This window comes from Vibrio wakamikoensis (assembly GCF_050337275.1).
In the GTDB taxonomy this organism is placed as follows: domain Bacteria; phylum Pseudomonadota; class Gammaproteobacteria; order Enterobacterales; family Vibrionaceae; genus Vibrio; species Vibrio chaetopteri.
Map to the genome: position 1 here is coordinate 1 of NZ_JAKJST010000021.1, position 57,671 is coordinate 57,671.

General features: G+C 44.9%; 49 protein-coding genes, 1 tRNA gene and 2 pseudogenes (1 of these 52 running past the window's edge). 32 read left to right on the forward strand and 20 right to left on the reverse strand.

All coding sequences use genetic code 11. The annotated features are described in order from the left end of the window. The coding region (locus L4C42_RS12230) for an integrase core domain-containing protein (RefSeq protein ID WP_429760064.1) at positions 1-291 on the forward strand (291 nt) is incomplete at its 5' end. A 42-nt stretch (positions 292-333) separates the two neighbouring features. Here L4C42_RS12230 and L4C42_RS12235 read toward each other — a convergent pair. After that, complete coding sequence (locus tag L4C42_RS12235; RefSeq protein ID WP_112462747.1) at positions 334-543, reverse strand: hypothetical protein; 210 nt, start codon at positions 541-543, stop codon at positions 334-336. Between the two features lie 192 nt (positions 544-735). On the opposite strand from L4C42_RS12235, the gene L4C42_RS12240 reads away from it, so the two are divergent. The 3 genes and pseudogenes from L4C42_RS12240 (at position 736) to L4C42_RS12250 (ending at position 1,946) form a co-directional block, all read left to right on the forward strand. Further along, complete coding sequence (locus L4C42_RS12240) at positions 736-1,134, forward strand: ACT domain-containing protein (protein WP_353499212.1); 399 nt, start codon at positions 736-738, stop codon at positions 1,132-1,134. Continuing rightward, positions 1,127-1,444: an NUDIX hydrolase gene (locus L4C42_RS12245; protein ID WP_429760660.1), complete on the forward strand. Its 318-nt coding sequence runs from the start codon at positions 1,127-1,129 to the stop codon at positions 1,442-1,444. The genes L4C42_RS12240 and L4C42_RS12245 overlap by 8 nt, the downstream gene beginning before the upstream one ends. A 135-nt stretch (positions 1,445-1,579) precedes the next feature. Further along, a pseudogene (locus L4C42_RS12250) lies at positions 1,580-1,946 on the forward strand (MmcQ/YjbR family DNA-binding protein). Positions 1,947-2,132: 186 nt separating this feature from the next. Here L4C42_RS12250 and L4C42_RS12255 read toward each other — a convergent pair. The 5 genes from L4C42_RS12255 to L4C42_RS12275 all read right to left on the reverse strand — a co-directional run bounded on the left by L4C42_RS12255 (position 2,133) and on the right by L4C42_RS12275 (position 7,076). Next, positions 2,133-3,272, reverse strand: a complete 1,140-nt coding sequence (locus L4C42_RS12255; RefSeq protein ID WP_418642978.1) for a dihydrolipoamide acetyltransferase family protein — start codon at positions 3,270-3,272, stop codon at positions 2,133-2,135. After that, entirely contained in the window at positions 3,269-4,297 is a 1,029-nt protein-coding gene (locus tag L4C42_RS12260) for an alpha-ketoacid dehydrogenase subunit beta (RefSeq protein ID WP_353499217.1), read from the reverse strand. The genes L4C42_RS12255 and L4C42_RS12260 overlap by 4 nt, the downstream gene beginning before the upstream one ends. Next, a complete protein-coding gene (gene pdhA / locus L4C42_RS12265) occupies positions 4,290-5,384 on the reverse strand; it encodes a pyruvate dehydrogenase (acetyl-transferring) E1 component subunit alpha (RefSeq protein WP_429760663.1) in 1,095 nt (364 codons plus the stop codon). The genes L4C42_RS12260 and pdhA overlap by 8 nt, the downstream gene beginning before the upstream one ends. A 360-nt stretch (positions 5,385-5,744) precedes the next feature. Beyond that, the gene (gene gloA2 / locus L4C42_RS12270; RefSeq protein WP_418642976.1) at positions 5,745-6,137 is read right to left on the reverse strand and encodes an SMU1112c/YaeR family gloxylase I-like metalloprotein; all 393 of its coding nucleotides are present in this window, start codon (positions 6,135-6,137) and stop codon (positions 5,745-5,747) included. Between the two features lie 9 nt (positions 6,138-6,146). After that, complete coding sequence (locus L4C42_RS12275; protein WP_353499220.1) at positions 6,147-7,076, reverse strand: LysR family transcriptional regulator; 930 nt, start codon at positions 7,074-7,076, stop codon at positions 6,147-6,149. Between the two features lie 166 nt (positions 7,077-7,242). On the opposite strand from L4C42_RS12275, the gene L4C42_RS12280 reads away from it, so the two are divergent. From L4C42_RS12280 to L4C42_RS12290, 3 genes are all read left to right on the forward strand, one after another. Continuing rightward, a complete protein-coding gene (locus L4C42_RS12280) occupies positions 7,243-8,439 on the forward strand; it encodes a glycine C-acetyltransferase (protein WP_353499221.1) in 1,197 nt (398 codons plus the stop codon). A gap of 60 nt (positions 8,440-8,499) precedes the next feature. Continuing rightward, positions 8,500-9,531, forward strand: coding sequence for an L-threonine 3-dehydrogenase (gene tdh / locus L4C42_RS12285; RefSeq protein ID WP_418642975.1), 1,032 nt, complete (start codon positions 8,500-8,502; stop codon positions 9,529-9,531). A 322-nt stretch (positions 9,532-9,853) separates the two neighbouring features. After that, positions 9,854-10,735 (forward strand): NAD(P)-dependent oxidoreductase, encoded by an 882-nt coding sequence (locus tag L4C42_RS12290; protein ID WP_353499262.1) that lies wholly within the window; start codon positions 9,854-9,856, stop codon positions 10,733-10,735. Positions 10,736-10,919: 184 nt separating this feature from the next. On the opposite strand, the gene L4C42_RS12295 is transcribed toward L4C42_RS12290, so the two are convergent. Then, a complete protein-coding gene (locus L4C42_RS12295; protein WP_429760667.1) occupies positions 10,920-11,666 on the reverse strand; it encodes a nuclear transport factor 2 family protein in 747 nt (248 codons plus the stop codon). Positions 11,667-12,112: 446 nt separating this feature from the next. On the opposite strand from L4C42_RS12295, the gene L4C42_RS12300 reads away from it, so the two are divergent. Together L4C42_RS12300 and L4C42_RS12305 are read left to right on the forward strand one after the other, a co-directional pair. Further along, positions 12,113-12,841, forward strand: coding sequence for an oligogalacturonate-specific porin KdgM family protein (locus L4C42_RS12300; RefSeq protein ID WP_353499264.1), 729 nt, complete (start codon positions 12,113-12,115; stop codon positions 12,839-12,841). 269 nt (positions 12,842-13,110) lie between these two features. Continuing rightward, a complete protein-coding gene (locus L4C42_RS12305; RefSeq protein WP_353499265.1) occupies positions 13,111-13,827 on the forward strand; it encodes a FadR/GntR family transcriptional regulator in 717 nt (238 codons plus the stop codon). 170 nt (positions 13,828-13,997) lie between these two features. Here the strand turns inward: L4C42_RS12305 and L4C42_RS12310 are convergent, their stop codons facing one another. Then, positions 13,998-16,148 carry a heparinase II/III domain-containing protein gene (locus L4C42_RS12310; protein WP_429760670.1) on the reverse strand — a complete coding sequence of 717 codons (2,151 nt, stop codon included), beginning with the start codon at positions 16,146-16,148 and terminating at the stop codon, positions 13,998-14,000. Between the two features lie 395 nt (positions 16,149-16,543). Here L4C42_RS12310 and L4C42_RS12315 point away from each other — a divergent pair, with 395 nt between their 5' ends. The 6 genes from L4C42_RS12315 (at position 16,544) to L4C42_RS12340 (ending at position 23,500) form a co-directional block, all read left to right on the forward strand. Beyond that, the gene (locus tag L4C42_RS12315) at positions 16,544-16,879 is read left to right on the forward strand and encodes a cupin domain-containing protein (RefSeq protein WP_353499267.1); all 336 of its coding nucleotides are present in this window, start codon (positions 16,544-16,546) and stop codon (positions 16,877-16,879) included. A 35-nt stretch (positions 16,880-16,914) separates the two neighbouring features. After that, on the forward strand, positions 16,915-17,847 hold the full coding sequence (gene kdgK / locus L4C42_RS12320) for a 2-dehydro-3-deoxygluconokinase (protein WP_353499268.1): 933 nt from the start codon (positions 16,915-16,917) through the stop codon (positions 17,845-17,847). Positions 17,848-17,900: 53 nt separating this feature from the next. Then, complete coding sequence (locus tag L4C42_RS12325) at positions 17,901-18,524, forward strand: bifunctional 4-hydroxy-2-oxoglutarate aldolase/2-dehydro-3-deoxy-phosphogluconate aldolase (RefSeq protein WP_353499269.1); 624 nt, start codon at positions 17,901-17,903, stop codon at positions 18,522-18,524. Between the two features lie 316 nt (positions 18,525-18,840). Next, positions 18,841-20,586, forward strand: coding sequence for a sodium:solute symporter family transporter (locus L4C42_RS12330; protein WP_353499270.1), 1,746 nt, complete (start codon positions 18,841-18,843; stop codon positions 20,584-20,586). Positions 20,587-20,833: 247 nt separating this feature from the next. Next, the gene (locus L4C42_RS12335; RefSeq protein WP_353499271.1) at positions 20,834-22,912 is read left to right on the forward strand and encodes a DUF4962 domain-containing protein; all 2,079 of its coding nucleotides are present in this window, start codon (positions 20,834-20,836) and stop codon (positions 22,910-22,912) included. Positions 22,913-23,257: 345 nt separating this feature from the next. Further along, positions 23,258-23,500 carry an OsmC family protein gene (locus L4C42_RS12340; protein ID WP_353500196.1) on the forward strand — a complete coding sequence of 81 codons (243 nt, stop codon included), beginning with the start codon at positions 23,258-23,260 and terminating at the stop codon, positions 23,498-23,500. On the opposite strand, the gene L4C42_RS12345 is transcribed toward L4C42_RS12340, so the two are convergent. Further along, positions 23,454-24,815 carry an MATE family efflux transporter gene (locus tag L4C42_RS12345; RefSeq protein WP_429760673.1) on the reverse strand — a complete coding sequence of 454 codons (1,362 nt, stop codon included), beginning with the start codon at positions 24,813-24,815 and terminating at the stop codon, positions 23,454-23,456. The genes L4C42_RS12340 and L4C42_RS12345 overlap by 47 nt on opposite strands. 317 nt (positions 24,816-25,132) lie before the next feature. Between L4C42_RS12345 and dctP the strand changes: the two genes are divergently transcribed. The 3 genes from dctP to L4C42_RS12360 all read left to right on the forward strand — a co-directional run bounded on the left by dctP (position 25,133) and on the right by L4C42_RS12360 (position 28,256). Beyond that, the gene (gene dctP / locus L4C42_RS12350) at positions 25,133-26,143 is read left to right on the forward strand and encodes a TRAP transporter substrate-binding protein DctP (RefSeq protein WP_418642971.1); all 1,011 of its coding nucleotides are present in this window, start codon (positions 25,133-25,135) and stop codon (positions 26,141-26,143) included. Positions 26,144-26,226: 83 nt separating this feature from the next. Beyond that, complete coding sequence (locus L4C42_RS12355) at positions 26,227-26,850, forward strand: TRAP transporter small permease subunit (RefSeq protein WP_353499274.1); 624 nt, start codon at positions 26,227-26,229, stop codon at positions 26,848-26,850. Continuing rightward, positions 26,847-28,256, forward strand: coding sequence for a TRAP transporter large permease (locus tag L4C42_RS12360; RefSeq protein WP_429760676.1), 1,410 nt, complete (start codon positions 26,847-26,849; stop codon positions 28,254-28,256). Before L4C42_RS12355 ends, L4C42_RS12360 begins: the two co-directional genes overlap by 4 nt. Positions 28,257-28,321: 65 nt before the next feature. On the opposite strand, the gene L4C42_RS12365 is transcribed toward L4C42_RS12360, so the two are convergent. Further along, complete coding sequence (locus L4C42_RS12365; RefSeq protein ID WP_353499276.1) at positions 28,322-28,705, reverse strand: 3D domain-containing protein; 384 nt, start codon at positions 28,703-28,705, stop codon at positions 28,322-28,324. A gap of 164 nt (positions 28,706-28,869) precedes the next feature. On the opposite strand from L4C42_RS12365, the pseudogene L4C42_RS12370 reads away from it, so the two are divergent. Then, a pseudogene (locus tag L4C42_RS12370) lies at positions 28,870-29,793 on the forward strand (LysR family transcriptional regulator). Between the two features lie 87 nt (positions 29,794-29,880). Here L4C42_RS12370 and L4C42_RS12375 read toward each other — a convergent pair. Both L4C42_RS12375 and L4C42_RS12380 read right to left on the reverse strand, forming a co-directional pair. Then, positions 29,881-31,779 (reverse strand): TonB-dependent receptor domain-containing protein, encoded by a 1,899-nt coding sequence (locus tag L4C42_RS12375; RefSeq protein ID WP_429760678.1) that lies wholly within the window; start codon positions 31,777-31,779, stop codon positions 29,881-29,883. Between the two features lie 252 nt (positions 31,780-32,031). Further along, positions 32,032-32,122: transfer RNA gene (locus L4C42_RS12380), tRNA-Ser, on the reverse strand. Positions 32,123-32,453: 331 nt separating this feature from the next. Between L4C42_RS12380 and L4C42_RS12385 the strand changes: the two genes are divergently transcribed. Then, positions 32,454-33,134, forward strand: coding sequence for a MaoC family dehydratase (locus L4C42_RS12385; protein ID WP_429760680.1), 681 nt, complete (start codon positions 32,454-32,456; stop codon positions 33,132-33,134). Positions 33,135-33,230: 96 nt separating this feature from the next. Here L4C42_RS12385 and L4C42_RS12390 read toward each other — a convergent pair whose 3' ends face one another. Continuing rightward, positions 33,231-34,847 carry a VRR-NUC domain-containing protein gene (locus L4C42_RS12390; RefSeq protein WP_429760682.1) on the reverse strand — a complete coding sequence of 539 codons (1,617 nt, stop codon included), beginning with the start codon at positions 34,845-34,847 and terminating at the stop codon, positions 33,231-33,233. A 136-nt stretch (positions 34,848-34,983) separates the two neighbouring features. Between L4C42_RS12390 and L4C42_RS12395 the strand changes: the two genes are divergently transcribed. The 4 genes from L4C42_RS12395 to L4C42_RS12410 all read left to right on the forward strand — a co-directional run bounded on the left by L4C42_RS12395 (position 34,984) and on the right by L4C42_RS12410 (position 40,230). Further along, the gene (locus L4C42_RS12395) at positions 34,984-37,728 is read left to right on the forward strand and encodes a M16 family metallopeptidase (protein WP_429760684.1); all 2,745 of its coding nucleotides are present in this window, start codon (positions 34,984-34,986) and stop codon (positions 37,726-37,728) included. 205 nt (positions 37,729-37,933) lie between these two features. After that, complete coding sequence (aroG, locus tag L4C42_RS12400) at positions 37,934-38,986, forward strand: 3-deoxy-7-phosphoheptulonate synthase AroG (RefSeq protein ID WP_353499281.1); 1,053 nt, start codon at positions 37,934-37,936, stop codon at positions 38,984-38,986. A 106-nt stretch (positions 38,987-39,092) separates the two neighbouring features. Continuing rightward, positions 39,093-39,488: a hypothetical protein gene (locus tag L4C42_RS12405; protein ID WP_353499282.1), complete on the forward strand. Its 396-nt coding sequence runs from the start codon at positions 39,093-39,095 to the stop codon at positions 39,486-39,488. Between the two features lie 130 nt (positions 39,489-39,618). Further along, on the forward strand, positions 39,619-40,230 hold the full coding sequence (locus tag L4C42_RS12410) for a DNA-J related domain-containing protein (RefSeq protein WP_353499283.1): 612 nt from the start codon (positions 39,619-39,621) through the stop codon (positions 40,228-40,230). 63 nt (positions 40,231-40,293) lie between these two features. Here L4C42_RS12410 and L4C42_RS12415 read toward each other — a convergent pair whose 3' ends face one another. The 4 genes from L4C42_RS12415 to L4C42_RS12430 form a co-directional block, all read right to left on the reverse strand. Then, positions 40,294-41,949 carry a P-loop domain-containing protein gene (locus tag L4C42_RS12415; protein ID WP_429760687.1) on the reverse strand — a complete coding sequence of 552 codons (1,656 nt, stop codon included), beginning with the start codon at positions 41,947-41,949 and terminating at the stop codon, positions 40,294-40,296. Positions 41,950-42,071: 122 nt separating this feature from the next. Continuing rightward, complete coding sequence (locus L4C42_RS12420) at positions 42,072-43,904, reverse strand: putative bifunctional diguanylate cyclase/phosphodiesterase (protein WP_429760689.1); 1,833 nt, start codon at positions 43,902-43,904, stop codon at positions 42,072-42,074. A gap of 219 nt (positions 43,905-44,123) precedes the next feature. Beyond that, positions 44,124-45,320 (reverse strand): enoyl-ACP reductase FabV, encoded by a 1,197-nt coding sequence (gene fabV, locus L4C42_RS12425; RefSeq protein ID WP_429760691.1) that lies wholly within the window; start codon positions 45,318-45,320, stop codon positions 44,124-44,126. A gap of 140 nt (positions 45,321-45,460) precedes the next feature. Continuing rightward, positions 45,461-46,069, reverse strand: a complete 609-nt coding sequence (locus L4C42_RS12430; protein ID WP_353499287.1) for an arylesterase — start codon at positions 46,067-46,069, stop codon at positions 45,461-45,463. Between L4C42_RS12430 and L4C42_RS12435 the strand changes: the two genes are divergently transcribed. The 4 genes from L4C42_RS12435 to galE all read left to right on the forward strand — a co-directional run bounded on the left by L4C42_RS12435 (position 46,068) and on the right by galE (position 52,006). Beyond that, positions 46,068-46,742: an ABC transporter ATP-binding protein gene (locus tag L4C42_RS12435; protein WP_353499288.1), complete on the forward strand. Its 675-nt coding sequence runs from the start codon at positions 46,068-46,070 to the stop codon at positions 46,740-46,742. The two genes, L4C42_RS12430 and L4C42_RS12435, sit on opposite strands and share 2 nt — an antisense overlap. 3 nt (positions 46,743-46,745) lie before the next feature. Then, entirely contained in the window at positions 46,746-49,226 is a 2,481-nt protein-coding gene (locus L4C42_RS12440; protein WP_429760694.1) for an ABC transporter permease, read from the forward strand. A 254-nt stretch (positions 49,227-49,480) separates the two neighbouring features. Further along, complete coding sequence (locus tag L4C42_RS12445; protein WP_353499290.1) at positions 49,481-50,890, forward strand: FAD-dependent oxidoreductase; 1,410 nt, start codon at positions 49,481-49,483, stop codon at positions 50,888-50,890. A 102-nt stretch (positions 50,891-50,992) separates the two neighbouring features. Next, complete coding sequence (galE, locus tag L4C42_RS12450) at positions 50,993-52,006, forward strand: UDP-glucose 4-epimerase GalE (protein ID WP_353500198.1); 1,014 nt, start codon at positions 50,993-50,995, stop codon at positions 52,004-52,006. 35 nt (positions 52,007-52,041) lie between these two features. On the opposite strand, the gene L4C42_RS12455 is transcribed toward galE, so the two are convergent. After that, complete coding sequence (locus tag L4C42_RS12455; RefSeq protein WP_353499291.1) at positions 52,042-52,260, reverse strand: hypothetical protein; 219 nt, start codon at positions 52,258-52,260, stop codon at positions 52,042-52,044. 232 nt (positions 52,261-52,492) lie between these two features. On the opposite strand from L4C42_RS12455, the gene rimK reads away from it, so the two are divergent. The 3 genes from rimK to L4C42_RS12470 are packed head-to-tail and all read left to right on the forward strand — an operon-like array spanning position 52,493 to position 54,862. Next, entirely contained in the window at positions 52,493-53,398 is a 906-nt protein-coding gene (gene rimK / locus L4C42_RS12460) for a 30S ribosomal protein S6--L-glutamate ligase (protein WP_353499292.1), read from the forward strand. Positions 53,399-53,400: 2 nt separating this feature from the next. After that, positions 53,401-54,420, forward strand: a complete 1,020-nt coding sequence (locus L4C42_RS12465) for a succinylglutamate desuccinylase/aspartoacylase family protein (protein WP_353499293.1) — start codon at positions 53,401-53,403, stop codon at positions 54,418-54,420. Positions 54,421-54,424: 4 nt separating this feature from the next. After that, positions 54,425-54,862 (forward strand): ATP-dependent zinc protease family protein, encoded by a 438-nt coding sequence (locus tag L4C42_RS12470; RefSeq protein ID WP_353499294.1) that lies wholly within the window; start codon positions 54,425-54,427, stop codon positions 54,860-54,862. A 199-nt stretch (positions 54,863-55,061) separates the two neighbouring features. Here the strand turns inward: L4C42_RS12470 and L4C42_RS12475 are convergent, their stop codons facing one another. After that, positions 55,062-55,430, reverse strand: a complete 369-nt coding sequence (locus L4C42_RS12475) for a MaoP family protein (RefSeq protein ID WP_353499295.1) — start codon at positions 55,428-55,430, stop codon at positions 55,062-55,064. A gap of 253 nt (positions 55,431-55,683) precedes the next feature. On the opposite strand from L4C42_RS12475, the gene L4C42_RS12480 reads away from it, so the two are divergent. Then, on the forward strand, positions 55,684-56,571 hold the full coding sequence (locus L4C42_RS12480) for a LysR family transcriptional regulator (RefSeq protein WP_353499296.1): 888 nt from the start codon (positions 55,684-55,686) through the stop codon (positions 56,569-56,571). 49 nt (positions 56,572-56,620) lie between these two features. Here L4C42_RS12480 and L4C42_RS12485 read toward each other — a convergent pair whose 3' ends face one another. After that, positions 56,621-57,671 carry the 3' portion of a P-loop NTPase fold protein gene (locus tag L4C42_RS12485; RefSeq protein WP_429760699.1) on the reverse strand. Its footprint extends 116 nt past the window's final position, so only the last 1,051 of its 1,167 coding nucleotides appear in the window; its start codon lies off the right edge, out of view — the gene reads right to left on this strand; it ends in the stop codon at positions 56,621-56,623.

Below are 57,671 nucleotides of genomic sequence, written 5' to 3' on the forward strand. Positions count from 1 at the left end.
AGCCAATACAGTAGCCTTAAATACCGTCAAAGGCTTTGGCGATATCGCATAACTCAGAGCATGAGTCGTCGAGGTAACTGCTGGGATAATGCTCCTATGGAGAGGCTATTTAGAAGCTTAAAAACCGAATGGATACCAGCTACTGGATACCTGACCCAAACTCAGGCAAAGAAGGATATCAGCTATTACTTGATGGATTACTACAATAGGCAACGGCCTCATCAAGCAAATGATGGGCTATCGCCAGTTACTGCCGAAAATCGGCTTAAGTTAGTGTCCGGAATTTGTTGACCACTACATAGCTGAAAGGGCTAAGGTTTGTTGCAAGCGACCTTAGCCTTCTTCTTTGTCGCTTTCCTTTAATGTTTTGGCCGCGTAGCGAACCGCAAAAACACACATCAACATCATAATAAAGGGTATCGAAGCCAAAGACATTTCGACCCACGAATACTCAGCAAAGAACTTTGACAACAAAAGATGTGACACTATGTTGAGCACAGCAATAGCGATTGCGACAACGAGTAGCTTTGATTCTCTATTCAAACGAATGGGTTCCTACCTAGATTACTAGTATTGAATTGGAGCCAGTGTTCCAATTTATTCGAAGGTTGCGACTATATCATACGGACGACGGCGGTTTCGTGATGGTGCAAATACTTTGAGGTGTTGTTGCTTGCCGTAGTCGTTAGTGAAGCGCAACATGTTGAAAATGTATGGAAACGCTAAGGGCAAACGATGTCAGGAATTACCGATTTAGAACAGCTACTCGCATCAATGGAGCCAAGTTTAGTCGATGGGGAATTTGTGTTTTGTACCGTTAAAGGATCACTGGCTGAATACCTTATGCTCGATATCTTAGGTTCGTTTAAAGAACAGGAAGGCTTGACTCTAATACTTCCAAAGCTTCAGGCAGAGCAAGCTGAACTCGACTTTGAAGGGTTGTTTAGAATGATCACCTTGAACGTTCACTCCAGCCTTGAGGCGGTCGGTTTAACGGCAGCGGTATCCAAAAAACTTGCGGAGCGGGATATTAGCGCTAACGTGGTAGCAGCCTATTATCATGACCATATCTTTGTCCAGTCTTCCAAAGCAGATGAGGCGCTTGCTGCGCTTGAGGAGTTCCTAAGTGAGTAAGCCTATTCGAGTAAAAGCAGTCTGTCTTTGCCGATATGATAGAAAAATACTGCTGGCGGAAGGTTATGATCCGACGAAAAATGAGCACTATTTGATGCCGATTGGTGGCGGGGTTGAGTTTGGGGAGCTTGCTAAACAAGCCGCGGTTCGTGAAGTTCGCGAAGAGATAGGTGCGGATGTCTCAGACCTAAATTTGCTTGGCGTGAGTGAGAACAGGTTCACGTCCGATGGCGTTCCCGGACATGAAGTGGTCTTTGTCTTCGAAGGTATCCTTGAAAGTTCCGATCTTTATCAGAGAGAACATTTTTAGGGTATTGAAACGAATGGAGTCGAGTTTACCGTAAGATGGGTTCCGGAAGAGGACGTTATCAGTGGGTCTATTCCCGTTTACCCAGACGGTATTCTGTCTATGCTACAAGAGACGAGTCAATGAAAAGGGCATTCAATGAAATACGATGAGTTTAATGAGTATTGTAGTTCCTTTACCGCAACCTCCCATGTGATTCAGTGGGGGGGATGCGCACGTTTGGAAAGTGGGTGGAAAGGTGTTTGCGATTGGTGGCTGGAGTAAGGAGGGGAGTGAGGCTTATATCTTCAAAACTTCGGTTCTCAACTTCGATTTTCTTTCCGATCACGAAGGATAGAGACCGGCTCCTTACTTTGCTAATCGTGGAATGAAGTGGATTCAGCAGACAGATACCAGCGGTCATTTAGATGAGGAGCTTCGTTATTACATCAGCGAGTCATACAAAATTGTGTCTAAGGGGCTTAGTAAGCGAAAGAGAGTGGAGTTAGGGATTGTTGTGGAGTGATGAAGTTACTCTAGGAAGCCACTTATAATTTAGACTTGTCATCTTCACGTAAGTGAAGATCTCCCAAAGCGCTTGACTTACCAAAGTATGCAGACTAGTTCACGTAAACAACCTCCTAATCACGCTGTACCAGATTCCCTTTTGCAAGGGAATGACGGACACTTTCCACAGTGTCCTTTGTCATTACTAACCTTGCTGTAAGTGCTCCACCAACACCTTAACAAAGCGAGCAGCTTCACCACCGGTGCACGCTCTATGGTCAAAAGTTATCGAAAGCGGTAAGGCTTTAACTCCAACCGCTTGTCCATCCCGCATTATTACTTTCTCAATAATTCGACCCGCACCCACGATCGCGACCTGAGGTGGTGTCACCACGGGTGTCGCGAATATCCCTGCGATAGCACCAAAGTTAGACAGGGTGATGGTGGCGTGTTGCAACTGCTCTCGTCCAATTCGTCTGGCTCTGATGCCTTGCACGGTTTCGTTTAACCATTGGCGGATGCCTGCTTGATCGTATTCGTTGGCGTTTCTGAGCACTGGGACATAGAGCCCATGGCTACTGTCTACGGCAATACCAATGTTCACGTTGGAATGGACGCATCGGGTCATGGTTTCTGCATCGAACCACGCATTCAGTGCTGGCTCTGTTTGGCATGCATGCACCACGGCTTTGATGAGTCTTCCTGAGATGTCTTCGTCATTTTGCCAGTTGTCTAGCATGGCTTCTTCGGTGATAGTGACAGAAGCAACGGAGTGGTGCGACTGCGCCATGGTACCAACCATGGTTCGACGTGCGCCTTTGAGAACTTCCGTGCCGGGGGCTTGTTTGTCTATTTGATCGTAAATGTCATTGTCTGTGATCACGCCATCTTGGCCACTGCCTTTGACGCGCAGTAGATCAATTCCGAGCTTTTTGGCTAGAAGCCGAGCAGAGGGCATGGCTGTGATCGAGTTCTCTTCGGCGCTATGGTGCGCTGCGCCGACCCAAAAGTCATCGACTTCGACGTGATGAGTATGGCTGGAGACATTGCCAACCACAGTTGCAGCATCGTTGGTGTTTGATGATTCATTGAGGCTAGCGCCTTCCGTGACCGCCTCTTCGATTTCAATCAATAGGCTGCCAATACTGATGACATCACCTTCTTCGCCATAACGTTTGACGATTTTTCCGCTGTACGGCGCGGGGACTTCGACAACGGCTTTAGCGGTCTCAACGGTAAGGATGACTTGGTCTAAATCGACATCGTCGCCGACGTTCACATGCCATTCGACAATCTCAGATTCGGCAAGTCCTTCCCCTAAGTCTGGCAATAAAAATGACTTCATTTCCAACCCTCCACTAGCTCTCTTGCTGCTTGTACGATGTCGGCCTCTTGGATCAAAAAGTAGTCTTCGTTTTTGTAGTAAGGCATCACGGTATCAAGGCCTGTTACTCGTTTAGGCGGCGCTTTGAGCATACACATGGCTTGCTCTGAAGTGCGAGTAATGATTTCAGCGCCTACGCCGCAACTTCTGCTTGCTTCATGAACTACAAGCAATCGACCTGTTTTCTCAAGTGACTTTAGTATCGTCTCCATATCAATGGGTTTGATGCTAGCTAGATCAATAACTTCCACCTCGATACCTGCTTTAGACAGTGTATCTGCTGCCTGAAGTGACTCAACAACACAGGCTCCCCAAGTCACGAGCGTTAAATCCCGTCCTTTTCGAAGGGTGTAGCAAGTATCAAGAGGCAGGGCTTCGCCATTATCAACCACATTCGATTTAACGGTGCGATAGATACGTTTGGGCTCAAAGAACATAACGGGATCGTTGCAGCGTATCGCCGACAATAGCAAGCCATAGGCGCGTTGTGGTGATGACGGGATAACGACCCTCAGCCCAGGAATATGGGCAAACAGAGCTTCGACACTTTCGGAGTGATGCTCTGGCGCATGTATGCCACCACCAAATGGCGCGCGAAACACAATTGGGCAAGACAGACGCCCGCGGGTGCGATTACGCATTCGGGCAGCATGACAAATGATGTGTTCCATCGCAGGAAACACGAACCCTTGAAACTGGAATTCAGCAATAGGTCGAAGGCCTTGAGTCGCCATGCCCACAGCAACGCCGCCGATGAGCGCTTCGGCGAGCGGTGTATCGATAACGCGTTTCAGCCCAAAGCGTTCTTTAAGGCCAACTGTAGCTCTGAATACGCCGCCGTTATCGCCAACATCCTCTCCAAGCAGTACTACGCGTTTGTCTCTGCCCATTTCATGATGGAGAGCTAAGTTCACCGCATCGACCAGTGTGGACTCCACTGAGGCGATAGGGCTTGCTAGGGGCACAATATGCAGTTGATCAGCCATGTTGTCCTCCTTGCATGCGCATCGATTTGTTGATGATCTCATCGCGTTGCGGGCGAAGTTCTTTGGTTGGTTGCTCGTAGAGATAATCAAAGGCGGTTTCTGGTGCTTGGGGTGGGGTATTGAGATAGCGAGCGACGGCTTCCTCAACCTGTTTTTTGCTTTCCGTGATAAGCAGAGCTTCGTCTGAATCTTGCCACCATCCTTGGGATTCCAAGAAGGTTTTCAGTCGTTGGATGGGCTCATATTCCCAAGCGGTATCAAGTTCGTTATCTGTTCTGTAACGAGTGGCGTCATCGGCGGTGGTGTGATCGCTGAGTCGATAGCTTATAGCTTCAATAAGTGTTGCCCCTTTGCCTTTACGTGCATTGGAAATGGCGATGCTGATAGCATCTAACATGGCGATGACATCGTTACCATCGACTTTAAGCCCGGGAATACCCGCACCTTGTGCCTTGTCTGCGAGAAATTCCGCTCCGCATTGCAGTGCCCTCGGGACTGAGATTGCCCATTGGTTGTTGTTCACTACAAACACCAAAGGGATGTTCCAAGCCCCTGTGCAATTAATGGATTCTAAAAAGTCACCTTTTGAAGTGGCGCCATCGCCGCACGTCACCAACGCAACATCGTGATTGCCTTTAATCTTTAACGCAGCAGCAACACCGACGGCGTGAGTACATTGCGTGGCTATTGGGATACAAAAAGGGAGGTCGGTACATGGGTTATCACTATTGGTGAACTCAAAATCGCTACCGCGTTCGTCACCGCCCCAATATTGAAGGTTTTTTTCCATGGGAATGCCGCGAAGCCACATGGCAGGCATGTCGCGATAGTAGGGGATGAAAACATCTCGGTGAGAAAGGGCGTGGCCAATGGCGATACCTATTGCCTCGGCACCAAGGTGCGAAGGGTAGGTACCGAGTTTGCCGGTGCGTTGAAGGGCAACGGCTTTAGCATCGTACGTTCTTGCGACTACCATGTCGCAGTACAGCTTCTTTAGGGTTGCTTCGTCAGCCCAATCGGGTAGAGAGCTAACTAAGTGTCCTTGGTAGTCGATAAAACGATGCATGGGTAATGCTTGTACGTTCATCTCGAACTCCTTTTCACATACTCTGGATAAGAGTGATGTCGATAAGGCTGAAACCAGTACGTGTTTATACGCAATGTTTCAAACGCTTGGATACTATAAGTGTAAACAAATTGTTAAATTTTGCTTCAAAAGAGAAATGGATTTTTAGTAAATAAAACCTTACAGGACTGATCTTTAGGTGTTAAATGCTAACATATGACTCATTGTTAGTTTAATATTCGGGTTTTTAAAGAATGAAATCTTTCGAACTGAAATATGATACTGAATGAGAACTTGGAGAAAAACGAATAAAGTGATCTAGGTTTGGGCAAAAAAGGCCAATGTAGTTGGCCTCTTTATCGTTTGATGACAGAATGTCGGTTACAATGTCACTTCTTCGCAGAGCTCTAAAGGCAGTCCGTCTGGATCTTGGAAGAAGGTGTAGCGCTTACCTGTATATTCATCGATTCGAATAGGCTCAACAGCAACCCCGTGACTGACCAGCTTGCTCACAGCTTGGTCAATATCATCAACTACAAAGGCAAGGTGCCTTAACCCTTGTGCTTCAGGAAAGCTTGGGCGTGGCGGCGAGCCAGGAAAAGAGAACAATTCTATCTGTGTTCCATCTGGTAATTCGAGATCGAGTTTATAAGAATCACGTGCCTCGCGGAAGTTCTCTGCCAATACGCTTAACCCCAAAACTTCGGTATAGAAATGCTTCGACCTTGGGTAATCAGAACAAATGATGGCGATGTGATGTGTTCCTTTGAGCATAGTCGGATCCTAGTTGTGTTTGATAAGTTTAGAGGGCAGCTCGCGGGCTACATAGTCTATGAAGACGCGCAGTCTTGCCGGCATGTACTTGGTCTGGGCATACTGCATTGCAATCGCCCCATGGTAGTTACTTTTTATAGTCCAATCAGGAAGTACGGGGACTACGCTTCCATCATCAAGTGATTCTTTTATCACGAAGTCATGAAAAATACCGATACCCAGACCCTGTTTCACACCACTAAGACGCATTTGAGAGTGGTTAATGGCGTAGCGACCGGACACAGTGACCGTGTGAAAGTCATCATCTTTGAGAAAATCCCATACATTGTCTCTATCTACTTCAGCTAAATAGAGGCAGTCGTGATGTTCGAGTTCGCTAGGTGAAGTAGGCAGGCCATTGGCAGTGATGTAATCTGGACTGGCACATAGCACCAAGTTTGTTGGACCCAACTCTTTCATCACTAGGTTCTCGTCGGGCTTGTCTGTGAGTTTGAACGCAACATCGATACCTAAATTGAGCAAGTCATAGTTGCCATCAATAGCACGCACCTTGAGCTGGATCTCTGGATATTGCTGCAAAAATGGGGCGATAAATGGCTGCAGTACAGAGTTTAGAAAGGCTTCTGGTGCCGCAATGGTGAGAGAGCCACTTGGTTCAGCATGATCCGATTGAGAGACTTCAATGGCTTGCTGAGCGGCGTTAACCATGAGTACGCTTTGATCATAAACCTTTCTTCCAGCTTGAGTAATGACCAGCTTTCGAGTGGTTCGCTCAAACAGCTTTACTGATAGGGCGTTTTCAAGTCGAGTGATTGTCTTGGAGAGTGCTGAGGGTGTGACACCTAACTTCTTGGCTGCAGCGGTAAAACTGCCTTCGTTGACCACCAAAATATACGATGCTAAGTCGGGCAGCAGAGCAATAAGCTTCTGGCTAAACATTATTCGTGCCTCAGATTCACTAATGGTTTTCCATGTTAAGGGATAATCGTTTGCAGCACAATGAACTAAAATGATGGCATTCGTGAAATACACCCAATCAATAGAATTTGGCTGTCTCATCCCCTACATAACCTATTGATAAATAGGATTGAAAAAGGAATCTACTATGTCTGCTTCGTTTTATAAGCAAATCCAAGATCAGATTGAAGAAGTAAAAGCGGAAGGTTTGTACAAGTCTGAGCGTATCATCACGTCTCAACAACAAGCCGCTGTTGAAATCTCAACTGGTGAAGAAGTTCTTAACTTCTGTGCGAACAACTATCTTGGCCTTGCGAACCACCCAGCACTTATCGAAGCGGGCAAGGCGGGCATGGATAAAAATGGTTTCGGTATGGCGTCGGTACGCTTTATCTGTGGCACTCAAGACATTCACAAAGAGCTTGAGCAGAAGCTGTCTACATTCCTAGGTAAAGAAGACACGATTCTTTACACGTCTTGTTTCGATGCAAACACTGGTCTGTTCGAAACTATTCTAGGAAAAGAAGATGCAATCATTTCTGACGCACTAAACCATGCATCTATCATCGATGGTGTTCGTCTATGTAAAGCGATGCGTTACCGCTACGCGAACAACAACATGGCTGAGCTTGAAGAGCAACTTATCGCTGCGACTGAAGCAGGTGCTCGCCACAAGCTTATCGTGACTGACGGCGTTTTTTCAATGGACGGCGTAGTCGCAAACCTTCCAGCTATCTGTGATCTTGCTGACAAGTACGGCGCACTGGTTATGGTTGATGATTCGCACGCTGTAGGTTTTATGGGCAAAAACGGCGCAGGTACTCACGAGTTCCACGACGTGGTTGACCGTATCGACATCATCACTGGTACGTTAGGTAAAGCAATGGGCGGCGCGTCAGGCGGCTATACTTCTGGTAAGAAAGAAGTGATTGATTGGTTGCGTCAGCGTTCTCGCCCATACCTATTCTCTAACTCAGTAGCACCGGCAATTGTTAACGCATCTATCCGCGTTCTAGACCTGCTACAAGAGAGTGGCGACCTTCGTGACCACCTTTGGGAAAACGCGGCACACTTCCGTACTCGTATGGAAGGCGCGGGCTTTACTATGGGTGGTGCAGACCACGCGATCATTCCAATCATGCTAGGCGATGCGAAAGTTGCAGCTGAGTTTGCTGAGCGTGCGCTAGAGAAAGGCATCTATGTCATTGGCTTCTCTTTCCCAGTGGTACCTAAGGGTCAAGCACGTATCCGTACTCAAATGTCAGCAGCACACTCACGTGAGCAACTAGACCGTGCTATCGATGCGTTCATCGAAGTGGGTAAAGACATGGGTCTTATCAAGTAATCGCTCTCTCATTGATTTTTTGCCCTGAGCTTTGGCTCGGGGCGCAGTTTGGTAAATATTATGAAAATCAAAGCACTTTCAAAGCTTAAGCCAGAACAAGGCATCTGGATGACCGAAGTAGACAAGCCTGAGCTTGGTCACAACGACATCCTAATCCGCATCAAAAAGACCGCTATTTGTGGTACTGATGTCCATATCTACAACTGGGATGAATGGTCACAAAACACGATTCCTGTACCTATGGTCGTAGGACACGAATATGTGGGTGAAGTCGTTGGTATCGGTCAAGAAGTTCGCGGCTTTGAAATTGGCGATCGTGTATCTGGTGAAGGCCACATCACTTGTGGTCACTGCCGTAACTGTCGTGGCGGTCGTACTCACCTATGTCGCAACACAGTGGGTGTAGGTGTTAACCGCACGGGTGCATTCTCTGAGTACCTTGTTATCCCTGCGTTTAACGCGTTTAAGATCCCAGAAGGTATCTCTGATGACCTAGCGTCTATCTTTGACCCGTTTGGTAACGCGGTACACACAGCGCTTTCTTTCGACCTAGTAGGCGAAGACGTACTTATCACTGGTGCGGGTCCAATCGGTATTATGGCAGCAGCGGTTGCAAAACACGTTGGTGCTCGTCACGTGGTTATCACTGATGTGAACGAATACCGTCTAGACCTTGCTAAGAAGATGGGCGTAACGCGCGCAGTTAACGTAGCGAATGAAAACCTAAAAGACGTGATGGCTGAACTAGGCATGACGGAAGGCTTCGATGTAGGTCTAGAAATGTCTGGCGTACAAGCCGCATTCAGCTCAATGCTAGAAACCATGAACCACGGCGGTCGTATTGCACTTTTAGGTATTCCACCATCAGATATGGGTATCGACTGGAACCAAGTTATCTTCAAAGGCCTTGTGATCAAAGGTATCTACGGTCGAGAGATGTTCGAAACTTGGTATAAGATGGCGAGCTTGATTCAATCAGGTCTAGATCTAACACCAATCATCACTCACCACTACAAGGTTGATGACTTCCAAGAAGGCTTCGATGTTATGCGTAGCGGTCAGTCTGGTAAAGTTATTCTCGATTGGGAATAGTGTGATTTAGGTAAAGTGTCGTTCATATGGACGACACTTTCACTGAGAACACCACGACTGTACGCTAATCAGTTATTACCTTGTCTATCCTTTGTGAAGACGACATTTGACTTCGATCTACCCTCAAACTATCTACCTCTCAGTTGTCTATTAACAGTAGCCACAACAGTTTTGATTAGTGTTTGTCCACTCGCTAAGCTAATCAATATCACATTACTTATTTAAACTCTTTCTCAAGTTGTTTTTTGATTGATTTAAATCGCACTTATCTATATGCTTTACATTAATTAATCATACAATAGTACGTAAAGAGGAATTAAACATGACTAAACCTGTCATCGGCTTCATCGGTCTGGGTCTTATGGGCGGCAACATGGTTGAGAACCTTCAAAACCGTGGTTACGAAGTTAACGTTATGGATCTGAACAAAGATGCCGTTGCAGCTGTTCTAGCTCGTGGTAATGCATCTGAAGCAACTTCTGGTAAAGAGTTGGCAGAGAAAAGTGACATCGTAATGCTATGTCTAACAACGTCTGAAGTTGTAGAAAAAGTAGTATACGGCGAAGCTGGTATCCTAGCGGGTATGACTGAAGGCAAAACGCTAATCGACTTCGGTACTTCTATCCCAGCTTCAACTAAGAAAATCGGTGCTGCTCTTGCAGAAAAAGGCGCTGGCATGATCGATGCGCCTCTAGGCCGAACTCCAGCTCACGCTAAAGATGGTCTTCTAAACATCATGGCTGCTGGCGACATCGAAACGTTCAACAAAGTTAAGCCAGTTCTTGACGAGCAAGGTGAAAACGTATTCCACCTAGGTGCACTAGGTTCAGGTCACGTGACTAAGCTAGTTAACAACTTCATGGGTATGACGACAGTTGCAACTATGTCTCAAGCTTTCGCTGTAGCTAAGCTAGCTGGCGTTGACGGCCAGCAACTGTTTGACATTATGTCAGCTGGTCCATCTAACTCTCCATTCATGCAGTTCTGTAAGTTCTACGCAGTAGACGGTGAAGAAAAACTAGGTTTCTCTGTTGCTAACGCAAACAAAGACCTTGGCTACTTCCTTGCTCTATGTGAAGAGCTAGGTACTGAGTCTCTAATCGCTCAAGGTACTTCTACAAGCCTACAAGCAGCTGTTGATGCAGGCCTAGGTCAAAATGATGTTCCAGTGATCTTCGACTACTTCACTAACCTAAAGAAGTAATCGTTGCTGCTTAGTGTGAGCTATATGTCGCACTAAGAAACGAATAAATAAAACCCCCGCTGATGCTATCAGTGGGGGTTTTGTTTTGTTTGCAATATAACTTGAGTTTTTGAAAGGGTAGTGTGCCTAGTTTCATTTAAGTAACTGTATTCAGACACTCAGCTATTGAAGGTGTTATTGGGCGTTAAAACTTCCCACCGTTAACCCATTCGCTTTTGGGAGGGACGGGCTCCTGATTAACCCACCATTCGACGATTTGTTTGCTCTCTATGCGAAATATATCGAAGCGAGCTATTTCTGTGTTTTCATAAAGCAAACGGCTATAGGCGACAATCATGTTACCTTGGCCGACAATTTTAAATACCTGATCGTAGCTCCCAACATATTTCTCGGCCGAATCAACATCTAAAGCAGCGTGCATAGGAAGGTTCGTGAAATCGACGTAGCTGCTAGCGCTCTCTTTTCGACCTAATACCATCACATCGCACAAAAAGTCTCTAACTAACTCTTTGTTGTCTTCGGTCTTATCGATATCAACAGGTTCAGTAGGGCCGCTTATTTGATCTCGTTGGGTGTCTGCATTTTCTACATAGGCGGAAATGACATCCCAATGCTCTATTATCTTGTCATTATTGTCGGTATCAAATAAATCGGTGGTTATCCAGTATGCTTCGCCGTTGTTGATGTTTTGATACGCTTGCACAAACACATATTGACCATCGACAAGCGAGCGAACAACGCGTATGTCGCGGTCGTGGCACCGTTCAATAAATGGCTCAAAAAACTCAACAAAGCCCTCTATGCCGTTTCTAACGCCTGTACTGTGTTGGGTATAACGGGCACCCGTATATTTGGTCACGGCTTGCCGAGCATGCCCATCACGGATTCCTTCCATGTATAAATTGGTCGCATTGTTCAGTTTCTGACTCATCAGGTAACCCATGTCCTTTCGTAGACACATTCAAAGCTTAAGCCTAGTTGAATATTGTTGTACTCGTGAGGAAAAAAGCCCGGTGAACAGTATCCACCGGGCTTTCTTACAAAAGCTGTTGCTTGTTGGTTGATTGTGTGTTTTTTAATGATTTTGTAAATGACAACAGTGCTATATTAGATGTAAAATATTACAAATAAAAGTAAAGCAGAGGGCATAATATGTATTGCATCACAGAATTGAGATCAGCTTGATTATTGTTGGTTTGTAGGTGGAACTACTAAAATATCGCTATTTATCAGTGATTAACGGATTGATTTAGTGGTTTCAAGCACGATTCAAGCTGCTAGTTCACATAGTCCTGGTGATGTAGATCACAGATAAATTCTCTCAAACCCCTTAATATATTTGTCATACATTACCACAAGCACTATTAGGGTTTGAATATGAACAACCTGTCTAAAGTAACCATCGCAGTTACGACTCTACTTGCGACAACCGCCGTTTCTGCAGCTTCTTTTAACGTACGTCATGAGTATAAGAACGAAACTAAGCAGCACGCTTCACGTGTAAAGCTTGCGGATAACATCGGCAACTTCCTTGTCGATATTGAAGCTAAGTTCAAAGGTCAAAACGGCAAGTTTATGGAAGACCTGCAAAACAACGGTTGGGAACTTGGCTTGAACTATCGTCATGTTTTGAACGACAACTGGACTCTAACGTACGGTATGCCTATTGAAGGTCGTAGTGCGGGCATGACGTACAAGCCTCAGCTTCGTGCGACTTATCAAGTTGACAGTATTGATGGCTTAAGCCTGAGTGCTCGTTACCGCTACGATATTAAACACACTAATGAGTCTACGTCGTACGAAGAGAACGACCAGGGTGGCTATGATCAAGTTGTAAACGCAAGCAAAGATGAGCGTCGTCACCGTATTACAGCAAACATCAACTACGCTCTAGATGACTGGCGTTTTGGCTTTGAAGGTAACTATTACAAAGCAGAAGGTTACAACCTATACAACAACAAAAACACCAACTATGAGCTAAATGCAACAGTCGCTAAGAAGTTGGGTCAGTGGACACCATCTGTTGAATTTGGTGATGTAAACGTGAGTTCTACTAGCGATAAGCGTGAGTTACGTAGCCGTATCGGTTTGACGTACAGCTTCTAAGCGAAACATAAAGGCTAACCTTGGTCTTTATCGAAGGCTCTCATCAATGAGAGCCTTTATTGTTTCTGGAGCCATATAGGCGCCGTTTGTGATGGTTCCCGTTGTCAACTTTGTGGTTGTTTCTTCGCGTAATGACGAATGGTATAGCTCACAATACAAATGAAATGGCAGAAACTGCGAAGAGTTTATCAAGTCTTAAAGCAATAGATTTGATAATATTGTATTATTTAAAATGGTTTCTAAATCTTAATTTTTATCCGGAGCAGTATATGGCTACTTTTTCACTTGTAGAAGATGCAAGTCGTAAGATTCATGTTCACGTTGCCAGGCAGATTGCTAGACAAATATTGTCTGGAAAGTTGAGTGAAGGTGAAAAACTACCGAACGAGGTGTCACTGTGTGAATCATTCGGTGTCAGTCGTACCGCTTTGAGGGAGTCTACAAAGTTACTTTCGGCAAAGGGGTTGATAGCATCACGTCCTAAGATAGGCACGGCCGTTCTACCCAGGACAGAGTGGCATTTTCTCGATCCTCAATTGCTTCATTGGATTCAAGACCTTGAAGATACCAAACTGTTTCTGTCTCAATTTCTTGGCTTACGAAAAGCGATAGAGCCCGAAGCCTGTGCATTATGCGCGAAATACGCAACAGCGGAGCAGCGCAAATCTCTTTCTCTAATTTTTCAAAAGATGACACTTGCCGCGGAAGCGAACGATCAACAAGAGTGGACCATCAACGACCATCTATTCCATCAAACCATCTTTTTTGCTACCGGAAATCAATTCTACGTACCATTTGGCAATATACTGGAAACTATCTTTAAGCAGTTTCTGGGTGAATCCGCAGAGGGTGGACGCTTCTGTCTAAACGAACATAGAGCAATATACGAAGCGATTATGTCGGGCAGGGCAGACGATGCTCGAAACGCATCGATGTACTTGTTGAATGACGAGAACCAGAGGTTGTCGAAGGTTGCCAATGGCTAACCAATGTCCCACGCGATTGATTTAACCTAATTTCACTCAGTGGTTTGAATAATTCGATTAAAAAAATAGGCCTCAACGTTGTTGAGGCCTATTGCGTTATTTAGTGCAGCAAACTGGACGCCTATGTTTTATCGGCATCCAACTAAACCATGCCCATTAAACCATGCCCATTAAATCAAGCCGAATGAGCCTTCCCATGAGAACGTTTGACCGGCAAATTCAACGCTGTGTTGACCTTGTTGTTCATCTTCCGAGAGATTGCTGATAGCAAAGCAATAGGTTTTACCTGTCGTCATGTTGATTTGAATGACTGTAGCGATGTCATTGTTACCTACAACACCCACTGATTCTACTAAGCCACGAGCATTGACAGATTGCTCAAACTCTTCATTGAAGTAACCGTGAGTCTCTAGTACTGATGCGAATACATGATCTTTACCCGTTTGGCGCATGATCATTGCAGGCTCACTACGTAGGTTGAAGTCAGGGTCATTTGCACCTAGTCGAGCAAAGATTACTTCGCTGTCTTTATTGGCACTTGTCACAAGTGAATAGTAGCTGTTATTAACCAACCAGCTCACAAGCGAGCTGTCTTCAACGCTGCCAGAACCTAGGTTCCAAAGGTGCTGATAACCGTCAGATTCGCCAAGTGGCTTTAATGTTGCTTCGGTTTGATACTCGAAATCGGTACGAATGATTTGGCCTGAATAATGAACAGGAAGATCATACTGATGTTCTGCCTCTGACTGGATTCGGTATACGTCGACAACCAGTGGTTTTTCAAACTCTGGCAATTCAGCAAGCAGGATGCTGCGCTGCATATGTACGCCGTCGTAGTAGCCAGAAATTCGGCCGCTCATGCCTTGAAGCTTGTCGTTTGAGATGTCAAAGAAATGCTTCTCACCAAATTTAGATTCAGCAAGTGCGGTGTTGAAGTTATTCTGCGTCTTCTGATTTACAGTGACCGTGTTGTGAGCGACAGTTTGCTTACAGTATGACTTGTTTTCTGGGATGTAGCGTCCACCAAATTTAGGCTCTACGTTGACCCAGCGTCCATAGCCATAATCGTGAAGTACTTCGTGGCCACGGTTGAATATACTCAAGTGAAGACCATCATAGTGACCATGATCGAGTGCTGAATGATACTGGTGATCTGAACCGTGCTGGCCGAACCAAATCAGTGCCATGGTATCGTCGTCTTGGTTATCACGGTGACGAAGAATACCTAAACCGCCTTTTTCACCTTGAGACCCATCTGTTAGGTATAAGCTACCCCAGTTGAATGGCTTGATCTCGTCCGCTGCTTCCACAGCATTCGATAGAGTTAGGCCAGACGAATGTACCCAAACATTTTGCTGGTGGTTTGCCATAGCAAGCAAAGTTTCTGCTTTTTCATAGCGATGGAAGCAGACACTCGTTGCCATAACGACGCCTTCATCGTTGATCGAGATGGTCTTCGATGAGTCGTTACAAGCGGGTAGGGAGCCATCAGGAAATGCCGTTTTGAATACCGCGTAAGAGGTAGTCTTGATAACCGAGTCGTTAAACTGGTAGATAGCTAACTCAGGTTGGCGACGTTCAATGGCTTCTGCAAACAGGTAGATTGGTCGCAATGAGAAACGATGATAGTACGGCCCTTCCATGTAGTAACCATCTGGCGAGAATAGCTGATCTAATTGAGCAAGAAAGCCACCACTCACTTTGTCGAGTTTCAATCCATAGAGCGCTTTATTAACAGACTCTTGATCGTTGATCGCGTAACCACAGATACCTACAGCTGCAACTGCCCAAAGACCATGGTTGTGAACGATATCGAAGTCGTGACCATAGGTTACAACGAAAAGATCGATCATTTGCTTAAACAGGTCATTTTCGATAAGGGCTTTTTGCTCTTCATCTAGCGTGTGATAAATACAAGAATACGCACATGAGGCGTACAGCATCCACATGTTTTCATTAAGAGTCTGATGGAAGATTTTGCCTGGAGGGTTGGTATCTTTACTGGTGTTGCTTTCTAGAGTTGGATACACCTTGGCATAAGCCGTCAGCATTTCAACGATGTAATCGCGGTATTTCTGCTCTTCCGTAATCAAGAACAAGCGTCCCGCTAAGTCGATATGGATGTAGTTTTGTTTGTGGCGGTTGTGTTCGTAACCACCACCTTCACCATGACCAGGAACCTCAATACCTACTTGTGTCATGTACGCATCTGTCTGCTTAATGTCGCGCGCCAGTGCTTTTCCCATAAGGCTATCCGTGCCTAAAGCTTTACGAAGCTCAGCGGCTTCTTCAAAGTTCATTAAAAGAGGTTGATAGCTCATTATTGTTTCTCCTCGGTGGATTAGTATACAACTTACCCGTTGGAACTAACCCGGTTGATTGCTTGGAGCGAAACTCTATCGCTTGCGCTGTTGAGTCTTGCTCACTAAATTGGTCTCTGCATACAATGGTAATACAATAGCATCTTAAAGCCTAGTTAGAGTCGATAGAATGATGATTGAAGTCACTATGTAATTTGTAAAACACTGTTTATTAATGATTATATTTGAATGTTTAGCTGTATTTGTTGATGTGTATTGCAAACGATTAACTTTTTCTTGTTAAGCTAATATTGAGCTAGATCACAGTTTTATGGGTATATTGTATTACAAAAGCGTTTTTGATTTATAGTACATACTAGTTAGAACTTAGAGTGAACCTTAAGTGGAGAATCAACATGAATCCTTTCTTTATAAATGACGAGCACGCATGGGACGATCTAGGCGATGGTATAAAGCGCAAGATCGTAGCGTACACTGATGACTTGATGGCTGTTCACCTGTGCTTTGATAAAGGAGCGATTGGTTATCCTCACACTCACGAAATTCATGATCAAATTGGCTACGTTGTACGTGGTAGTTTCGAAGCGGAAATTGATGGCGAAAAGCAAGTGCTTAAAGAAGGCGATGCTTACTTTGCTCGCAAGCTAGCGATGCACGGTGCCGTAGCGTTAGAGCAGGATAGTATTCTTCTAGACATCTTTAACCCTGCTCGCGAAGACTTTTTGAAATAATCAATTAAGCAATCACTGTTGCAAAGGTAACACCCATGAAAAATACTAATATTGCAGTTCTTGGCGAGTGTATGGTTGAGCTCCAGAAGAAAAATGGCCAGCTACAGCAAACATTCGGCGGTGATACTCTAAATACCGCTCTATACCTATCTAGGCTAACGAGAGCGCATGATGTCAACGTCAGTTATGTAACGGCATTAGGTCACGACGAGTTCAGTGGTGAAATGCTCAGCACTTGGCAAAAAGAGGGTATCGATACCTCTAATGTCCTTCAAATCAAAGACAAAAACCCAGGCATCTACTACATTGAGACAGATGAAACAGGTGAGCGTTACTTCCACTATTGGAGAAACGAGGCTGCGGCAAAATTCATCTTTGAACAACCAGAGTCATCGGCTCTTGTTGAGAAACTACTTGGCTACGATTCGCTGTATCTAAGCGGCATCACGTTGGCAATTCTTACACCAGCTGGTCGTGAAAAGCTGATTGAGACTCTAAAGCAATTCAAAGAACGCGGTGGTAAAGTCTTCTTTGATAACAACTACCGTCCGAAGCTCTGGAGTGATGAGCAAGAAGCGATTAACTGGTATGAGCAAGTTCTATCAATGACCGACATCGCGATGCTGACGTTTGATGACGAACAAGCATTATACGGTGATAAAGAGTTAGATGACTGTATTAATCGTACTTCAGGGCTTGGCGTGAAAGAGATTATCATCAAACGTGGTGCGGAAGCGTGTTTGGTTGTTGAAGGTGACAATCGTGAGTTTGTAGCACCTAACCCAGTGTCGAATGTTATCGATACCACTGCTGCTGGCGATTCATTCAGTGCTGGTTTCCTCGCGAAACGCCTAACAGGCGGTACTGCGCAAGAGTCTGCTTTTAGCGGGCACTGCATGGCAGGACAAGTAATTCAGCACAAAGGCGCGATCATTCCTCTGACTGAAATGCCAGAACTATCCCTATAAATCCCAAAGGCTCGCGTTACTGCGGGCTTTTCTAGAACATGAGTTTGAAAATTATGACAACCTTAAACGAACAGCTAGCAAAGCTAAAAGTTATTCCAGTAATCGCTATCAATAACGTTGAGCACGCCATTCCACTTGGCCGTGCATTAGTAGAAAATGGCATGCCATGTGCGGAGATCACGCTACGTACTGAATGTGCAATTGATGCAATCAAAGCGATGCGCGAAGCGTTTCCAGAAATGCTGATCGGTTCTGGCACGGTACTCACTAATGAGCAGGTTGATGCGTCAATTGAAGCTGGTGTAGATTTTATCGTAAGCCCAGGCTTCAACCCTCGCACTGTTCAATACTGTATTGATAAAGGTGTGGCGATCGTCCCTGGTGTGAACAACCCTAGTCTGGTTGAGCAGGCGATGGAAATGGGTCTTCGTACATTGAAATTCTTCCCTGCGGAGCCTTCGGGCGGTGTTGGCATGCTTAAAGCGTTGTCAGCTGTTTACCCAGTAAACTTCATGCCAACGGGTGGCGTTAGCTTGAACAATGTTGACGACTACCTATCTATTTCATCAGTTCTAGCGTGTGGTGGTACTTGGATGGTTCCAACCAAGCTGATGGATGAAGGTAAGTGGGACGAACTAGGTGCCTTGGTGAAAGCGGCAGTAGAGCACGTGAACTAAGCGAATTAAGTTCTATAAGGGAAAGCGAGCTTTGATAGCTCGCTTTTTTGTTTTTGGCCTCTTTAGCAACTAGGATTAAGCAGCACTTACTTACAATTTTTATTTGGTATTGTATGATTTAAGGTTTTTTTTGTAGTGGCTCTGTATTTGTGTGCTTACATCAGTTGTAATAAGTTGTGGTGAGGCTTTAAGGTCGTTTTAGAAAGACGGAAACCTTTGTTTTAGATCACATCTTGGGTATATTGTAGTACAAATAAGGTTGGCAAAAGAGTAATCTAACTGCAGTAAATTGATAACCTTAATTAAGGCTGAAAAAATGACTATTGATACTCTCGTTGTTCTTGCCTACTTCTTCTTTTTAGTAGCGATTGGTTGGATGTTCCGCAAGTTCACAACATCAACCAGTGACTACTTTCGTGGGGGCGGTAAGATGTTGTGGTGGATGGTTGGTGCAACCGCCTTCATGACGCAATTTTCAGCATGGACGTTTACAGGTGCCGCAGGACGCGCGTTCAGCGACGGTTTCGTTGTTGTAATCCTATTCTTGGCCAATGCTTTTGGCTACCTAATGAACTATTTGTACTTCGCTCCAAAGTTTCGACAGTTGCGCGTAGTAACAGCGATTGAAGCGATTCGCCAAAGATTTGGTAAAACTTCAGAGCAGTTCTTCACTTGGGCTGGTATGCCTGACAGCTTGATTTCTGCTGGTATTTGGCTTAATGGTTTGGCTATCTTTGTCGCAGCGGTATTCAACATCCCAATGGAAGCAACAATCGTTGTGACTGGTTTGGTGTTGATGCTAATGGCAGTAACTGGTGGTTCTTGGGCGGTTGTCGCATCAGATTTCATGCAAATGCTTGTTATCATGGCCGTGACGATTACCTGTGCGATTGCAGCATACTTCCACGGTGGTGGCATCGGCAATATTGTTAGCAACTTCGACGGTGAGTTCTTCGTTGGTAACAACCTAAACTACGTGAGTATCTTTATCCTTTGGGTAGTGTTCATCTTCATCAAGCAGTTTGGTGTTATGAACAACAGCATCAACGCATACCGTTACCTATGTGCTAAAGATAGTGAAAATGCGCGTAAAGCGGCAGGTCTAGCATGTGTTCTTATGATTGTTGGTCCAATCATCTGGTTCCTACCACCATGGTACGTAAGTGCATTTATGCCTGACTTCGCTGACCAGTACGGTTCAGTAGGTGGTGATGCAGCTTACCTTGCTTTCGTACAAAACGTCATGCCAGCAGGTATGGTTGGTCTACTGATGTCTGCAATGTTCGCGGCAACCATGTCTTCAATGGACTCTGGTTTGAACCGTAACGCTGGTATCTTTGTTATGAACTTCTACAGCCCGATTGTTCGTCCGAATGCGACCCAAAAAGAGCTAGTGGTTGTAAGTAAGGTTACAACGATTATCATGGGCTTCATTATCATTGGTATTGGTCTGTTCATTAACTCACTACGTCACTTGAGCTTGTTCGACATCGTACTAAACGTTGGTGCGTTGATCGGCTTCCCAATGCTAATCCCTGTACTTCTAGGTATGTGGGTACGCAAGACGCCAGATTGGGCAGGTTGGACAACACTCGTTGTAGGTGGCTTTGTTTCTTACATCTTTGGTATCGCATTGACGGCAGAAGACATCCAAAACTGGTTTGGTCTAGAGCAAGCTCTTACTGGCCGCGAGTGGGGTGATTTGAAAGTTGCACTTAGCTTGGCAGCTCACGTAGTGCTTACCGGTGGCTTCTTCCTAGCAACAACGCTAGTGTACAAAGGCCGTACGCCAGAGCGTGAAGCTGAAGTTGAAAAACTGTTTGAGAACTGGAACACACCTGTCGTAGCCGACTCGGAAGAACAGCAAAACCTAGACACGAAACAGCGTGGTATGTTGGGTAAACTAATCAGCGTAGCTGGCTTCGGTATCCTAGCGATGGCACTGATTCCAAATGAACCAACAGGTCGCTTATTATTCATCTTGTGTGGCTCAATCGTGCTTTCAGTTGGTGTTCTATTGGTGAACGCAGCGCGAGCACCACAGAAAGCAATTGCAAACTAAGTGTAGATGCAAAGTAATAACGTATTCAACACGTTAACTGAGCAAATAGCCGCTAAAATTAGCGGCTATTTTTTTATGTCCACGTGGCGACTAGACTGCTTAAAATGTGGACGAGGAAAATACTTAATCTAGGTCACGATTTTCCTTAAAAATAGCGAATACTCATCGAAATTGATGTAATTGTATTACAATAAGATGTATATTGGGTCTCATACCATTTCACTCAATTTGAAATAAGAGAGTTAGCATGAGCAACCAAAAATCTCTTGATGCCATCAGGAAGATGAAGCTGGAAAATGACACTTCAGCAGGTAACCTTGTAGACCTACTCCCAATCGAAGTCCAAAAACGCGACTTTGATTTGTCTTTCCTAGATAACTTGAGCGAAGCGCGTCCGCGTCTTCTTGTCCAATCTGCTGATTTGGAAGCATTCAAAGCGGCTGTGCGTGCAGACGAATCTCACTGCATGTTCGATGATTTCTACAACAACTCAACTGTTAAGTTTTTGGATACAGCGCCTTATGAAGAGCCGAAGCCATATCCTGAGGAGACAGTTGGCAAGGCGTCTCTATGGCGTCCATACTGGCGTCAAATGTATGTTGATTGCCAAATGGCTCTTAATGCCACTCGTAATCTAGCTATCGCTGGTATCGTCAAAGAAGATGAAGAGTTAATTGCCAAAGCAAAAGCTTGGACGTTAAAACTGTCTACTTATGATCCTGAAGGTGTGACGTCTCGCGGTTACAATGACGAAGCGGCGTTCCGTGTTGTCGCGGCAATGGCTTGGGGTTATGACTGGCTACACGCTCACTTCACCGACGAAGAGCGTCAGCAAGTTCAAGATGCGCTGATTGAGCGTCTAGACGAAATCATGCACCACCTAAAAGTAACGGTTGATCTACTGAACAACCCACTGAACAGCCACGGTGTTCGTTCTATCTCTTCTGCTATCATCCCGACATGTATCGCGCTATACCATGATCACCCGAAAGCAGGTGAGTACATTGCATATGCATTGGAATACTACGCAGTACACTACCCACCATGGGGCGGTGAAGATGGCGGTTGGGCTGAAGGCCCTGACTACTGGAATACGCAAACTGCATTCCTAGGCGAAGCATTCGATCTATTGAAAGCTTACTGTGGTGTAGATATGTTCAATAAGACATTCTACGAAAGCACAGGTGATTTCCCGCTGTATTGTATGCCTGTTCACTCTAAGCGCGCGAGCTTCTGTGACCAGTCTTCAATCGGTGATTTCCCTGGTCTTAAACTGGCTTACAACATCAAGCACTACGCAGGTGTTAACCAAAAGCCTGAGTACGTTTGGTACTATAACCAGCTTAAGGGGCGTGATACTGAAGCACACACGAAATTCTACAACTTCGGTTGGTGGGACTTCGGCTACGACGATCTCCGCTTCAACATTCTTTGGGATGCACCAGAAGAGCAAGCACCATCAAATGATCCACTATTGAAGGTGTTCCCAATCACTGGCTGGGCAGCTTTCCATAACAAGATGACTGAGCGTGATAACCATATCCATATGGTATTTAAGTGTTCTCCATTTGGTTCTATCTCTCACTCTCACGGTGACCAGAATGCGTTCACTCTACATGCATTCGGTGAGACGCTAGCAGCGATCACTGGCTACTACGGTGGTTTCGGTGTGGACATGCATACTAAGTGGCGCCGTCAAACGTTCTCTAAAAACCTACCTCTATTTGGTGGCAAAGGTCAGTACGGTGAGAACAAAAACACGGGCTACGAAGGTCACCAAGATCGCTTCTGTATTGAAGCTGGCGGTCAGATCACTGATTACGACACAGAGTCTGATGTGAAGATGGTAGAAGGTGACGCTACGGCATCATACCAATACTTTGTCCCTGAAATTGAATCTTACAAACGCAAGATCTGGTTTGTGAAGGGTAAAGTGTTTGTTATGCAAGACAAGGCTTCTCTATCTGAAGAGAAAGACATGACTTGGTTGATGCACACCACATTCGCTAACGAAGTGGCTGAAAAGTCATTCACAATTCAAGGCGAAGTAGCCCACCTAGACGTAAACTTTATCAATGAATCTCAAGACAACATCCTGTCTGTGAAGAACGTTGAAGGGTTTGGTGAGGTTGACCCATACGAGTACCAAGATCTTGAAATCCACCGTCACGTGGAAGTTGAGTTCGGTGCAGCGAAAGAGCATAACATTCTGACGTTGCTTGTTCCTAATAAGAACGAAGGTCAGCAAGTGGAAGTGTCTTATAAACTAGTCGGCGATATTCTTGAGTTAACTGTGGATGGTGAAGCGGTAACAATTGAGCTTTAGGTTGTTCACACTCCGTTGAATAGAACGCACAATAAATGAAGCACTCCTGATGGAGTGCTTTTTTGGTTTTATAGAGACTTGTATTAGGAACACTGTCGTTTATAGTGCTTTTAGGCACCGCTGACGGAAATGTACAACAACAAAAAGTTCCAGTAGTGTTTGATTAGGCAGATGCAAGCGGAGAAGGAAATGACGTTCAGAGTGAAGCCATCGAGTGAAGGCCCTATATTGGTTTCGTTCGATGAGCATGGAGGTTTAAGGTATGGCCGTGTGCTTAGTGAGCTTTCAGTTGCTCCCGTTTTAGATAATCCAGCAGAGACTTTTCTGTATTCAATTGGTTCTTGTATGGCCATCTCTTTGCAAAAGCTAGCGCTTCGAAGAAAAATCGAAATACAGTCATTTCATATCCAAATTACTGGGCACAAAGGCGAGTTTCTGCCGGCCCATTTTACCCACTATGACATCCAGTTAAGTAAAGGCATATATTCAGAGCGAGAGCTCGCAGAAAAGTTACTAAAAGACGCTAAGAAAATATGTACGATTAGTAACAGTGTTTCTGGGACTTTTGAGTTACGGTTGGAGGCTTGATTGAACGCTTAAAGCTGATGGTTAGCAATCCTATTAACAGTATGCCCGTCGCCGCAAGTCCAATAGCCACCCCTCCCCACACGCCAACTAACTGGAAGTGTGCCATTAGCCCCCACGCACTACTAAGGCCAAAGACCCAGTAACCAATTGCGGTAAGTAGCATTGGCATATTGACGATTTTCATACCGCGTAAAAGGTTCATTGTCAGAAGTTGCCAACCATCCACCACGAAGCAAAGCGCAACAACCCAAATAATTGACGCTAGCTCATTACTAAGGTTTTGGTTCGAGCTATCAAAATCAAACATACCAGCAATGACGTGCGGCCAGGTGCTAAATGTTATCGCAAGCAAGGCGCTAATCAATGTGACTAGAATGAAACTTCGCAGTGCAATCACTTTAATGTTTTGAAAGCGCTCTTGACCAAAGTCTTTGCCTGTCAAAATTGCAGCGGCTTGGGAGAAGCCAAAGTTTATGTTGAAACTAAAATTTAAACACTGAAGAAGTACTTGGTGTAGTGCCAGTGCTGTCACACCAAGCATACCTGCGAGTATGGTACTACCATAAATTAGGCTCAGTTCTAGCGCGCTAGCAACAGCAATAGGTAAACCGAGTGATAACAGTGGGAGTGTTAAGCGCCATGAATACTCTGAACCCCTTTTCCATGGCGCGAATCGATAATATTTTTCTTGGCGAAACACCCACGCACCGTATGCAAACAGAATTAATGTTGCTGCGAGAGTTGTTCCCCAACCAAGCCCAGCAATTCCACCTTTAAGGGTAAAAGCAAACCAATAACTTAGCGGTACGTTGAGAACGACGGTGGCAAGTGACATCCACATTACCGACTTTGCATCGCCAAACGTGCTAGTTAGACCGCGTAGGATCAGTAACAACAGGGTAGGTAACATGGCCCATTTAAGCGCATCAAGATAGTTGGTAGCGCTTGGAATGGCGTCAACGGGTTGTTTCGCCACTGCCAGTAACTCATCTGTAAGGTTAAGAGCAAGGCTAGCAATTGCGGTTATTACGACAGAGAGAATAAGAGCGCCCTTAACGGCAAAGCGTATTTGTTGTCTGCCAAAGGACGGCCTCGCAACGCTTTGCCCGTACGCTATTGCAATGAGGTTAGCTACACAGCCGACGATGCTTCCTGAAACCAGGAAAACGAATGTATACACAGACGCTCCCAATCCGCCGCCAGCAAGATCTTCTACGCTGAGTCTGGCCATCATCCAGACATCGGTCAATACCAGCGCCATTGAGATAAGTTGAGAGACAATAAGAGGAATAGCCAAAGAAAGAATGTGCTTCATAAAAGACTCAATAAAACAGGCGTCGAGTAAAATCAGGGCGATGCTAGTGTATCTGCAGGAGAGGGTCAATCATCATAACCCTTGGAAACGAATGGGTTTTGAATTGACTGTCGTGATGAATGACCAGTTCAAGTGCGTTTGAACAAAGATAACGTGCCCTGCACTGCAAAAACGTTAACATTTTGAGCGAAATGTTAACAATACTCTATTCTTATCATTGAGTTAGCTTAAGACCCAGGTAAACAGTGGATTCTGGGCTAGTAGTGTCGTGGTCAACGCGCGCTAAAGATATGAAAAAGGATTAGGAGAAGTTGTCGATGAAAGCAACAAAAACGGCATTAACAGTATCACTTATTTTGACAGGATTCGTGGCGGCAGAAGTTCATGCTGCTACTGAGTGGAATGTATCTTTATGGGGTAAACGTCGAGCGTTTACCGAGAATGTTGAAAAGCTAGCTGAGTTGGTAGAGCAAAAAACCAACGGCGATTTCAAATTAGTGCTTTCCTATGGCGGCTTGTCGAAGGCGCGTGAAAACCTAGATGGTATCTCATTTGGTGCGTTTGAAATGGCGCAGTTTTGTTCTTTCTATCATACCGACAAAAACCCTACAATCACGGTGACTGAACTTCCATTCTCACAGGATGTGTCTTTAGCGCGAGTCGGGGAGATTTATACCGAGGTGTTTAATCACCCAGAGGTAAAAAAAGATTTGGCGAGATGGAACGCAACCTTGTTAATGCCAACGCCACTTCCTCAGTACAATATTGCCAGTAAGAGTGATGACCTTGAGTCTTTGGAAGACTTTAAAGGGCTTAGAGTACGTGGTCCCGGCGGAATCATGAGTGTGTTGGGTAAGATTGGTGCAGTCAAAACAACGGTACCTTTCTCTGAAGTACGTCAATCTATGGACTCTGGGGTCATCGATGCGGCTTCGTTTGCGCCTCATGCTCACCTAGCGACCAATACCTATAAAGTGGCTAATTGGGTGACGACTAACCTCAACCTCGGTTCTGCAAACTGCCCAGTTGTTGTTAATACAGAAGCACTGGAAATGCTAAAACCGGAACACCGCGAAGCCTTATTAAGCTCGGTACCAGAAGCACTTGATTACTATGTTTCAAACTATGAGCAAAATACCACCGCTAAGTTTGACAAAGCCATTGCGGATGAGTCGGTGAAACAAGTGACATTTACCCCAGAACAAACAGCGCAGCTGAATGAACTCGCAGCCTCAGTGCGTGAAGATTGGGTGAAAAAATACCAAGGGCAGTTCGACGCTAAGGCGCTATTCGATTATACCGACGCTCTGTTCAAACAGAAAAACTAACTTCACTATTTCTATTTAGTTGTTTTAGCGCTAGGTAACACTAGCGCTCGTTTTTATTTGTAAATACCAAAAGGATTTCGAGTATGTCTGCGTCTGTATTAGAGGACAGCTCGGCGGTAAGTCGGGTCGATAGGGTATTCTTTAAACTTGAGTCATTACTCAATCTCGCCGCGGGGTGCGTGATCGTTGCACTGGTGGCATTAGCGACCACCAATATATTGGGCCGCTGGTTGTTTTCGATGCCGATTAGTGGCTACATCGATTGGGTCGAGCAAGCCATGGCGTTCATTGCCTTTCTGGGTATTGCTTACACTCAGCGGATGGGCGGTCATATTCGTATGGATATTCTTGTTGGCCGTTTCAAGGGGCGTTGGCTGTGGCTGACCGAGTTTATCTCGACACTGCTGATGCTGGTGGTTACATCATTGTTGATATACGGCTCTTATCTGCATTTTTGGCGCGCATACTCCATTGGCGACTCTTCGGTAGATATTAATCTACCAACTTGGCCAGCTAAACTTGTCGTACCCTTTGCTTTGTCAATATTAGCGCTTAGGCTCGTCTTACAACTGTGGGCGTACCTTAGAGCGTTTAAACGAGGAGATGACAAGCCCGTAGCGGTACCAATGATTGAATCTGCCGCGGAAGTTGCTGCCAAAGAAGCCGAAACGGTAAGTGCTGATGATGGCAAGGAGGGGCAGAAATGATGTCTCTGTTTGACGCAATGGGCTCTATGGATTCGATTGAAATAGGGCTCTGGGTCTCTGGTTTTATGTTGCTCTTGGTGGTCATCGGGGTTCGCGTTGCGTTTGCTGCGGCAATCGCGGGCTTCTTTGGACTGGTCTGGCTCTTCTCCGCCAAGCTAGGTTTTGAGCGTGGTCTACTGGTTGCCATCAAAATGGCAGGGACGATCCCGCATTCTAAAGTGTCATCACTGGCACTATCGCTCATTCCAACCTTTATCCTTATTGGTTTTCTCGCCTACCATGCAGGTTTAACTCGCTCTCTGTTCGAAGCTGCCAAACGTTGGGTGGGCTGGCTACCGGGTGGTATGGGTGTGGCAACGGTATTTTCAACAGCCGGCTTTGCTGCTGTGTCGGGTGCCTCTGTCGCCACCTCTGCTGTTTTTGCGCGTATAGCTGTACCAGAAATGCTAAAGCTCGGTTACGACAAGCGATTTGCAGCGGGCGTCGTGGCGGCTGGTGGCACGCTGGCATCGCTTATTCCCCCGTCTGCCATATTGGTGATCTACGCCATTATTGTTGAACAAGATGTTGGTGCATTGCTCATGGCGGGGTTCTTACCTGGAGCGGTATCGGCGTTGATCTACGGTGGACTAGTCGTATTTTTAGCGCTAACCAAAAAGAACTTTGGCCCACCGGTGAGAGGCTTTACTTGGAAAGAAAGATTTGAAGCGCTGCCGGGCGCAATGCCAATCTTTGCTGTAGTGGGCATTATTGTTGTTTGTATCTATGGTGGTGTTGGCACACCAACCGAGGCTGGTGCGCTTGGTGCTTCGCTTATTCTGGCGCTGGCTATTTTTCATGGTAGTCGCTGGAAAGAAATCAAAAGCTCTTTGATGGAAACAGCAAAGCTGTCTGCGATGATATTTGCGATTATCTGGGGCGTGCTGATATACGTCCGCTTTCTGGGTTTTGCCGATTTACCAACGGCTTTCTCCGATTGGATAGTGAGTCTTGAACAAAGCCCAATGTTGACGCTTCTACTCATCCTTTGCGCCTATGCTGTGCTTGGAATGTTTATGGATGCGATTGGGATGTTACTGCTCACACTGCCTGTAGTGTATCCCGCCGTGATTGCACTAAATGGTGGCGCGGATGTGGCTGCTGTAGATTCTGCTTTTGGGGTGTCAGGAGTAGGATGCGCGATTTGGTTTGGTATCATCGTGGTGAAAATGGCCGAGTTGTGTCTAATTACGCCGCCTATTGGTCTAAACTGTTTCGTGGTCGCGGGTGTCCGTCCTGAATGTTCGGTACAAGATGTCTTCCGTGGCTGTTTGCCATTTTTTGTTGCGGATGTCATCACTATAGCGGTGCTACTGGTCATGCCTGGAATAGTACTTTGGCTGCCGAGCCTAATGGGGTATGCCTAGTTCTATTCAATAAAAAAAGGACGGCTGGCTGAGAGGCGGCCGTTCGTTTTTATTGAGTGTTTCACTTATTTTTCTTCGTTAGTCCAGTAAATAGTGACGTTTCTTACTCCCCATTGCTTTGCCTTCTCAACATCGTTTCCCATATAGATATCGATTTTTTTAGTCCAACGCTTATTCATCTTGTCTAAAACGAAATAGGTACCTTCGAACCCTTTAATTGTAACGCGCTGGTTGTGTGTCAAACCAAGCTCAATGAGATCACGAGAGACGGCGATAGCTTTCATTCCTGGTGTCAGTTTATCTCCCCAGGCGCCAATGTTAGGCGTAGAGTCGGTTTCGCCGATTGCTGAGGTATAGGCACTCGCTTTTACTCTCATGCTGTGAGTGTCGGCGGCAAGACTGATCATAGGGAAATACAGTAGTAAGGCAAGATAACGGATTATCTTCATATTCGTTTCTCACTCCGTTAGAAGTTATGTCTATCAGTATAGTTGACTCCTCATAGTGGACTCTTTGCGGTTAGTAGATGTCATCGTGTTTCTATGGTTCTTTCTGGATGCAACTTTTGTTACACTTTATTGATAACGATTCCAATTTACATCAGCAGTACTCGATGAACTTTAGTCAAATAGATCTTAATCAGTTAGTGGTATTGAAACACTTACTCCAAGAGAAACACGTTAGTAATACCGCACTCTTTATGAATTTGAGTCAACCGACGGTTAGCCGAGCACTTAACAAATTGCGAAAGCTGTTCGACGATCCTCTTTTGGTTCGTAGTTCTAACGGATATGACCTCACACCCAAAGCAGAACGAATTAAGCTCCAACTAAACTCTGTCCTTGCTAACTTAGAAGAGCTAATAGATGGGGAAGAGTTCGACCCGGAAGTGAGTGAAAAAACAATAAAGTTTTTTGGCTTATCCCCACATATGGACTTAATGTTTCCAGACTTTTTGGCGCGAATGCGCTGTATTGCGCCACAAATGACGTTTGAACTCGATACCGTCTCGAAACCACATTTTGAAGGTTTATTGTCCGGAGAGCATCACTTTACTATTTCTCATCACTAACCACCTTTTAGTGATCAAGAGTTGTACAGGCATCGTTTGATACAAAGAGATTTTCGACTAGTGATGTCCGCAGCTCACCCACTTGCGCAAGCTAAGTTGACGCCGGAATTATTACAGCACTGTCATTTTGGACAAATCGAACTCCAAGGAGATAAGAGGTTATCCATAGAACCACGTTTTCAAGCTTTAGGTTTACTGGGTCATAATGGTCAGATTTCTACGCCAGTTCGGCTGAATAATTTTTCGTCTGCAATCCCCATTGCGGCGTCTACAGACATCATTTTTCATCTACCAACGTCATATGCAGAGAGAGCTGAGAGTTGCCATGACATCGTTTGTCGAGAAGTTCCAAAAGAACTGCAGCATCCTTCTAGAGATGTTTACTTGTATTGGCACAAGCGATATCACCAAGATCCTGCTTTCATATGGGTTCGAAATCAATATATCGAGTCAGTGAAAAACTAACGTGATTAAAAATAGCTCGCTATGCGAGCTTTTTTGATGGGAAGGGGAAGGGCGTTCTTATGTATACCTCTCTAGGCTGGAAAACGTTTAAAATACGTATGCAGCTGAGAGTTTAAAGTTACGACCTGGTTCATAGTCCGCATACCCAAGGTCATGAGACGCATGTGACACATACTGCTCGTTAAATATGTTCTCAATAGATGCGGTTACTGTTAGATCTCGTAGCGTCGTCGGTACCCAACGCACATCAAATTTATGCGTGTTATAACCTTCTTTTGCCGTGTCTTCTTCGACTTTTTTATCGAGGTCGAACACAATTTGGCTGTTCCAATTCATGTCTAACCCTAGCTCAGGAAAAGCGTAACCTAGGTTAACAGAAATGCTATCACCGACTTCATCATCAAGAGATTGCCCCACAACATAACGGCCGCCAGGCTTAACAGAAGTGAACTCAGAGTCTGATTTCGCGTAGGTTACACGACCTGAAAAATCTGAATAAGTCATATTAACCACAGACTCGAAGCCTTGGATTTCTACGTCACCTTCGTTGTCTATGAACTGAGATTTACCAGTCCAAACGTCATCAATATAGTCATTGATGTCTGTTTGGAAAGCAGTGAACGAGAAACCGAACTGATCGAGCCCAAGCATGCTAATAGTCTGGTAGGCTAGGCCAGCTTCATAGTTGACGCCAGTTTCAGCTTTTAAGTTTGGGTTGTAGCTCGACCCTGATTCTAAGTAAGAACCTGTCAGACCTGGCCCCTTAAAGAGTTCGGTAGCGCTAGCTCTTACCCGCCATTCATTGGTAATATCATACGTTGTTGCTAAACCGAAAGTCGGTGTGGAAAATGAGTTGTCCGAAGCCTTCATATCCAACTTGTAGTAGTTGTAGCGAACGCCTGGTATCACGGTCCAACTGTCGGAAATAGCAATCTCATCTTCGGCATAAATTGCGAAGGTATCTGCTGACTCTTCACCCGATGAGGTTCCTGCATCTATTCTCTTAGCTTCTTCTTTCTTTGCGTCCAATCCATAGCGAACCAGGTTACTAGTGTCACCAATGAATAGAGATGACTCAGCAAGGCTGTTTAAGCCAAATACTTGTGTATTACCTTCAGAGACAATGCTTGTTTGTGGGTTCAGGTTCGAGTAGTTCATCTGGTTCCAGTACAAACTCGATCTTACCTCGGTCATGCCCAAAGAGAGCTCATGGTTGAGTGTTACAGTATCGCGAACGTATTTGGTTGGTCGGATTAGCTTTTTATGGTCTGGATAGCTATCTCCCATGTTCGACTTAACGCTGTAGTCACCTGCATCTTTGTAGTAGTCATAAGAAAGTTTGATACGGTTAGAATCATTGATATCCCAACCTAGCTTGGCGATGTAGTTTTCGGTTCTACCCTCTTCACCAGTCATGGTGTTGCCTTCACCATCGTTAGGGTTTTTACGGTCAATAGCGTTGTAATAGAAAAGGCCATCGACATTGTCCGAAAGCTGAGAGAACAATGTCCCAGAGTAGTGATGATAGTCGTTTGTCGCTATCCCGCCAAACAAACGAGCGCCTGCTTTCTCACCTGGACGCAACAAATCTTTCGCGTCTTTTGTTTCGAATGCAACGCCGCCACCAAGACCACTATTGAGCACAGAATTATTACCAACTCTAAGATCAACAGCTTTTAAAATATCTGGGTTAATCAGAAGGTTACCGACGTGGTAAAAAACGTTGTTTGTTTGGCTGGCACCATCGATAGTGATGTTTAGGTCAAGTTCACTTAAACCACGGATATTGATGCTTTGGTTCATAGAGTGAGTGCCACCCACATCAACGCCTGGCTGATCGCGTAGTAAATCGCTGAGGTGATCAGCTTGCTTTAATTCAATGTCATCACTGAGCATAGACGTAGAGCTAGAAATCGTTGTGCCCCAAACTTGTAGAGAGTGGAAATAGTAGCCATGGCTAATATTGTCTGTGTTTACGTAGGGCAAGTCATGCTCACATGAGTCAAATCACTACACATACGAGTAACTACTAAGAAGTTAGCTTCTTTACGACATAGAAGGGCAGAGTCGCGTTAACTGGATTCGTGTATGGTTTCACAACTTAGAACCGAATCTTTAACGGTGGAGATAGACAGGGGGTAGGTAGATTTTGTGAGTCTAGTAGCGTGCTAGCAATTGATAAGTTTTATGAGCTAGAACGAAAAAAAGCCGCTGAATTATCAGCGGCTTTTTAGAATGTGGCGGAGAGATAGGGATTTGAACCCTAGAACCGCTATTAACGGTTGCCGGTTTTCAAGACCGGTGCTTTCGACCACTCAGCCATCTCTCCGTGTTGGCGCTAATAATAGAGGGGGGGGAGGTAACTGTAAAGCGAAAAATGCATGCTTTTTGACTGTTTGCTTTAAATCTGGCCAATCTGGTGAAACGTTACGCAATGTATGTGTTTTAGAAACGAGTGCCTCAGCAGCAAACGATTCCGTAGCGGATCGAAGCTGATGGAGTGCACAAAATAAAACTTTGTTTTTTATTGCTAAGATATTGTTTTATTGGAATAAAACACCATTCAGAATACGCATGTTCGCTCAAAAATGTTTGCGTGTTCGCGTATGTTGCTTCAAAATATTACGGTTAGTTCTCACGAACTGTGATTTGAGGTCAAGATGAAAGTTGTTAAATTGTTTAAACAAAGAGCTGATTCTATTAAGCATCAGTCTGAGCTTATGCAATGGATGTCGCCGGCGATTAGAGAGTATTGGACTGAGTTTGTTGATAAAACGAACCACAGTAATTTCCTAGCGTGGGTTCGAGACTATCACAAGCCAGCGGTGAATGAACCAGAAGTTGCACAGGTCGAACCAGAAATTGTGCTCAAGCCCGCAGCTCAAGTGTTATTTGATGAATTGCAAGACCAAATAGGTACAGTTATTCACGAAGGTAGCTGGATTCATGTGGGTCAGGAGCGTATCAATCAATTCGGTTCGATTACAGAAGATAATCAGTGGATACACACAGACCCTGAACGTGCTGAACAAGAGTCACCGTTTAAAACGACGATTGCGCACGGCTTTCTTACTCTGTCATTGTTGCCAGCCCTGACGGACAGTGTTGATCCAGACAAACCACTGTTCCCTACAGCGAAAATGATGGTGAATATCGGCCTTAATCAGGTTCGATTCCCCTATCCTGTGAAAGTAGGCAGTAACCTGCGCGCTAAGAGTACCTTGGTTAAGGTAACACCTATTCGTAAAGGTTTAGAAATTGAACGTGAAATTCGAGTTGAGATCGAAGGTGTACGCCGTCCAGCATGCATTGCAACATCGGTTATTCACCTGCATTTCTAAATCTAGATACTGAATTGCTAAAGCCCGGTTTTAACGCTGGGCTTTTTTGTGGTTAGTATCTTGGTTTTTACCAATAATTGTTTAATGCGTGATTAGTTATCTATGATTCACGTAGTACACTTGGTAGCGGATATTGAGTCTCTCGAACTGTTTCATCCATCGTATTTGGTTGTGCTGCAATTTGTCTCCAGGACCTTTTACTTCATACCACATCCAATCACCATCTTTAAAAGCGACAACGTCCGGCTGACCGGCTCGATATGCGCGAATGTCTGAGAGTATCACTTCAAATAGACCGACAAGCTGGTCGTTGAGAATGCTTTCCATAGCAAGAGTCAGCCATGAGTCATCTAATAATTCCCAAACAATAAACGGATTTTGAAGGCCGTTTTTGTTTTTGTGGCGGTCAACCAAATAGGCTATGCCTTGCTGGCGGATGTCATTAAGTCTGCGCTCGACTAACTGTTTGCGGCTTTCAACGAACTCCTTGCGATATAAATCCAGAGGCTGGCGTTGATAGGGGTTTACAAAAGCACCCTCAACAGGAGCAAATAAAATGTCCCAGAAAGCGAGCCCAAACAAGGTATTTAGAAACTGATTCTCTAGGTAAAAAGCCTGCCAACCTTCTTTGTTTAGCGCTTCTACAACGGCAAGTTCGACACGGTTCGCGCTAAGATCGAGTTTACGATGTACTTCTGGGGGAGACAGTTTTTCTATTTTTGCTTTTGGATGACCCAGCGCTATGCAAAGAGGCGCTGACAAACGTTGCGCTACCTCGAATTCATCAATGCTAAGTGGAGTTTCGAGCATTGTATCTACGATGTTTTTTGCACTTTCCGGCTTGCCCTGAGCTTTCAGTATGCGTGCTTGACGCTCCCTAGAGGGGGGAGTGACTGTTTGGCTAAATAGAGCCAATGCTTCATCAAATGCACCGACTCGCTCAAGATCTCGTGCAACCAAATTAACCAGTTTATTGTATGTGCGAGAAGCGTGTTTTCCATGTGGCTCTGGTATGTATTTAGAAAAATCTCGCAATTCCGGTTGTGACTTACGATCTATCTCTTCATAGGAGGCAGCGAGTTCGCCTATCGCCAGTGATGAGACTACTTCTTCTCGAGAATGAAATATACGTGTCTTAGTAGAAACTTCGTACTGTTCGAAAGTATGGATCCCTAAGTTCTCGAGTACAAACTGAGCGAACTCTTGATGCCGATTCCCAAAAAACAGCAAACAAAACAGTGGCAGTTTATCGTTGTCGACAAGTTTAATTGGCGTAAATGGCAATGATACAGTCGAGCTTTCAAACTGTTCAGGCAACAGTTCAATGAGTTTTGGCTTGCGAAGTGTCTTTGGTAGCTCAGGGTATAGGGATAAAAGCTCAGGTTTGGTAAGGAGTTTGTCGGCCAATACATTCGGCGAGCTTGGTAGAGTGAGATCGATGAAGCCTGCGAGTTCGAGTTTACTGAGTAACAGTTCTGTAGTCGCAAGTTCTGGGTATACCAGTTTATCGCTTCGAAACCATTCTCCTTTGCGAGTCATCATACGGATCAATAGACATTGTTCATCTTCCTCCAGAGAGTAAAAGCGATCTAACCAGTTTCGCTCCGATGCAGCCAATAGATCACCATACAGCCCCTCTACGCTGCGAAGCAACGTTATGAAGTTACTCAGATAGTATTTAGGCTCGAGGATGATAGGGGAAGGATTACTCACGACATAACCTACAGGTTGGTTTTATGAATTGACTCGCATTGAGTCTTAAAACTAGATGCAAACCATTGAACAGTATTTCAATGGTTTATGAAACATCGTAGCGTTTACCGGTATGAGTCGCAAGCTAGGTATTGGTATGAAAAAACTGCAATTATGGTGTGTATCTTGGGTATTACTGTTTGTGTTTGGCTGTTCGCCAGAAAGCGATGTGCCCATTAAACCAGACACGGGTTGGGTTTCGACTGAGTTGGAAAATGGTCTTATAGTAAGCCAATACCAAAAGACGGGTGCGCCGATTGCGCTCAGGCTCGTTGTTCATGGAGGAAGCCTTCAAGAAACACCAAAACAATCGGGTTATGCACATTTTCTAGAGCACTTATTTTTCCGAGTGGAGGATGTGCCTGAACAGAACGCTGCGAAAGAAGTACTGTTTAAATCAGGGGTAAGTTTTGGTGCTGATCTTAATGCGTTTACATTCAACCAATACACGGCTTATGAACTCTCTATAGATGATGTAGAGTCACTAAACGCGGCTCTATCTTGGCTAGCTTATGTCGCAGGTGGGATGACCATTACCGAGAAGATGATCGAGCAAGAAAAAGGAGTGGTCATTGGCGAGATGAGACAAAGAAGACCAGAACCTCAACCCTACGTCGACAAAGCGTATCTGCATTTGCTGAAGGGAACGGAACTAGAATTTCATGACATCCTCGGTAGCAAATCTTCAATTGAAAATTTGGACTTGGAGGAACTTAAGCGATTTTATCAGCAATGGTATCAACCGCAGAACATGGATCTCATGATCGTAGGTGACTGGGGACAAAGCGACGTGGTGGCTAGTATAAGTCGCTATTTTGGTTCAATAGAAAAGGGCGAACAGCCAAGGCGAACCCTCATTAAGCCTATTGAATTTAATGATGAACCTTTAGTCGCGACGGCTTTGTCACAGGAGCATGCGGCTTTGGATCTCGCTTATCAAATGCCAAACCCGATAGTGAATGCCGAAGCTGATCAACTCGTTCAACTAGGTACCTATTTTATTGGTGATTTGATTTCAAACAGACTGTCTGAACTAAGCCGGTCTCCAGAGTTTACCCTACAGTGGAACAATTCTCATACATTGGATTTGAATGGCAACCGTTTGTTTGTGATTGGTGCGGGATTTGAAGAGTCAGAGCGGGATCAAGTCCAGCAAGCGGTGACCGCTGCTATTGCATCTTTAACTCAGCACGGAGTCAGTGAAGAGGAGCTAGATACGGTAAAACAAAGTTGGTTATCGTTTAATGACCAATTGCTCAATGATATTCAGACTTGGACGCCTAACGAGCTAGTCGACTATAAGTTCGGTATGCTGCAAGCTCAGAGTATTGCTCAAGATCCAAATCAATATGTTGCTGTTCATCGTCGTTTGGTCGATAAGATGACTTTAAAGGACGCCAATAGAGCCATCAAGAAGCTGCTTTCACAATCCCCGATTATTGCGGTGAATACTAAACTTGAGTCTGTTGATGTTGGAGACATTGCAGCTGGACTTAAGCAAAAAACAGACAAGCCACTTGAGATGGTCGTCTCTAAGGCACTTATTGTTCCAAACACCAAAGGAAGCGTTGTCTCATTGGAGAAGCAAGGCCATGATTTGGTTCTGTTGACGTTAACTAATGGGATTGAAGTTTTATATGCGCAACATGATAAAGCAGCCGATAAGTTCTACGGTTGGTTCGGCTCCCTTGGTGGTTCTGCGGCACTCGACAACGAGTTAATGGCCTCCGGGCAACTTTTCCCGCTAGTTGCACTGAACAGTAATATTGGCCCCTTGACTCCAGAGCAAATAGAGCGAGCATTCCGTCGAACCAATAGTTACATGGAACCGTTCATTCACGACGTTAAACACGGGGTGGTGTTTGGTACCAATGAAAAGGGTATCGCAGATGTCATGTCAGTAATGCATCATGCTATGTCTTTGACCGATGTAGATAGTTCGGCAGTGGATAAAGCCAAGACAATGCTTACCAATGAAATCAATCGCTTAAATCAAAGTCCTGAATTCAAAACGTTTAATGATGCGTTTAAACTCGGTTTGGATGCCAATAGTCACTTGCAACCTAGGACAGAAGCAGAGATTGCGATGGTGAATAAAGAGGACGTACTTGAGGCTTACAATAAACTATTCCGAATAAACCGTGGATATAAAATGGTTCTAGTAGGAACTAAACCGGTAACTGAGGTTCAACCGATAATAGAGCAGTACATTGCGAACATAGAATTTACTGGTGAAGCAGCATACCCGTGGCCTACCGCCTCGCTGAAATTGTTAGGGGAAGGAAATATGACGACCGTCGACAACTATCCTTCTGACGACGGTAAATCTAAAGTGTATATGGTGACTGTTGCCGAACGAAATGAACCTAGAACAGCAAAAGATGTGTTTGCAGAAGATTTATTACAAAGGCTACTCAATGAGCGAGTAATGCAATTGGTTCGAGTGGATAATTCTCTAGACTACAGCCCAGAAGCTTATGGTTTTGTACAGGAAGGAAATGGCTTAGTTGGTTGGTCGTTCTATGCACATGTAGAGCCGGAAGACGAAGCGAAGGCCATGACTTTGTTTAACGATGTCACCAAAGGCGTGATCAAAGGCTTCGAAGCGCAAGAGCGTGACAAAGTGGTTGCCCAGCTAAAAAGCGATCTCTCCCCTTGGGCAGATAATCCAGAAAATATGAGCTTTATGCTGTTCCGTTATTGGCTATTGGGTTATGGCATTGAGGCACTTTATAACTACGAATCGGTGGCAGAGAGCGTAACTTTGAGTGATCTTGATCGTATGGTCAAACAGGAGTTTGGTCGAAATTCCAGCAAGTTTTCTTTGCTAATCAATCCTTAAGGGTAGAAAATTAACTGTATTTAAAAGTTTACATGGTGTTAATTTACAAAAACGGCTAAGTAATTTGCGTTTTTTTAAAATTAGTGATTGCACTTCTTGTTCTAAGCGGATAAGTTACAGGAAAGAGCGCGATACAAATCACAGAATGGATTGTGGTGGTCGCGCTCATAAGATGTAGATTCAAAAGAATAGGAAGAAGTAAGCGATGTTCCAAACTGATGACGTAAGAATTAATAAAGTAAAAGAACTTTTACCACCGGTTGCTGTGTTAGAGAAGTTTCCAGCGACTGAAGTTGCTTCTTCTACCACGTTTAACGCGCGCAAAGCGATTCATAACATTCTAGAAGGCGAAGATGACCGACTACTGGTTATCGTTGGCCCTTGTTCAATCCATGATGCTGAAGCTGCGGTTGAATATGGCAAGCGTTTGAAAGTACTTCGTGATGAGCTTGGTGATCGTCTAGAAATCGTGATGCGAGTTTACTTTGAAAAGCCGCGTACTACGGTTGGTTGGAAAGGTCTCATTAACGACCCGTACCTAAACGATACGTTCAAGATCAACGATGGTCTTCGCATGGGTCGTAAACTTCTGCTTGATCTCACCGATATGGGCATGCCGACAGCCAGTGAGTTCCTAGATATGATCACGCCACAATACGTTGCAGATCTTATTAGTTGGGGCGCAATTGGTGCACGTACTACGGAATCTCAGGTTCACCGTGAGCTAGCGTCTGGTATTTCATGCCCAGTTGGCTTCAAGAATGGTACAGATGGCAACATCAAAATTGCATCAGACGCAATTCGCTCTGCAAGCGCTTCTCACCACTTCTTGTCAGTAACTAAATATGGTCACTCTGCGATTATTGAAACCGCAGGTAATCCAGATTGCCACCTCATTTTGCGTGGTGGTAAAGAGCCAAACTACAGTGCAGCACATGTTAAAACGATTAAAGATGAGCTAACTGCTAACGGTCTGCCGGCGAAAGTTATGATCGACTTCAGTCACGCTAACAGCTCTAAACAGTTCCAACGTCAAAAAGTCGTGTCGACAGATGTTGCTGAGCAAATGGCGAACGGTGAAGACGCTATTTTTGGTGTCATGATCGAGTCGCACCTAGTTGAAGGTCGTCAAGACTTGGTTGATGGTGTTGCACCAACTTACGGCCAATCAATCACAGATGCTTGTATCGGTTGGGAAGATACTGAGCAAGTTCTACGTGAACTAGCGGATGCTGTTGAAGCGCGTCGTAAAGCGTAAGTAAACCCCTTTTATTTGAAGCCTTTTCCTTGGTGAAGGCTTTTTTATTTGTTATTTACCGTACGTCATGCTTTAATGTGCAGCATACTGTATAGGGGAGAAGCAAATGAAAGTTAATAATTGGATGTTACTTGGCTTGGCGTTGGTAGCATCGACTCCGACTATGGCGGCGAATATGAGTAACGAACAGATCTGTACTGCAGGACTGTCATTAGCCCTGGACAAAAAACCACGTGGGATCAAGACACAAGCGGGTTCGGGAAAGCGTGTATTGCTGTCATTAAAAGACTTTGATGGTGATTGGGAATACCGTTGTGAGGTTAGTCGCAGCAGTAAAACAATGAAGCTTGAGGCGAGAGAAGGTCGTAAAAATGACACCTACTTAAATCAAACTATTCGTTACAAGGTCACTAATAGTGCGAGATCGATTGAAGTACTAATGAAGAAGCACCAATCCGGTGTGAAAAGCGAGACTTACAACGCGATGCAACTGAAAAGCTAACTGGCTGTTCAGTTAACACGGATTTTCGGAATCGGCATAGCACTTTGCGTGTTTTGCCATTTCCTGTTCTTTACGATGTAGTGCTACCATAGAGAGATAGAAGTATCGCCGTTTAGACAGGGAGTGCGGCTTGACGGAATTTACATCTCATCAAATACACGTTCAGCGTCAGGCCGAGAACCCATTGCTATGGTCTGTACTGAACGTTGTAGAGCGGCAGACCGACAGCCTTCAAATCCACAAACTGTTTGCTGTACTCGCTGAAAAAGAACTTATCCCAATTCTCGATGACAGCGCAGAGAAAGATCTATTCAAACGAAACTTCTTGCTAATGAACGCGCTCTATCAACTTCAGGCGATATTGTTGCCTGAAAAATGGCTACAAGTCGAAGCGATGGACATTCGTTTAATGCCATACAATCCTTCCAAACATAACGTTACCAATGAAGACCCATTGCGTGATTACTATCTTGATTGGTCACATTACGAAGCTGATAACCGAGAAGTAAAACGGCTACTCGAAGAGTTTTGGACTCGATACAAGCAGTATGTTGGCGTTGGAGAGGTGACAATGTCACAAAAACAGGCTTTGGCTTGTTTTGAGCTAGATGAATCAGCAACACAAAAGGAGATACGCCATGCTTGGCGTAGGTTAGCCTTGAAATGGCATCCAGATCGATCGGGTGGGGATACAGAAAAGTTTCGGATTTATTGTGAAGCGTGGTCATTGCTTAAAGAGTAGTGACCACGCGGTGCTTAACTATTTTGTTTAATTAAAGAGTGCTGTTTAATGAGAGAGTGCTGTTTAGCGAGGCTGTCTCATTTTTCCAGCTCGCAGACGGTTTAAGGTTGCGAGCACATCAACAACGCGTGGCTTAGCAAGATCGCCCGAGTTTGGCATTGTCGCACTCCAATTCCCCTCTAGCAGTGTCGCAATATCTTTTGGCGGATGCATTGACCAGTCTGGATTTTGCGCAAACTGAAACAACGTCCAGCCAATTGCATTGAGTTCAGAGTTCGATTCCAATTGCTCAAGTGCCTGAACATCAATGTGCTCTTTGCCAAATCTTAGATTGTTGCCACCTTTGCCAGAAACGCGATACTTACCGTCGATAAGTAGTTTCTGGAGGTGAGCACAATCCACATGACGTGGCGGGATCAGTTCAATCGGCTTCTCACATTCGTTTTGGCGCTCGGTTGGGTGAAGCTTGATGACTTCACGTGCTTTATCAGTTACATCAATCGCTTGGTAGTCGTGCATTTGAATCACAGTGTCAGCCACATCCAAATAATCGCCTGAACCGCCCATAACTATGATGGTTGAGATATCAAGTTCCTCACGAAGTTGACCGACTCGATCGACAAATGGGGTGATAGGCTCATCGCCTTTTGATACCAATGCCTGCATACGTTCATCACGAATCATGAAGTTTGTTGCTGAGGTGTCCTCATCAATCATGATAGCTGTCGCGCCAGACTCAATAGACTCTTGAAGCCAAGCCGCTTGTGAAGTAGAGCCTGAAGCATCTTGAGTGCTAAAGTCACTAGTCTGTTTACCAAATGGTAGGTGGTTGATGTAGTTACTTAAGTTGAGGTTGTGGATTGAGCGACCATCTTCTGCCTTGATTTTACAAGCATCATTGAGAGTCACCACACCTTCGCGGCCATCACCCGGGATATGATCGTAAATCGCTTTCTCTAGTGCGTTAAGAAGTGTGGATTTGCCATGGAAGCCACCACCAACAATCAGGGTAACACCTGCTGGAACGCCCATACCTTGTATTTCACCTTGGTTAGGGCGTGACAATGTCACCTCTAGAGATGCAGGCGAGCGGAATGGCACAGCATCTTTCATAGGTAGGTCACAGTTGCCGGCTAGACGAGGGAGAACAGTGCCATTAGCAACAAAAGCCACTAGACCTTTGGCTTTAAGCTGTTCGCGCAGCATGACTTGGTCTTCAATCACTTCGCAGTGATGTTTCAGAGCCGTGATATCCAGTTCGCGATCAATCGTGGCTTTACGAATGTATTTAGGCAAATGGAAAGTCATGATGTTGATCGCTTTTTTCGCCAAAATACTGCGACCTTCGGCCGGTAGATTAATGCGGAAGCGAAGTTCAATACCTTCGTCAGTAAACACGACAGCGGTCGAGTCAAGTACGGTTTGGCCTGTTGTTGAAATCGAGACACTATTTTCTTGTTTAGCAAATAAAGCAAACTGCCTAGCAAGATAATCACGAGCAGCAATCTGGTAGGCTGGAGATTGCTCTTTTAGCCATTCTAGGCCTGTTGGTGCCCAGCGACGAAAAGCACGCACTCGTGAGGCCGCTGCGTATGGATCAGACTGTACGTGATCGATGTGAAACTCAAAATCAGTGAAATCGAAGCTACCTTTAATTTGCTGGTAAGCACGATAATTTTGCTTTTCGATCTTTTTAAGTTTGGCTATGAGTAGATCCATGTCGAATGTCTCGAATTTCAAAAGGTTGGTGCGCGATTATAGGAGGCGATCCATCGCGGGTAAAGGGTTTGCTTGAATAATCGTACTTCCATGATGGTTTATCGATATTACAGCAACTAGTGTCACCGAATGATGAACTTGTCCGGGAGCGGGTATTGCTTTTGAAGCTCGCTTTCAAAAATATCGCGAGACATTGGTTTCGCGTAGTAGAAGCCTTGTCCTACATCACAGTGCTCTTTGGTGATAAACAGGTGTTGCGCCTGCGTCTCAACGCCTTCTACTACGACTTGCTTGTTTAGTTTTTTCGCGATGCTCGTGATAGAACGAAATATAGATTTGTCTTGCGAGTTGTCAACAATGTTAGATAGAAATTCTTTGTCAATCTTCAGTGCGCTAAATGGAAGTTTCTTCAGATAGTTGAAAGAAGCATAGCCAGTTCCAAAATCATCCAGCGCAAACTTAACGCCTATTGTTTCTAGGGTGTTAATGTTCGCTTTGGCGATATCAAAATTAGAAACTAAACAGCTTTCAGTCAGCTCTAACTCAAGGTTGTGTGCTGGCAGTTCATATTGATCTAATAGTGCCATGACTTTGTTGGCAAACGCAGGAAGGCATATCTGTTTTGCAGAAACATTAATCGAGAGGCAAAAGTCTGGCGCAAATTCTATCCACTCCGAGGCGCGATCCATAGCGTTGCTCAGCACAAAATAACCCACTTCAATAATTAGACCATTTTGTTCCGCCATGTGTATTAGTGCTTCATTAGACATTTCTCCAAGGACAGGGTGTTTCCACCGCAAAAGGACTTCTGCGCCAATCCATTTCTGCGTTTTAATATCAACCTTGGGTTGAAAGTACAAAATTAGGTCGTCGTTTCGGACTGCTTGTAGTAAATAGTGTTCAAGTTGATTGAATGCTTTTTGGTCTTGTTGATCGGCTTGGGTGAAAAAGGTGATTAACTCACCGGACTCCTTACATGCGAGGGCGGCGTGGAAGGCATTGTTGATTAGCTGATTTTCATTCTGAGTGTGGAAAGAGTTCGCAACACCCATATAGGAATGAAGATGAACTTCGCTGTCTTTAAATACAAAACCTTGCTTGGCAATGGTAGCGATCTTTTTACACAAAGTAGGGAGATACTGTTCATTCATAGCAGGAACAACAGTAGTAAGCGCAAGTTCAGTCGTCGATATTCTTGCTATGTGCTGTATCTGCTCTGTCACTTCATTTACTTTTTTCTCAAAACCCTTAAGAAGGTCGTCGAGGCCGTCACAACCGATTCTAGCCTGAACTCGCTCACCGTTGGTGAACTGAACGAATATGACACTAATAAAAGCGTCCCCGTTAACAATTGGAACACTGATTAATGAGGTGATAAGCGCACTTTCTAGACCGTTCCGGTTTAGCATGCCTGTCGCTGAATCATGACTTAAGTGGTAAAGCATGCGCTTTTCGAGTTGGTGGTTATTGTAAGTTAATGAGTCAATGTCGATTCGGCTTTTTCGTAGTTTTTGTTGGTACTGCTGTCGCACGCGTTTTATGGAATCAGCCATTCCTTGACGAGTCATCCAAGACGAAATCTCATAACTTAAACTGTTTAACTGCTGCTCGCCATCGCTTGATCTTACCGAAAGGACAAAGGCTAAGCCTGTAGGTTGTTTCGATATTGAAGATAGATACAAACAGCGCAAGTAAGAGGCCTTAACGGGAGAAAGGAGCTTTGCTAGTGCTTCCTTTAGTGAACGCTCAGACATATCGTTGAACGACACTGTGTTTGTTTTAGGAACTGCATAGTTGTTGATATAAAGCAGTTCTAATTGATTGCCTTCAATCGCACACCAGCCCCAAACGGACTTTACATTAGATGGGGACTTTGATGACTCAACGAGTTCAAAGATCCTTTGTCGCTCACTTGGGCTCAGCCTGCGTAATACTGAGCGATTATCTCTTTTCATCAATGTTGACCACATCCTGTGGAAACGCTTCGTTAACACTAACAAAGCAAAAGATTCAGTCTCTACAGTATAAGTGTTGAATACTAGACGGTTGGGAAATTATGAATTGAGACAGGTGAATAGCACTAAGAATGGCAACAGTCTCAAAGTTGAGAGGGAAAGGCAGTCGTATTAAAGGAAAACGGCAGAAGTCCGAAGGAGCTTCTGCCGCAATGATTGCTATGGCTTTAACCGTTTTAATGCTTGGACATCTTGCGGTTGGCTGTAATCAATGTCATCAAATCCAAAACCATTCAGATTTAAGAATGAGCGTTGGAAGCCTTCAAAATCGCCAATTTGCTTGAAGTTGTCTTGATTCATTTCAGATAGACACTGCTTAACCTTATCTTGAACTTCGGGATTCAGCTCCCAGTCGTCCATGCGAATTAAACGTTCACCATCAAGAGGAACCTTGCCTTGTCCGTAGACCTTGGTTGCAAACAAACGTTGCATTTGCTCAATACACTCTTCGTGAGTACCTTGCTCTTTCATGGTTTTGTACAGCGCAAGTAGGTATGGAGATAAGCCCGGGATAAACACACTGGCTTTAGTGACGAGTGCTTTACAGACCGCAGCATAGGCGTTGCCATCAAAGTTAGACAGTTCAAGATTGAGCGCATGACTCGTTTGATGTAAGTCGACTTTGGCACGACCTAACGTACCATCCAAATAAATTGGGTGAGTGATCTCTGGCCCAACATAAGAGAATGCGACGGTTTTAAATCCGTTGGCGACGGAATCAGAGTTGACCAGGGTGTCAATCCAGCTTTCCCAATCTTCACCGCCCATGACTTTTAGAGTGCCTTCAATTTCTTCGTCTGAAGCGGGTTCGAGTAGCGTATCTTCCCACTCTTGTGTTTCAAGGTTAATGAGTGAACCTGAAACGGCTTCACCAATCGGTTTGATAGCTGAACGCCAGAATTCACCGTTTGCTTTCGGTCTAACGCCCGTAGCGAGACTGTAGATAACGAGGTCAACTTCGCCTTCAAAGTAAGTTTCTATGGCTTCAATAACTTGCTCTCGGACATCATGAGAGAACGCATCGCCAACGATATTGATAGCTCGTCGGCCGGCTTGCTGGGCACGTTGTTTGAAGTAGATGTTGTTGTACCAACCAGCAGTTCCCAATCCTTTCTCAGAAGGGCCACGTTCAAAAGAAACACCAATGGTATCGGCGTCTGCACCACCAAAGGTTAGGGCAATGCGGGCCGCTAAGCCAAACCCTGATGACGCGCCCAAAATAAGCACGCGTTTGGGGCCATTTTTGATCGGACTGGCCGATTTCACGTACGCGATTTGGTCATCGACGGCCTTTTTGCACCCTTGTGGATGAGAGGTCTTTGCGACAACACCGCTGATAACTGGTTCAACTATCACTGTATACAACCTATCTAAGACGATGATAAAAACTCAAGATAGCGTAAAGTGTTGTAAATTATATTGAGCTAGGGCATCAATTTGGCGATTCTGAGCGTATTTACTCTGCAACAATGTTGCTAAAATCACCAATTATCAATTTAAAGGTGCGGCTTTAGTGCTTCAGCTACAAATTGTGCGATGAAGGGTTGAGCATCAGGTTTTGGGTGCAAACCGTCTTGCATCATCCATTCTGGCTTGATGATAACTTCTTCAAGGAAGAAAGGTATGAGTGGAATGTCGTGCTCTGAAGCCAACGTCGGGTAGATGTTCTCGAACATGGTGCTGTAGCGTTTACCGTAGTTGGGCGGTACACGAATTTGCATCAAAAATACGATAGCACCAGCCTCTTGGCTTTGGGTGATTAATGTCGATAGGTTGCGCTCAATGATAGGCGGCTGAAAGCCACGTAGTCCGTCATTTGCGCCGAGCTCAATAAGTACATAGTCGGGTTTGTGTTCACTCAACAAGCCTGGCAGTTTTGCAAGACCGTTGCCTGTGGTATCGCCTGATACGCTGCCATTGATGATGTTGTACTCGGTATCATCGTCAGATAGGTGTTTTGAGAGCATTGTCGGCCAACTGAGGTCTGCCGACATGTTGTAGCCAGCACTCAGACTGTCGCCGAGAATTAGAATAGACGCCGCCTTTGCGTGAAAAGAGGCCAAGGAAACAAAAATAATAATCAAAGAGGAAAGTTGCCGAATCATGAGTTCTTCCATAATCAAAGCTGAATCAGTGTCCAAAGTAGTGTCTACGAAAACGGAACATTTAACAATCCTCGAGGATGTGAATCTGTCGATTCAAGAAGGAGAGTCCATTGCTATCGTTGGAACGTCAGGGGCAGGAAAATCTACGCTAATGACGTTACTAGCTGGTTTAGATGTCCCTAGCACGGGCAATATCCAATTACTTTCTAATCCCATTTCTCAGATGAGTGATGAAGCTAGAGCCAGCATTCGTAGTGAGCACCTCGGTTTTGTGTTTCAGAGTTTTCTATTAATCCCAAGTTTGTCCGCACTTGGAAATGTGACGTTGCCCTGCCTTTTAAAAGGTGAGCAAGAGGACGAAGCGAAAGCTCGTCAACTCCTTGAGTCAGTAGGGCTTGGACACCGTATTGATCATTTGCCATCACAGCTTTCTGGCGGCGAGCAGCAGCGCGTCGCCATTGCTCGTGCATTTATGACCAGCCCTAAGATACTCTTTGCAGACGAACCAACGGGCAACTTAGATCAGAATACAGCGCACAAAATTGTCGAGCTATTGTTTGATCTTAACCAGCAGCATGGTACGACGCTCGTGCTCGTTACTCATGATTTGTCGCTAGCTAAACGTTGCGATCGCATTTTCCATATGAATGCGGGTCGGCTTGAGCAGGAGTAGCGGATGTCACAACAGCAAACCAGTTCTACTAAAATCAGTTCCAAACACAAAAACACGAGTGCGAATCTAAACAGTCGCCTCGTGACGTGGAGCTTTGACGAGATTAGGCAGGGGCAGCTTTGGCCTATTGCTATTTCCTTGACGCTAATTATCGCCTGTATTTTCGGTCTAGCGGCACTCGCTGAGCGAATGGAGCAGGTGATTGTCAAACAAGGAAAAGATGCGCTAACTGCTGACTCTATATACATTTCAGCAAATCCGATCACCGAGAAAAACACTGAGTTTATCAAAGGCTCAGGACTTGAAACGTCGTGGTATACGCGCTTCGCGACTATGTCGTTCAGTGACAGCGGTATGCAGTTGATAACGGTGAAAGCCGTGGACTCAAAGTTTCCACTTCGCGGTACGCTAACCTTAGGATCCGAACAAGGTACACAAAACCAGGTCAAAGAAGGTGAACTATGGCTTGATAGCAGGATAGCGGAGCAATTGAACGCTTCCCCTGGTGACGTTGTCACTATTGGCGATGCTGAGCTTGCTGTGAGTGGGGTGATATTAGAAGAGCCTGGTATCAGCTTTAATCCGTTTCAGCAGATGCCAACCGCTTATATACACCAAAGCTCTGTGGATGAAACCGGTGCAGTGCAGCTTGGTAGTCGAGTTCAGTTTCGCGCATATTTAGTCGGTGATGAGGGAAATATTGACGCACTCAAGCAGCAAATAGAACTCACGCCAAGTGACCGATGGCGTGACCAATCATCCGGTAGCCGAACCAATGATATTTTCGACAGGACAACGCAATATCTATCTCTCACTGTTGCAATCATCATTATTATGGCAGCGACGACACTTGTTTTGACCTGTCAGAATTACGTGCAAAGTCGCAGACAAACGGTCGCCATGCTTAAAAGCCTCGGCGCAAGTAAACATTGGTTAGTACGTTGGCTTTCAATTCAAACCTTGCTGCTTGTGAGTATATCGGTTGTCGCGGGATTATTACTAGGGATGGGCTTAGAAACGCTTCTTCGCGTGCCTCTTACCGATCTACTGCCAGATCCTCTTCCTACCTATGGATTTAAACCAGCCGTTATTGCGATTGTATCGAGCTTACTCATAGGCGTTCCGGCTTTGGGTATCCCGCTCTATAAGTTGATTTCTGTATCATCTGTAGAAGTTTTGCAAAGTGCTGACGAGAAGCGTGGGGGCTGGATCTATTTGTTGGTCTTAGTCCCGGTTATTCCACTACTCGTTGCGTGTCGCGACAATAATCTCGTGTGGATTGTACTGGCTGGTATTATTGGTCTGTTTGTCGTTCTGGCTGCCATTAGTGTTCTTTTCACGCTGCTCTTGAGCCGCCTGTCTTTGCCGATTTCGATGAAACTTGCGGTTAGCCGTATTAATCGCAGTAAACGTCATACAGGATTGCAATACGGGGCATTAGGGCTTTCGCTGATGCTGCTTACAACAATTTGGCTGGTTAGAAATGACCTACTCAGTGACTGGCAGAGAACACTTCCAGCTGATGCGCCCAACGCGTTTGCTCTTAATATCGCTGATTATGAGAAAGATGCTTATCTGAGTGCTCTAGATGGTAACAACATTGATCGCTCTCAAGCGTTTCCGATCTCTCGTGGACGATTGACGCTCATCAATGGCGAAGATGCACAAACCAGACAAAAAACGGGTGTTGATGAGGAAGATGCGTTAAGTCGAGAGCTCAATTTTACCTATGCAGACACTCTTCCTGGCTACAATGATGTTCTTTCTGGTGAATGGACGCAGACAGGTGGTGTCTCAGTGGAAAAAGAGGTGGCCGAAAATCTTGGTCTTAAGATAGGAGATGAGCTTGGCTTTACCATTAACGGCCAAGAGGTTAGGGCTGTCATCAACTCAATTCGATTTGTTGAATGGAGAGACATGAAGCCTAACTTTTACTTTATCTTTACTCCAGATGTGTTGGCGAATATACCGAGTGCATGGTTAGTGAGCTTTAGGCTTCACGATAAAGACAATGATTTGATAGCCACCTTGTCACGCAACCACCCAACGGTTAGTTTGATGGACATACGCTTGATGGGAGAGAAGATACAAGGGCTGCTCAGTCAGATAGTGTGGTCGATAACGGTATTAGCAGCATTGGGAGTACTTTCAGGTGTATTGCTTATCTTTACTTTACTCAGGTTGAGTCTCTCTCAGCGTCAAGCTGAAATTCGTCTTTATCGAACCTTAGGAGCGAGCCGTAAACGGATCGTTCGAACGATTTGGGCTGAATACGGGATCATGGCGATTACGGCGGGTATTGTTGCGACATTTGGTGCTGAGTTAGTCGTTGGTTCGATCATGACTATTGGGTTTGATTTGCCGTGGAGTTGGCATTTATCCACGTGGATTATGGTTCCCGCAATCGCTTTCGCGACGTTAGCCTTGGTTCTTTTTTCATTGATAAGACAGATGCTTACAACCTCGCAAAAGCAGTTTGCATAATGCTTAACCACCGTTTTTGTTAAGTTATCCACAAAAACGGTGGATAAGGTTTTGGATAACTCAATCGTATCCTTAGTGATAAAAATCGTTAGCCTTTGATTGGTCGGTGATGGCGGGTAATCTGATTGTCATGTTGCTGTCAAAAAACTTATTCACCGATTAACTGTCAAGAAAAAACATCACAAAAAATAGGATTTTTTTTCCCTCTAGATGCGGCTAAAATGTCGCATCTTCATCACTTCAATCAATAAGAAATGAGTCAAGAATTCCCAGAGATGCAGAGTCGTCAACGAGTGGCCATCATAGGTGGGGGCGTCGCAGGATCTACGGTTGCTTTGTACCTTGCAAAACAAGGTATTGATGTGACCGTTTATGAAAAAAATCAGCGCCTTGTTAGTGGACCACCGATTTGTCACCTCCATGCTGGTGGTAATTTGTATCGTGAAATCTCTGAGCAACATTGTCTTGAGCTACTTAGGCAATCGATAGAATTTGTACGCTTCTTTCCGTCGGTCGTTAATGTTCGCCCAACCGTCATTGCGGTACCACGAGGGGATGAGGGTAAGCCAGAGGCCTTGCTTCCTCGTTTAAATGTACTTCGCGATGCATACAAAAAGTTAGTTGAGTTGGACGCTGACAACCAAGTACTGGGTAAACCGGATGACTACTTCCACGAATTCGACCGTCAAACTTTGAATGAGCTGTCAAAGAGACAGCCGCCAGAAGCGCCGCAAACACTCGAAGAGTGGCTTATCCCCTTTGCTAAACATACCGATCTAGATAAGCTTAAATTCCCAGTCTATGTTGTTCAAGAATATGGACTCAGCTTGTTCCGTGTCGCCTCGTCTGTTGAACTATGGTCTCAGCAAATAGCTAACCTGCATATCCGCACTGGTGCCAATATAGAACAGATTCGTGAGTTAGAAGATAGATATGAGTTAGAGCTAGCGGCAGGGCAAACAGAGTCATTCGATTTTGTTATCAATGCTTGTGGATTTCGTACCGGCACTATTGACGATAAGTTAGAGAAACCTCGTCAAAGGTTAGTAGAGTTTAAAGCCGCTTACGTCACCAAATGGGTAAAACACCAGCATGAAAAATGGCCAGAAGTGATTTTTCACGGTCAGCGCGGTACTCCGCAGGGTATGGCGCAATTAACGCCTTATCCTGGTGGCTATTTTCAACTTCACGGCATGACCAAATCGATCACCTTGTTTGAGAATGGCTTGGTGCAGTCAGGTGGTAACACGTCACAGCCACAGCTTCCACAGCACTTAGTCGATAAAATTGATAATGGTTGGCCAGAGCAGGTACAAACCTCGCGTTCGCAAAGCGCTATCCAACATCTTGCTCAGTATGTTCCTGAATTTGTATCAGCTGAACCAGCAGGAAAGCCTTTGTATGGCGCACAGCAAATACCAGGGTTGGAGCCAAGTCTTCGTTCTGCTGATGTTAGTTTTGATGGTGAACGTTATGCTCGCCTAGAGATTGTTAAAGCTTCATCCGCTTTAATTGCTGCAAAAAAGATAATGAGTCGTTGGTTTGTTAATCAGCCGTTCAACGTGAGCACGACTCTTGCGTTAAAGCCTTTAGATGTTGAATTAGTAGCAAAGCAAATAGCACGCGATCGAGGTTACCCAGAATCTTTAGCTGTAGCCTACTAAATATACGCTAATCCATTGGTTTATAAAGACAAGGCAAAATAAAGGGTCGCAAATCTGCTCCGATTGCATATAATCGCTGTAGAGAAATACAAGGAATTTATGATGAACGTACTAGTAACAGGTGGCGCAGGCTACATCGGAAGTCACACATGTGTGCAGCTTATTGAAGCGGGTATGACACCAATTATCTTTGATAATCTTTACAATGCAAAATCGGCTGTGATTGGTCGTATTGAGAAAATCACAAAAAATCGTCCGGTGTTTGTAAAAGGTGACGTGCGCGATAAGCAAGCCCTGGTAGACGTGATGACGAATCATAACATTGATGCAGTGATTCACTTTGCCGGCTTAAAGGCGGTGGGAGAGTCTGTTGAAAAGCCGCTTGAATATTATGATAACAACGTCAATGGTACTTTGGTTCTCGCGGATGCGATGCGTGAAGCGGGCGTGAAGCACATTGTGTTCAGTTCATCAGCAACGGTTTACGGCGATCCTGCATCAGTGCCAATTACTGAATCATTCCCAACCAGTGCCACTAACCCTTATGGTCGCAGTAAACTCATGGTTGAAGAATGTCTGACTGATTTCCACAAAGCCAATCCAGATTGGACCATTACCTTGCTTCGTTACTTCAACCCAGTAGGTTCTCATCCTTCCGGTGAAATGGGTGAAGATCCTCAGGGGATCCCAAACAACCTAATGCCATTTGTATCTCAAGTTGCTGTGGGTCGACGTGAATGTCTATCGGTCTTTGGTGACGACTATCCAACACCCGATGGTACGGGCGTTCGTGATTATATTCACGTAATGGATCTGGCAGATGGTCACATCGCCGCTCTGAAAACGTTAAATGGCAAAGAAGCGCTCTCTATATACAACCTAGGAACAGGTAACGGAAGCAGCGTACTGCAAATGGTTAAAGCGTTTGAAGAAGCCTCTGGTAAGCCAGTTCCTTACAAAGTTGTGGAACGTCGCCCAGGTGATATCGCTGAATGCTGGGCAGATCCTAGCAAAGCTAACAAAGAGCTTGGCTGGAAGGCGACACGTACCTTATCCGATATGACAGCAGATGGATGGCGCTGGCAGTCGCAGAATCCGACTGGTTATCCAGAGTAATCTGGTGGTTTGTCGCATAAACTTAACAAAAGGCGCTAAAAGCGCCTTTTTTTGATCCAAGTCGCCTTATTTATTGAATAAAAAATATCATATTGTTGAATATTTGCTAAAATGGTTTCAGTACTTAATTTAACCAGTAAAATTAGTCTTGAACCACAAGGGGACTCCATGGAGTTAGCACTCATCATTGCTTTCGTTGTAGCTGCGGTTGTAATGGTTAAAAAAGAAATGGCTGCAAAATAGTCTTCATTCATACATTTTATTTACAAATCTTTTAACTGAATGAAAGTATTAACAAAAACCGACGAAAGTCGGTTTTTTTATGCGTGAAATCTGCGTATTCAACAACAACTTTTCTTTGTCGTCACGACTAAAAACAATCGTTTTATTTTTAATTGCTAAACTCTTAAGGTGCACGCTCTTTCCGGTCGTTCGTAACCGGCGTTTCACACTCATAAAACAATATACCTAAAAGAGGATACTGCCATGCGCATTGCGATTCTATCTCGCAACGAAAACTTGTACTCAACTCGTCGCCTAAAAGAAGCAGGGGAAGCGAGGGGACATCAAGTGGATATCATAGATACCCTGCATTGCTATATGGATATTACTAGTAGTAACTCTAAAGTCCGTTATATGGGTGAGGAGTTGCCTCAATACGATGCGGTGATTCCACGAATTGGTTCATCTATTACTTTCTACGGAACCGCTGTGGTTCGTCAGTTTGAAATGATGGGTACTTTCTGTGTTAACGAGTCGGTAGCGATTAGCCGTTCACGTGACAAACTGCGTTCCCTGCAGTTGCTATCACGTAAAGGCATTGGTCTACCTCGCACTGGTTTTGCAAGCAAGCCAGACGACATTCCAGATTTGATTAAAAATGTTGGTGGCGCGCCACTTGTTATCAAGCTTCTTGAAGGTACTCAGGGCATTGGTGTGGTGCTCGCAGAGACACAAAAAGCTGCAGAAAGTGTTATCGAAGCTTTCATGGGTCTAAAAGCCAACATTTTGGTTCAAGAGTTTATCGAAGAAGCTAACGGTGCTGATATTCGTTGTTTTGTTGTCGGTGGAAAAGTGATTGCTGCAATGAAGCGACAAGCTGCCGAAGGTGAATTCCGTTCAAATCTACATCGTGGTGGTACTGCACAGCTAATCAAGCTCACTAAAGAAGAGCGTGCGACAGCGATAGCGGCTGCCAAGGCGATGGGGTTGAACTTGTGCGGGGTTGATATCCTTCAGTCGAAAAATGGTCCAGTGGTTATGGAAGTAAACTCATCACCAGGCCTAGAGGGAATTGAGAGCGCGACAAGTAAAGACGTGGCGGGCCTTATTTACGAATTTATCGAGAAAAATGCCAAGCCAAACAACAATAAAACGAAAGGACGTGGTTAAAAATGGCTAAAGAGCTTGTCATAGCGGGCGTAGAAATACGCCCTGGTGAGCGTAAAGAAATCGATATCCCAGTTGCGAAATTATACACGGACGCAGAAGTAAGTATCCCAGTCCAAGTAATACGAGCAAAGAAAGAAGGACCAGTGGTGTTTGTGAGCGCCGCTGTCCACGGGGATGAGTTAAATGGCATAGAGATTATTAGTCGCCTAATTGCAGAAAACTTAAAACTGCAGTGCGGCACGTTAATTTATGTACCTATGGTCAACGTATATGGTGTTCTAAACCAGAGCCGCTATATGCCAGACCGCCGAGATCTAAACCGTTGTTTTCCTGGCTCAAAGAAAGGATCGCTGGCTGGACGTCTAGCGCATACTTTCCTAGAGAGTATTGTTTCGCATTGTGACTATGGTATCGACCTACACACAGGCGCTATTCATCGTTCTAACTTGCCGCAAATTCGAGCAAACTTAGAAGACGAAGAAACAAAGCGTCTTGCAGAGGCCTTTGCTGTGCCGGTTTTGCTTAATGCCAACATTCGAGATGGCTCATTACGTGAAGCCGCTGTTAACCACGGCGCTCGCGTACTTCTGTATGAAGCAGGCGAGGCGCTACGATTTGATGAGCTATCTATTCAGACCGGTGTCAAAGGCGTACTTCGCGTACTTAAAGCGCTAGGTATGACTCGCAAACGTGTATCAAAGGCAAAAACGGATCCCTTTATTGCCAACCGTAGTGACTGGACGCGTGCAGATGCGAGTGGATTTGTTAAAGAATACGTTCATTTGGGCTCTATGGTCGAGAAAGGCGAGATCCTAGCCGACATTAACGGCCCGCTGGGTAACAATATTGGTCAGGTTACGTCAAACCGCACTGGTATCATTATCGGCAAGCAAAACATTCCTCTGGTTCAAGAAGGGGAAGCTATGTATCACATTGCGTATTTTGGAGATAACGCAGAAGAGGTATTTGAACACATCGAAATCATGCAAGAGTCGATTGTTCCAGTAGAACCGAGCATGTAACACTATGCCAAACACATATAACGACAGAATGATCATTGGCAACTTGGAAGTTTGTAGCCTTCCTGAGTTGGGTATTTTTGATTTAGAAGTACGCATTGATACAGGTGCAAAAACCTCTTCGCTTCACGTTGACAACTTACAGCGTGTGAAACGAGATGGTCGTTTATACGTCCAATATGACTTGCATCCAGACATCTATCATTTAGATGAGATCGTACATTGTGAATCGTTAATTTACGACTCAAGACGTATCAAATCATCCAACGGTGATTCAGAACAGCGCTGCGTTATCCAAACCTTGTTCAAACTTGGTGACAGAGAGTGGCCCATTGAGATCACGCTAAGCAATCGCCAAGACATGTCTTATATGATGCTGTTGGGGCGTGAGGCTATGATCGACAAAGTATACGTGGATCCAAGCAGAGCGTTTCTGATTGATTAATCAGTCTGACTAACCAGCTTTCCTAGCCGCCTTTGGGCGGCTTTGTTTTGCTCGTATATTGGGAACGAGAACAACCGACAGTTTCTGCCGTTAGAATGTGGTATTGAGAAATGGAGAAAGAGGGGGGAGTGAGAAAGTGGCGACAAAAAAAAGCAGAGCGCTAGGCTCTACTTTTGCGTTTAGGAGGAAAGATCACAACTTATGCTGGCTCTAAAACGTCGTCGTTTTCCATGTCGTAATCATAGTCTTTCGCGGCTTCATGAAACTTAGATTTACTATTCAACGTATGGAAAGCTCGTCTTCCGCGCGCCAAGCGAACGTATTTAAGCCAGGTGTGTTCCAGTTTGGATTTCGCTTTGCTAGGGTTAACAATCACTTTTGTGAAGTGTTTTTCTTCGGCGTTTTCTGGGGTAATGTCACCGCGTTCAAGCGCTAACATGGTTTCTCCGTAAGTTACCAAGATGTCTTCTTCAATCAGTGTAAAGTCACCCGATTTCGCGAATCCGCGTGGGAACTTTACTGCATCATAAAAACGTTTCTTGCCGTGGCGAAATTGAGTTTCAGTCATAGAGACCTCAAAGCAAATAGGTAGTAAAGCAAGGTAATTCAAGGGACTTTTTGCCATCCAAAGACGCCGAGAAGCCTTAGAATCCCGTGCTGGTTCGATGCTGAAAATAGTTGGAAATGAACAAGAAAGAAAACGAATTGTTTTTGTCGAATGCACAAAATTTCTTTATGCTTAACTAAGCTTAATTGTGTAAGAATACGTGGCTAACCAGAACGTTAGCTCAATCTATTAGAAATATCTTAAGAGTCACATTATGGACGTAAAAGTATTCCAAACCTTCCTTGAAGTCGCTAAGGAGAAACACTTTGGTCGCGCATCCGAAAACCTCTACATCACGCAGGCCGCGGTGAGTGCACGTATCAAACAGCTCGAAGAATACTTTGATACGCGGTTGTTTACCCGACATCGCAACAATATTCAATTGACCTCAGCGGGTCAAAGGTTGGTGGGGTACGCAGAGGTGATGGTTTCGACGCTTAAGCAGGCAACCTTTGATTTATCTCTTGAGAGTAATAAGGCGCTGCAATTAACTCTAGGCGGCACACCCAATATCTGGGACGCATATTTGCAAAATGGTTTGAGTGTGGTGACAGACTCTTTGACTGGTTATGGCTTTGTCGCAGAGTCGTTAGGTCGCGAGCAGCTAAACCGCAAGTTGCTTGAGCGCACGTTGGATGTCGCATTTTCTTTCGATCCATTTAAGGTGGAAGAGTTCAAGAGTCACCAAATTGCCGAACTGTCTTTGGTGTTAGTATCAACAGAACCAAATAACATTGAATCTGCGTTCAACAGTAAATATGTTTATGTAGATTGGGGAACGCAGTTCGCGTTTGAACATGCCGATCGACACCCTAATATTCCAGCTCCTTACCTGCGTACGTCAACGGGGCGTATTGCGTTGGATTTTGTTTTGGAGAAGGGAGGCTGTGCCTATCTTCCTGCGTCGCTTGTGGAGCCTTTCATAGAGTCTGAGCAGCTATTTAGAGTCGAGGGAGCCGATGAATGGGCTCGGCCTTTGTACATAAGTTACCGTAAAAACAGCACCTCATTAGAGGCGATTTTACAAGTTGAATCACTCATCAACACTGTTAAGCCAACTACCTCGTTCGTCGTACAGCAGGCGGGTGAAAGTGTGGAATAAAGACTTTATAAAAGCCTCTTGTTAGAGGCTTTTTCCTTCAGCGTTAGAGTTAATCAAATCGCTTTTCAGGGATGTCAATGTCTTGCCAAACTGCATCAATGAGCCCATACAGTTCGACAATAACTTTCTTATTGGGGAGTGAGCTAATTATCATTTTTGACTCTAGTTTTCGCTCTGCGGCTTGTACCGCGCTTCGGGTTGCTTTACCGCCGATTTTCTTTACAAACGCCTGAGAAGCTTCACTGTAAATCCCACGCTGCGCATGGAGCAATAGCAAGACCGCTTTGTCTGTTTGCGTTAAGTTCTTAATGATGTCCTTATGTCCTTCCTCGGCACGAATCGCCTCTCTGATAAAATTAACACCTTGGTTAAGCGTTCGTTGATTGGCGACCAATTCACGCATCAGGTTAATTATCCAGTGTGGTGAGTGATCAATTTCGTTCCAGAAGTCGAGCAGCTCCAAGCGGTTAATATGAATGTTATAAGAATCCTTGAGCCGGTTGGTGCAATGCTCAATGAAACCGTCATCAATCACAGGAAATTCGTTCACTTGTGCAGACTGATAGAAGGGCACTTTGTCGTCTTCAAAAGCCGCTTTCATGCCTGTCCTGCTTGAGCCAGTAAAGATCACGGTAATTCTAGAGCCGTAAGAGTCGAACAGAGTTCTCAGGGTGTAGAGAAAGTTGTCAAAAGCACTAGATGTAGAAAGGTGTTGGAATTCATCCAATATGAAGACTACCTTAGAACCGCCAGCAGCCTCTATCACGGATTTAAGATGACTCTTAATGTTGAGTATATCTGCGTCGCTGGCAGACCTTGGTTTAAACTCGAGTTCAACTTTGGCAATTTGATTGCCAATCGCGAGTTTTTTTATTTCTGTATTGAGGAGCCGCTTCAGCGCGCCTTCTTGCTTTATTTCATCAAGCGCTCTTGCTAACTGTTCAGCGAATTCGGTATGAGGTGCACTCTTGTTGCCCCACATGTTGATATAGATAGGCAACAGACCGTTGTTGATAAGCTCGGGGCTTAAATCACTTAAGAAGAACGATGTCTTGCCAATCCTGCGCGTACCTAAGTACACCATTCGAGAAAATAGCGTG

What these genes read in the sequence shown, in the direction of transcription:
- L4C42_RS12240 (WP_353499212.1), top strand. Translation starts at nt 736, where the DNA reads ATGTCAGGAATTACCGATTTAGAACAGCTACTCGCATCAATGGAGCCA.
- L4C42_RS12255 (WP_418642978.1), bottom strand. Translation starts at nt 3,272, where the DNA reads ATGAAGTCATTTTTATTGCCAGACTTAGGGGAAGGACTTGCCGAATCT.
- L4C42_RS12260 (WP_353499217.1), bottom strand. Translation starts at nt 4,297, where the DNA reads ATGGCTGATCAACTGCATATTGTGCCCCTAGCAAGCCCTATCGCCTCA.
- pdhA (WP_429760663.1), bottom strand. Translation starts at nt 5,384, where the DNA reads ATGAACGTACAAGCATTACCCATGCATCGTTTTATCGACTACCAAGGA.
- gloA2 (WP_418642976.1), bottom strand. Translation starts at nt 6,137, where the DNA reads ATGCTCAAAGGAACACATCACATCGCCATCATTTGTTCTGATTACCCA.
- L4C42_RS12275 (WP_353499220.1), bottom strand. Translation starts at nt 7,076, where the DNA reads ATGTTTAGCCAGAAGCTTATTGCTCTGCTGCCCGACTTAGCATCGTAT.
- L4C42_RS12280 (WP_353499221.1), top strand. Translation starts at nt 7,243, where the DNA reads ATGTCTGCTTCGTTTTATAAGCAAATCCAAGATCAGATTGAAGAAGTA.
- tdh (WP_418642975.1), top strand. Translation starts at nt 8,500, where the DNA reads ATGAAAATCAAAGCACTTTCAAAGCTTAAGCCAGAACAAGGCATCTGG.
- L4C42_RS12290 (WP_353499262.1), top strand. Translation starts at nt 9,854, where the DNA reads ATGACTAAACCTGTCATCGGCTTCATCGGTCTGGGTCTTATGGGCGGC.
- L4C42_RS12295 (WP_429760667.1), bottom strand. Translation starts at nt 11,666, where the DNA reads ATGAGTCAGAAACTGAACAATGCGACCAATTTATACATGGAAGGAATC.
- L4C42_RS12300 (WP_353499264.1), top strand. Translation starts at nt 12,113, where the DNA reads ATGAACAACCTGTCTAAAGTAACCATCGCAGTTACGACTCTACTTGCG.
- L4C42_RS12305 (WP_353499265.1), top strand. Translation starts at nt 13,111, where the DNA reads ATGGCTACTTTTTCACTTGTAGAAGATGCAAGTCGTAAGATTCATGTT.
- L4C42_RS12310 (WP_429760670.1), bottom strand. Translation starts at nt 16,148, where the DNA reads ATGAGCTATCAACCTCTTTTAATGAACTTTGAAGAAGCCGCTGAGCTT.
- L4C42_RS12315 (WP_353499267.1), top strand. Translation starts at nt 16,544, where the DNA reads ATGAATCCTTTCTTTATAAATGACGAGCACGCATGGGACGATCTAGGC.
- kdgK (WP_353499268.1), top strand. Translation starts at nt 16,915, where the DNA reads ATGAAAAATACTAATATTGCAGTTCTTGGCGAGTGTATGGTTGAGCTC.
- L4C42_RS12325 (WP_353499269.1), top strand. Translation starts at nt 17,901, where the DNA reads ATGACAACCTTAAACGAACAGCTAGCAAAGCTAAAAGTTATTCCAGTA.
- L4C42_RS12330 (WP_353499270.1), top strand. Translation starts at nt 18,841, where the DNA reads ATGACTATTGATACTCTCGTTGTTCTTGCCTACTTCTTCTTTTTAGTA.
- L4C42_RS12335 (WP_353499271.1), top strand. Translation starts at nt 20,834, where the DNA reads ATGAGCAACCAAAAATCTCTTGATGCCATCAGGAAGATGAAGCTGGAA.
- L4C42_RS12340 (WP_353500196.1), top strand. Translation starts at nt 23,258, where the DNA reads ATGGCCATCTCTTTGCAAAAGCTAGCGCTTCGAAGAAAAATCGAAATA.
- L4C42_RS12345 (WP_429760673.1), bottom strand. Translation starts at nt 24,815, where the DNA reads ATGAAGCACATTCTTTCTTTGGCTATTCCTCTTATTGTCTCTCAACTT.
- dctP (WP_418642971.1), top strand. Translation starts at nt 25,133, where the DNA reads ATGAAAGCAACAAAAACGGCATTAACAGTATCACTTATTTTGACAGGA.
- L4C42_RS12355 (WP_353499274.1), top strand. Translation starts at nt 26,227, where the DNA reads ATGTCTGCGTCTGTATTAGAGGACAGCTCGGCGGTAAGTCGGGTCGAT.
- L4C42_RS12360 (WP_429760676.1), top strand. Translation starts at nt 26,847, where the DNA reads ATGATGTCTCTGTTTGACGCAATGGGCTCTATGGATTCGATTGAAATA.
- L4C42_RS12365 (WP_353499276.1), bottom strand. Translation starts at nt 28,705, where the DNA reads ATGAAGATAATCCGTTATCTTGCCTTACTACTGTATTTCCCTATGATC.
- L4C42_RS12385 (WP_429760680.1), top strand. Translation starts at nt 32,454, where the DNA reads ATGAAAGTTGTTAAATTGTTTAAACAAAGAGCTGATTCTATTAAGCAT.
- L4C42_RS12395 (WP_429760684.1), top strand. Translation starts at nt 34,984, where the DNA reads ATGAAAAAACTGCAATTATGGTGTGTATCTTGGGTATTACTGTTTGTG.
- aroG (WP_353499281.1), top strand. Translation starts at nt 37,934, where the DNA reads ATGTTCCAAACTGATGACGTAAGAATTAATAAAGTAAAAGAACTTTTA.
- L4C42_RS12405 (WP_353499282.1), top strand. Translation starts at nt 39,093, where the DNA reads ATGAAAGTTAATAATTGGATGTTACTTGGCTTGGCGTTGGTAGCATCG.
- L4C42_RS12415 (WP_429760687.1), bottom strand. Translation starts at nt 41,949, where the DNA reads ATGGATCTACTCATAGCCAAACTTAAAAAGATCGAAAAGCAAAATTAT.
- L4C42_RS12420 (WP_429760689.1), bottom strand. Translation starts at nt 43,904, where the DNA reads ATGAAAAGAGATAATCGCTCAGTATTACGCAGGCTGAGCCCAAGTGAG.
- L4C42_RS12435 (WP_353499288.1), top strand. Translation starts at nt 46,068, where the DNA reads ATGAGTTCTTCCATAATCAAAGCTGAATCAGTGTCCAAAGTAGTGTCT.
- L4C42_RS12430 (WP_353499287.1), bottom strand. Translation starts at nt 46,069, where the DNA reads ATGATTCGGCAACTTTCCTCTTTGATTATTATTTTTGTTTCCTTGGCC.
- L4C42_RS12440 (WP_429760694.1), top strand. Translation starts at nt 46,746, where the DNA reads ATGTCACAACAGCAAACCAGTTCTACTAAAATCAGTTCCAAACACAAA.
- L4C42_RS12445 (WP_353499290.1), top strand. Translation starts at nt 49,481, where the DNA reads ATGAGTCAAGAATTCCCAGAGATGCAGAGTCGTCAACGAGTGGCCATC.
- galE (WP_353500198.1), top strand. Translation starts at nt 50,993, where the DNA reads ATGAACGTACTAGTAACAGGTGGCGCAGGCTACATCGGAAGTCACACA.
- L4C42_RS12455 (WP_353499291.1), bottom strand. Translation starts at nt 52,260, where the DNA reads ATGAATGAAGACTATTTTGCAGCCATTTCTTTTTTAACCATTACAACC.
- rimK (WP_353499292.1), top strand. Translation starts at nt 52,493, where the DNA reads ATGCGCATTGCGATTCTATCTCGCAACGAAAACTTGTACTCAACTCGT.
- L4C42_RS12465 (WP_353499293.1), top strand. Translation starts at nt 53,401, where the DNA reads ATGGCTAAAGAGCTTGTCATAGCGGGCGTAGAAATACGCCCTGGTGAG.
- L4C42_RS12470 (WP_353499294.1), top strand. Translation starts at nt 54,425, where the DNA reads ATGCCAAACACATATAACGACAGAATGATCATTGGCAACTTGGAAGTT.
- L4C42_RS12475 (WP_353499295.1), bottom strand. Translation starts at nt 55,430, where the DNA reads ATGACTGAAACTCAATTTCGCCACGGCAAGAAACGTTTTTATGATGCA.
- L4C42_RS12480 (WP_353499296.1), top strand. Translation starts at nt 55,684, where the DNA reads ATGGACGTAAAAGTATTCCAAACCTTCCTTGAAGTCGCTAAGGAGAAA.